A 57,671-nucleotide genomic window follows, 5' to 3' on the forward strand; every position below is an offset into this window, starting at 1 on the left:
GCGAAATACAGGCCCGCGAGGCCACTGCCGATGACCAGCGTGCGCGAGGTGTGGACGGGGGTGGAGGACACGAGTGCGCGGGAGCTTACCAGCCGCGGTGATCGAGCGCGCGCGTTCGAGCCCGCCCGAGGGCACGCTTGCGCGACTTCCGCGCCTTCGCCGGACCCCGGCCTTCGCTTTCTCGCCCCACCCGCCGCCTCGGGCTATGGTTGCCCGGTGCGGTCGCTCGCGCCGTCGTTCTTCCCGCTCGTGGTCCTGGGCGCGCTCCTGGGCGCCCTGCTGGGGAGTGCTCCACTCGCCCAGGCCGGGCGCAACAACTACTACGCCTATACCGACGCCAATGGCACGCTGCACGTGACCAACGTACCCGGGCGGACCCAGGGCGACTGGTCGCTGTACAAGTCGCTCGAGGGCAGTGGGGGCGACGACGTGGCTCGGGGTCGTGCGGCCGCCGGAGAGGCTCGCGTCCCGGTGCGGTCCGACTCGGAGCGCCTGCATCGCTACGACAGCTTCATTCGGGCCGCGGCCGGGCGCTACCAGCTGCCCGAGTCGCTCTTGCGCGCGGTGATCCACACCGAGAGCAACTTCTATGCCCAGGCGGTGTCGAGGGCGGGAGCGGTGGGGCTGATGCAGCTGATGCCCAAGACCGCCAAGGCGCTCGGCGTGCGCGACCCCTACGATCCGAGCCAGAGCATCCACGGCGGTGCGCGGTATCTTCGGCTCCTGGCCAATCGCTACGACGGCGACATGGTGCTGGTGCTCGCCGCCTACAACGCCGGGGCCGGCAACGTGGAGCGCTACGGGGGAGTTCCCCCGTTCGCAGAGACCCGGGCCTACGTGCGCTCGGTGCTGCGCCGCTACTACGCCTACGAGCGACAGGAGCAGCTCGGCGTCGACGAGGAGCGGCCGGGGCCCGCCCGGCACATCGCGCGCTGAAGCCATGACGAGGGGGGCGAGGTGGCGCGACGATTCCCGCGCGGTGCTATCGTGCTCGACGATGCGCCTTCGCTCCCCATGGGGTCGCTCCACCGCTGCCGTGCTCGGGACGGGTCTCGCGCTGCTCCTCGCCGCTGCCCCGGGCTGCTCGCGGATGGCCCAGGAGGGCGAGTTCGAGGAACTCGGCCTGGGCCATGCGTCATCGGAGCCACCGCCCGGGCTCATGCGGCCCGTGGCGCCCGACGATCTCGGCTCGGTCCACGAGCGCGGGCGCTTGCTGCATCAGCTCGAGAAGTCGCTGACGATGGCCTACGAGGACGGGCTGGCCTCGGTGGGCAGCGCGGGCACCGATGCGGTGCTCCCCCTGGTCGACGTCGATCCCGGCGGGCGCTCGGCGCAGGTGATGTTCGTGCGCTGGCGTCCGCTGGCCGACGGCCAGCTCCCGCCGCTGCGGGCGAGCACGGCGGAGCGGTGGCTGCTGGTCTCGATGCTGCTCACGCCCGATCGCGTGGTCGACGTGGAGCTGTTGCAGGGGCCGGTGGCCGAGGGCAGTCACCTGGCCACGCGCGTCGACACCGTGGTGGTGGCGGCCGAGCGCGCGCGACAGCTGGCGCCCGGGGCCCTGTTCCACCTGTTCGACCTCTACGAGGAGGTTCCGGCCCAGGGTCGCAAGGGCTCGGGCACCGCGGTGATGGGTCGGGTCTACGCGCTCTCGGCCGATGGTGACGGGCCCGACCTCGAGCTCGTGGTCGCGCCGCCCAAGCGACGAGAGCCGGCCGCCGTCACCGAGGCGGTGGTGGTGCATGCTCCCGCCATGATCTTCCAGGATCCCATGGAGATCGACACTCCCACGCCGGGTCCCATCACGGTCGCACGCGCGATGCTGCGCGGGCTCGAGGCCAAGCCGGTCACCGTGCAGTCACCGCAGGGTGCTTGGACCGTGGCCTCCGGCACGGGGCTGGTCCAGCGGGCGGAGACCGACGAAGGCGCGGAGCATCATCCGTAGATTCGGGAGTGGAGTCGATTCGGGCGAGCGAGGGATCGCCCGGCTGTTGCGCTGGCACGGGCTGCGGTACCGTCGGCTGAGCCTCCATGACCGACGGCACGCCCCGCTTGGCCACCGAAGAGCGCGAGACGTTCGAGCTCCCGACCGGCACCACCATCAGCTTCCACAAGCAGTATCAGGTGCTCGAGCACCTCGGCGAGGGCGGCATGGGCAAGGTCTACAAGGCCTTCGATCCGATCATGAACCGCTACGTGGCCCTCAAGGTCATGAAGGACGACGTGCCGGAGGGCGAGCAACGCCGCTTTCGCCGGGAGGCGCGGCTGTGCGGATCGTTCTCGCATCCCAACCTGGTGCGGGTGCTCGACGTGGGCACCACCGCCGAGCACGGCCTCTTCTGGTTCGTGATGGAGTTCCTCGAGGGGCGCGACATCGTGGGGGCGATGAAGCGCGGCCGGACCGTGCCGCTGCACGTGGTCTGCGAGATCTTTCGGCAGGTGCTCGAGGCCCTGCGCTACGTGCACCTTCGCGGCATCGTGCATCGCGATGTCAAGCCGGCCAACATCTTCGTCACGCGCGACGCCTACGATCCCGATCTGCGCACGGTCAAGCTCATCGACTTCGGGGTCGCGCGAGATCTCGGCGACGAGGCGCCCGAGGATCCTCGGCTCATCCTGGGCGACCCTCGCTACCTGCCGCCCGAGCAGAGCCGGCCGCAGGGGCCCGTGGATGGCCGTTCCGACCTCTATGCGCTGGGAATGACGTTCTACGAGGCGGTCACCGGGCACCACCCGTTCGAGGACGTGTTCGACCAGCACCCGCGAGAGCTGCTCAAGTGCCAGCGCGAGCGGGTGCCCGATCCCCCGAGCCGACACCTGCCGAGCAGCACCGATCCTCGCAAGTCGATGGCGATGGACGCCTTCTTTCGCAAGGCGTGTGCCAAGGATCCGGATCAGCGATTTCGCGACGCGCGGACCATGCAGCAGGCGCTCTTCGAGGTCGGACGCTACGCCTGAGGGCGATGCTGCGCACGCTGCTGCACGCTGCGTGATGTCAGGTACGGACCCGCGAGAAAATCATCGTCGAGTCTGTCATTCCTGCTTTCGGAGCTGGGCCTTCCTCTCGTAACGTCCACCTCGGAGGACTGGACCTGCCCATGAAGGTGGCTAAGCGAAGTTGGCTGAGATGGAGCCTGGGGGCATTGCTGCTCTCCAGCGCATGCGCGGACGACGTACCGATCGTACCGATGACCAGTGACACGGGCGAGAGCACGGGGACGAGCACGGGGGTCGGTCCGACGACCACCCCGACGATCGACCCGGACTCGACGACCAGCATCGATTCCGCTTCCGGTTCCGGGAGCAGCTCGGAGTCCACGGTGGGGCCCCTCGACACCACGATGGGCGAGTCCACGATGGGGACGACTGGTCCTGGTCCGGTGTGCGGTGACGATTTCGTCGACGCCGGGGAGGATTGCGATGGCGACGACCTGGCCGGAGAGGACTGCATCTCGCAGGGCTTCGACGCCGGTGAACTCGCGTGTGGGGACGACTGTACGTTCGATACCTCGAGCTGCGTGATGTTCTCGTGCGGCAACGACATGGTCGAGGGCATGGAGGCGTGCGATGGCGACGACCTCGCGGGTGAGGACTGCATCTCGCAGGGCTTCGACGCAGGAACCCTCGCGTGCGACGGTGCCTGTGCGTTCGACACGACGGGCTGCGTCACGTTCATGTGCGGCAACGACATGATCGAGGGCATGGAGGCGTGCGACGGCAACGACCTCGCGGGTGAGACGTGCCTGACCCAGGGCTTCGATGCCGGCATCCTGGGCTGTGCGGGCGACTGCACCTTCGACACGACGGGCTGCGCCACGTTCATGTGTGGCAACGGGATGATCGAGGGGATGGAGGCCTGCGATGGCATGGCGCTCGGCGGCGAGACGTGCATCACGCAGGGCTTCGATGCCGGCATGCTGGGCTGTACGCCTGGCTGTGCGTTCGACACCAGCGGCTGCATGAACTTCATGTGCGGCAACGGGGCGATCGAGCCGGGTGAGTCCTGCGACGGCATGGCGCTCGGTGGTCAGACCTGCATCAGCCAGGGCTTCGATGCCGGCGTGCTGGGCTGTACGCCCGGCTGTGCGTTCGACACCAGCGGCTGCATGGACTTCATGTGCGGCAACGGGGTGATCGACCCGGGTGAGGCCTGCGACGGCGCCAATCTGGCTGGTGAGGACTGCATCTCGCAGGGCTTCGCCGGTGGTGGCGTGCTGGCCTGTGATGCGGCGTGTGGATTCGACACGTCGATGTGCATCCCGGGTGGCGGTGCCGGTGCATGTTGCACGGCCAACGGCACGCCGGGCTGCGAGGACCCGGGCTGCGAGGCGGCCGTGTGCGGGCTGGATCCGTTCTGCTGCAGCAACCAGTGGGATGGGATCTGTGCCGACGAGGCGCTGGTCGAGCCGGCGTGCTCGGGCGTGAGCGACTGCCCGGTGGGTGGCGTGTGTGGCAACGGCGTGGCGGAGGCTGGTGAGGCCTGCGACGGCGCCGACCTGGCCGGTGAGGACTGCATCTCGCAGGGCTTCGCCGGCGGTGGCGTGCTGGCCTGTGATGCGGCGTGTGGATTCGACACGTCGATGTGCATCCCGGGCGGCGGCGCAGGAGCATGCTGCTCGGCCAACGGCACTCCGGGCTGTGAAGACCCGGGCTGCGAGGCGGCCGTGTGTGGGCTGGATCCGTTCTGCTGCAGCAACCAGTGGGATGGGATCTGCGCCGACGAGGCGCTGGTCGAGCCGGCGTGTGCGGGCGTGAGCGACTGCGGCGCTGGTGGCGTGTGTGGCAACGGCGTGGCGGAGGCCGGTGAGGCCTGCGACGGCGCCGACCTGGCCGGTGAGACCTGCATCTCGCAGGGCTTCGCCGGTGGCGGCGTGCTGGCCTGCGATGCGGCGTGCGGGTTCGACACGTCGATGTGCATCCCGGGCGGCGGCGCAGGAGCATGCTGCTCGGCCAACGGCACTCCGGGCTGTGAAGACCCGGGCTGCGAGGCGGCCGTGTGTGGGCTGGATCCGTTCTGCTGCAGCAACCAGTGGGATGGGATCTGCGCCGACGAGGCGCTGGTCGAGCCGGCGTGTGCGGGCGTGAGCGACTGCGGCGCTGGTGGCGTGTGTGGCAACGGCGTGGCGGAGGCCGGTGAGGCCTGCGACGGCGCCGACTTGGCCGGTGAGGACTGCATCTCGCAGGGCTTCGCTGGCGGTGGCGTGCTGGCCTGTGATGCGGCGTGTGGATTCGACACGTCGATGTGCATCCCGGGCGGCGGCGCAGGAGCATGCTGCTCGGCCAACGGCACTCCGGGCTGTGAAGACCCGGGCTGCGAGGCGGCCGTGTGTGGGCTGGATCCGTTCTGCTGCAGCAACCAGTGGGATGGGATCTGCGCCGACGAGGCGCTGGTCGAGCCGGCGTGTGCGGGCGTGAGCGACTGCGGCGCTGGTGGCGTGTGTGGCAACGGCGTGGCGGAGGCCGGTGAGGCCTGCGACGGCGCCGACTTGGCCGGCCAGGACTGCATCTCGCAGGGCTTCGCCGGCGGTGGCGTGCTGGCCTGTGATGCGGCGTGTGGATTCGACACGTCGATGTGCATCCCGGGCGGCGGCGCAGGAGCATGCTGCTCGGCCAACGGCACTCCGGGCTGTGAAGACCCGGGCTGCGAGGCGGCCGTGTGTGGGCTGGATCCGTTCTGCTGCAGCAACCAGTGGGATGGGATCTGCGCCGACGAGGCGCTGGTCGAGCCGGCGTGTGCGGGCGTGAGCGACTGCGGCGCTGGTGGCGTGTGTGGCAACGGCGTGGCGGAGGCCGGTGAGGCCTGCGACGGCGCCGACCTGGCCGGCCAGGACTGCATCTCGCAGGGCTTCGCCGGCGGTGGCGTGCTGGCCTGTGATGCGGCGTGTGGATTCGACACGTCGATGTGCATCCCGGGCGGCGGCGCAGGAGCATGCTGCTCGGCCAACGGCACTCCGGGCTGTGAAGACCCGGGCTGCGAGGCGGCCGTGTGTGGGCTGGATCCGTTCTGCTGCAGCAACCAGTGGGATGGGATCTGCGCCGACGAGGCGCTGGTCGAGCCGGCGTGTGCGGGCGTGAGCGACTGCGGTGCCGGTGGCGTGTGTGGCAACGGCGTGGCGGAGGCCGGTGAGGCTTGCGATGGCGCCGACTTGGCCGGCCAGGACTGCATCTCGCAGGGCTTCGCCGGCGGTGGCGTGCTGGCCTGTGATGCGGCGTGTGGATTCGACACCACGGGCTGCGTCGGCGGCGGCGGCGGTGCATGCTGCTCGGCGAACGGAACGCCGGGCTGCGACGACCCGGGCTGCGAGGCGGCCGTGTGCGGGCTCGATCCATTCTGCTGCAGCAACCAGTGGGATGGGATCTGCGCCGACGAGGCACTCGTCGAGCCCGCGTGCATGGGCGTGAGCGACTGTCCGTAGCCCCGGTCGCTCCGTTCGGGAGCCGACTTCGACCGAAGGCCGGAGCAGCGTTGCTGCTCCGGCCTTCGCGTCTTCGCAACGTCGAGGGGGCGACCGACCCAAGGCGTGCGTCTCCTGGCGCAGATCCTCCGCCATTGGCTAGGATCCTCTCCATGGTTTCGTCGATTCGCACCCGTCGAGCGCTCGTCGGCTTCACTGCATCACTCCTGATCGCGTGCGGCGACGATGGCTTGCCAGTGACGTCCGAGGCGAGCTCGAGCACGGGCGACATCACCACCTCGGGTTCCACCGGGACCCCGCCCGGCACCTCCTCCGGCACGGTCGACGAGTCCAGCACCGGCGTGGGCTCGACCACCTCGGACGAGACCACCTCCGGCAGCTCCTCGGGCAGCGAGACCACCGACGGCAGCACGGGCACCACCGGCGAGCCCAGCTTCGCCGACCCGCGCGGCTACACCCTGATCGCCCCGCTCGGCTCGCGCTTCACCTACTTGATGGACGCCGACGGCATGGAGATCAACGCCTGGGAGAGCGCGACCTTTCCGGCCAACTCGGCCTACATGTTGCCCCAGGGGCACATGATCCGGGTCGCACGCGATCCCAGCCCCGCCGTCGAGCTGGTCAGCGGCTCCGGCGGAATCGTCGAGGAGTTCGACTGGGACGGCAACCTCGTGTGGCAGTACGAGCACACCGGCCCCGAGATCCTGGCGCACCACGACATCGCGGTGCTGCCCAATGGGCACGTGCTGATCGTCGCCTACGAGATGCACACGGTGGAGGAAGCCATCGCGGCCGGGCGCGATCCGGCGCACCTGTCGATGGACGGCCTTTGGTCGGATTTCATCGTCGAGGTCGACCCGGCCACCGATCAGATCGTGTGGGAATGGCATGTGTGGGACCACTTGGTCCAGGACTTCGATCCGCTGGCGACCGACTACGACGTGGTGGGCGCTCGACCCGAGCGCATCGACATCAACTGGGTGCGCCCGGGGACCTCGCCTCGCCCCGACTGGACCCACGTCAATGCGGTGGCCTACAACGCGGCGCTCGATCAGATCGTGCTCAGTCCGCGGACCTTCTCCGAGATCTGGATCATCGACCACTCCACGTCCACGCTCGAGGCCGCGGACAGCGTGGGGGGCAACGCGGGACGCGGTGGCGATCTCCTCTATCGCTGGGGCAACCCCGCCACCTACGATGCCGGTGATCCCATCCTCGACCGCCAATTGTGGTTCCAGCACGACCCTCGCTGGATCCCGGCGGGCAAGCCGGGGGCCGAGAACATCCTCGTGTTCGACAACGGCGACCCGGACTTCCGGCCCTACTCGCGGGTGGTGGAGATCGATACCCCCGCCCAGGACGATGGGACCTATCCGCTCGATGGGCTGACCTACGAGCCAGCCGCGCCTTCGTGGATCTACGAGGATCCGGGGACCTTCTTCGCGTCGTTCATCTCGGGGTCCGATCGGATCTCCGACGGGCGCACCCTCGTCTGCGATGGCCCGGCGGGCCGCATCTTCGAGGTCTCCGCCGTGGGCGACGTCGAGTGGGAGTATCAGCTGGGCACCTCGGTGTTCCGGGCCGAGCGCTACGAGGCCGATCATCCCGCATGGGATGGGCTGGGGCCCGAGGATCTCGCACCCAAGGGTCCGCTGATGATCGTGCTCGACTAGGGTCGTTTCTGCTTCCGCTCGAGGGCGTCCTGCCGTACCGTTTTTTGGTGGGCCTGCGAATGAAGTCGAGGGTATGGGGGCGATTGGGGCTGGGGACGCTGCTCGTCCTCGGTGCGTGTACCGACGACATTCCTGCGCTCCCGCCGGCCGGGAGCACGGGGACGGGAGAGACCGAGGTCGGGACCCCGACCGAGGGGCCGACCGGAGAGTCGACCAGCGTCGGACCCGGCTCGGGCACGGGGAGCACGAGCGATACCACCGGACCGGCCGATACCACGGCCGACGACTCCACGACGAGCGAGCCCACGTCCGGTGAGTCCACCGCCAGCGACTCGACCGGTCCCGGCGTGGTGTGTGGCGACGACGTCGTCGGGGCCGGCGAGCAGTGCGATGGCAACGACCTCGGCGGCGAGGACTGCATCTCGCAGGGCTTCGACGCGGGCGAGCTCGCGTGCGCCGGCGACTGCACCTTCGACGCCACCGACTGCGTCACGTTCACGTGCGGCAACGACGTCATCGAAGGGGCAGAGGCGTGCGACGGGGTCGAGCTCGCGGGCGAGGATTGCCTGACCCAGGGCTTCGATGCCGGCGCGCTCGCGTGCGCGGGCGACTGCACCCTCGACACCACGGGCTGCGTCACGTTCATGTGCGGCAACGACCTCGTCGAGGGGGCCGAGGCGTGCGATGGATCCGACCTGGGAGGCGAGGATTGCCTGACCCAGGGCTTCGATGCCGGCATGATCGCGTGCGCGGGCGACTGTTCCCTCGACACCAGCGGCTGCGTCACGTTCATGTGCGGCAATGGGATGATCGAGGGCATGGAGGCGTGCGACGGCGTCGACCTCGGCGGACAGACGTGCATCGGCCAGGGGTTCGATGCGGGCATGCTGGGCTGCACGCCGGGCTGCGCCTTCGACACCAGCGGCTGCGTCACGTTCACGTGCGGCAACGGGGTGATCGAGGGCATGGAGTCCTGCGACGGGGCCGACCTGGGCGGGCAGACGTGCAGCTCCCAGGGGTTCGATGCGGGCGCCCTGGGCTGCACGCCGGGCTGTGTCTTCGATACCGGCGGTTGCATCACGTTCACGTGCGGCGACGGGGTGATCCAGGGCGCAGAGGTCTGCGATGGCGCCAGCCTCGGCGGCGAGAGCTGTGCCACCCAGGGCTTCGACGGCGGCGTCCTGGGCTGCCAGGCCGACTGCTCGGGCCTCGACACCTCGGCCTGCACCAACTTCGGCGGCGACTGCTGTGCGGCCAATGGGACGCCGGGGTGTGACGATCTGGGCTGTGCCAATGCGGTCTGCCTGTTCAATCCCTCGTGCTGCAACGTCACGTGGGATGCGGCCTGTGCCGCGGCGGCGGCGGGCGAGCTCGCGTGCCAGGGCGTGGGCGGCTCGTGTCCGGGCGGCGGTCCCGTGTGCGGCAACGGTGTGGTCGAGGCGGGCGAGTTCTGCGACGGCGCCGACCTGGCCGGTGAGGACTGCACCACGCTGGGCTTTGCCGGGGGCGTGCTGGCGTGCAACCCCGACTGCCTGAGCTTCGACACCAGCGGCTGCATGGGCATCGGCTTCTCGGGTGACTGCTGCGCGGCCAACGGCACGCCCGGCTGCGACGACCCGGCGTGCACCAATGCGATCTGTGCGATCGACCCGTTCTGCTGCAGCAACCAGTGGGATGGGATCTGCGCCAACGAGGCGATCGCCGAGCCCATCTGCGCCGGAGCCGGTGGCTCGTGCGGGGCCCCGTTCGCCTGTGCGGACGAGGACATCGGCAGCACCACGGGCGCGGCGGTGACCTCGGGCAACACGGGGGGCGACGACAACGACCTCGATGGATCGTGCGGGGGGGCGGGCGGCAACGACCGCGTCATCACCTTCACCGCCCCGGTCGCCGGGACGTACACGTTCGATACGTTCGGGTCGGGCTACGACACCAAGCTCAGCCTGTTCTCCAACTGCACGACCGAGATCTCGTGCAACGACGATGCGGTCGGCCTGCAGTCGCAGCTCCAGCTCGACATGGCGGCGGGGCAGACCGTGCTCGTCGTCGTGGACGGCTTCAACGGGGCCACCGGGGCCTGGGTGCTCAACATCACCGCGCCCGGTGCTGGTGGCTTTGCCTGCGCGGACGAGGACATCGGCAGCGCCACGGGCGCGGCGGTGACCTCGGGCAACACCGGGGCCGACGACGACGACCTCGACGGCTCGTGCGGTGGGACCAGCGGCAACGATCGCGTCGTCCTGTTCACGGCACCCGCGGCGGCCCTGTTCACGTTCGATACGTTCGGATCGGGCTACGACACCAAGCTCAGCCTGTTCTCCGACTGTGGGTCCGAGATCTCGTGCAACGACGACACGGGCGGCGGTCTGCAGTCGCAGCTGACGCTCAACATGGCGGCCGGGGAGCAAGTGCTGGTGGTGGTGGACGGCTTCAACGGGGCCACCGGCAACTGGGTGCTCAACATCGCCCCGTAGCGCGGCCGAGCGACGTGCGATGGGCCAGGGTCTCGCTCGCGGGGCCCGGCCGCGTCGTGCTCGACGAAGGCGAGCGCGTCTGCGACCATTCGAAGCACCCATGGCTCGACCGCGACGTGCCCGGATCCAGTCGACGTTGGGCGGGCTCGCCCTCGGGGCGTTCGTCGTGCTCTCGGCGATGCCCCGTCGCGCTCCGGCCGGCACCGTGGCGGAGCAGCGCGCTCGGCTGCCCCCTCCGGCGCAGTGCGAGGATCCCGTGGAGGGGATCTGGAAGTCCCACGACTTTCGCGAGTGGCGGCGGCAGTGGACGATCTTCACCCTCGAGATCCATCGGATCGACGGCACCCCGAACCTGCGGGGCACGATCCGCAACGAGAGCTGGCGCGGCGATGCCAACCAGAGCGAGCCCGGGGCCTGCGAGGGCGAGCTGCGCTACGACGTCTCGATGGATGCCGAGGGGCGGGTCGAGAGCGGGCAGATCCAGTTCGGTGGCATCGGTCAGTGGCGGCTCGATGCGGTCCTGTGCGGGGAGTTCATCGGCGGCTACAACCTCGACAACTTCACCGGGCCGCTGGATCCCGAGCTGCTCGAGTTCCAGTCGGTCAACAACGATGGTGGGGTCTCGGTGAACGAGCCCACCGTGTTTCGTCGGATCGAGTGCCTCGACGCGCCCAAGGGCGAGGAGGCCAAGATCGTGGTCCAGCCGCCCGCGTTCTATCCGCCCGAGGAGGGTGAGGGCCGCGGTGGGTGCGGGGGCGGATGAGCGGGTGATGACCATGCCTCGGCCTCGGTGCACCCGCCTTCAGTCGGCGCTCGGGCTCGGCGCCCTCGCGGCATTCGTGCTGATGGCCGCGGCCCCGCGTCGGGCACCCGCGGGCACGGTGGCGGAGCAGCGTGCCCGGCTGCCGCCGCCCGTGCAGTGCGAGCAATCGATCGAGGGGATCTGGAAGTCGCACGACTACCGGGCCGATCGGCGGGAGTGGACCATCTTCACCCTCGAGGTCCACCGGGTCGACGGCACCGATGCGCTGCGCGGCACCATCCACAACCAGACCTGGTATGCCGACGCGGATCAGAGCGAGCCCGGGCCCTGCATCGGTGAGCTGCATCGCAAGATCTCGATGGACGCGGTGGGGTTCGTGCGCGGCGAGCAGATCGAGTTCGGCGGGGTGGGGCAGTGGCGCCTCGACGAGGTGATCTGCGGTGATTCCGAGCTCGGCTACAACCTCGACGTCTTCACCGGACCGATCGACGCGGAGCTGCTCGAGTTCCAGGCCGTCAACAACGACGGCGGGGTGGCGGTCGACGAGCCCACCGTGTTTCGCAGGATCGGGTGCTTGCCTGCGCTCGAGGCCGACGATCCTCGCGTGGTGGTGACGCCGCCGGCGTTCTATCCCCCCGAGGAATCCCAGGCGGGAGGCTGCGGGGGCCGATGAGCCGCGACCGTCGCTCGCAGGGGGCCCGTCCGTGGCTGCGCCCGCGCTCCTCGACCGCGCGCGTGGTCGCGGCCGCGAGGCGAGCCGTCGACGCGTTCCCCCTCACCAGCCTGGGCGTGGTGGTGATCTCCGGGGCATCCATCGCCCTGCTCCACTATGGCATCGACCGCCTCGACCTCGTGCTGCTGGTCGTGGGCGGAGCCTTCATCGCGCTCACGGGCCTTTCGTTGCTGGCGGTGGTGAGCACCTCGATCGGGCTGTGGGCGCACCTGCGGCGGCGTACGGCGGCGACCGAGGCGGTGGAGGTGGAGTGCGGCCATCCGCATCGCACCGGCTTCTCGCTGGGGGTGGTGCGCTGGCTGCCGTTCGTCGACGTCACGTGGACCTGGGTGGAGCCACCGGCCGAGCTTCGCATCACGGTCGATCGCGGCCGTCTGATCGAGGAGGTCACCGGCCAGCGGCGCGGGGTGGTGGCGGGGGTGGTGCGCCGGATGGTCGTGCGCGACTCCTTTGGTCTTTGTGCGATCGCGTGGACGTGGCGCGACGATCAGCCGCTGCGGTTCGTGCCCACGGTGGGAGCGCTGCGCACGATCGAGGTCATTCGCGGGATGTCGGCCGGCGAGGAGCTGCCGCACCCCGAGGCCCCGGCCGAGGGCGGGCCGTTCGACATGCGGCACTACGCGCCCGGGGATCCGATCCGCTTCGTGCTGTGGAAGGTGTTTGCCAAGTCGCGCGAGCTGCTGGTGCGCACGCCGGAGCGCGCGCTCGAGCCGGCGCGTCAGACCGCCGCGTACCTCGTGACCAGCCGTGCCGACGAGGCCGCGGCGGGGGCCGCCCGGCTGGCGGTGGCCGCCGGGGTGCTGGGTACGGGGTGGTCGCTGGGGGCCGATGGTTGCCCCGAGCCCGCGACCACCCCGGGCATGGCGCTCGACGTGCTCACCCGCTCGGCGTCGACCCCCGAGGATCGGGGAGGCAACGACCTCGCGGAGTTCCTGTCCCACCACGCGAGCCGCGACACCTCGCGCTTGGTGGTGTTCGTACCCGGGCGCCCCGGGCCCTGGCTCGGTCCCGTGGCCGCGGCCGTGCGCAGCCATGGAGCGCGGCTCGAGCTGGTGATCGGCGTCGACGGGATCTCGCGGGTTCGCCCGCGCGGACTGGAGCGACTGCTGCGTCGCGCCGACGGGACGACGGCCGCCACCGGCGAGACCGAGGTGCTGGTGACCGAGTTGCAAGAGGTGCTGCACGCGCTGCGTGGAGCCACCGTCACCGTGGTGGATCGCAGGGCGGGGCAGATCTTCACTGCCGACCACCTGCGTGCGATGGAGGCCGCATGACCGGGCGTGTCCGCGTGCATTGGGGACGGATCCCGCTGTTGCTGCTGCGGCTGCTGGTCCTCGGCGGTGCGGCGGGGGCCGTGACCTTCGGCGTGGTGGGCTCCTGGGGAGTCGTCGCGGCCGTGGTGGGGACGGTCCTCGGGGCGGTGCTGGGGCAGGTGGTCTCGGGCTCGCGAGTCCGGCTTCCCTTGCTGTTGCTCGGGGCGGTCGCGCTTTGGGGGGTCGGCGCCCTGGTGGCACGCCTGTCGGTGACGAGCCCCTGGTTGGTCGATGCCCTGGGACCCAGCTCGGCGCTGCGCGTGGCCACGGCCGCTCGCTTCGGGGCCGGTGCGGCCGCACTGGCGGCCGCGCTGCGCATGATGGCCGCACGGGTGCCGGCGCTGCTGGGCGTCGAGCTCGCCGCCATCGTGGTGGCGGTGGTGCTGCCGCTGGCCTCGCACCGCGACGGCCTGGTGGAGCGACCGCTGTGGCTCTCGGACTGGGCCTGGCACCTGGGCTACGACCCCGCGCACGTGCTGCTCGCCATCGGCGGCGCCGTGGCGGTGGTGGTGGGCGGGCTGCTCATGGCGCGCGGCGGTGACCAGCGGGTCTCGCCGACCTCGTGGGCGGGTCTGCTCTTGCTGGTGCTGCTGGGGGTGTCGATGGTCGACGTGGCCGGACTGCCCAAGCCACAGGCCGGCAACGATCTCGGCCTGACCGGCAACGAGGAAGGCGACGATCCCCTGCCCACCGATCCGGGCAATTGGCCGGGCGGTAGCCGGGGGGAACAGCGCAACGAGGGCAAGGGCGGCGGCGCTCGCCCGGAGCAGGGTGAGGGCAAGGGTGGCGGCGCTCGCCCGGAGCAGGGCGAGGGCAAGGGCGGCGGTGGCCAGCCCGAGCAGGGCGAGGGCAAGGGCGGTGGTGGCCAGCCCCAGCAAGGCGAGGGCAAGGGCGGCGGTGGCCAACCCCAGCAGGGCGAGGGCAAGGGCGGCGGCGGCCAACCCCAGCAAGGCGAGGGCAAGGGCGGTCAGCCACAGGAGAGCAAGGGAGGCGGCGGCCAGCCCCAGCAAGGCGAGGGCAAGGGCGGCGGTGGCCAGCCTCCACCCGAGCCGCCACGGATCGACGATGACACGCCCCCCAGCGGCGGCTCTCCGGCGCCGATGGCCGTGGTGCTGTTCGGCGACGACTACACGCCGCCCTCGGGAGGCTTCTACTTCCGACAAGACGTCTGGTCGCACTGGAACGGCTCTCGCCTGGTCGACAGCCGGCGCCCCGACGTCGACCGTGACGTTCCCCGGAGCTTTCCGTCCACGCCCACCGAGGTCGTCGAGCCCCCGCCCGAGGAGGGGCGGCAGACGGTGACCGGCCGGGTGTTCCTGGCCGTCAAGCACAACAAGCCATTCGCCCTCGAGGGGCCGGCGAGCCTCGCCCCCGAGCGCAACCCCGAGCCCAGCCGGTTCGTGCGGGCCTATCGCTTCGAGTCGCGGGCGCAGACCATCGAGTATCCCGCGCTGGCCGGTCGGGCCTCGGCCGATCCCACCTGGACCGAGGACGTGCGCGACTACTACGTGCGCACCCCCGAGGACTCGCGCTACGCGGCGCTGGCCGAGGAGATCGTGGCGGCGCTGCCCGAGGACGTGCGCGGCGATCCCTTCGCCCAGGCCCTGGCGATCAAGCTGTGGCTCGACGAGCACATCACCTACTCCACCGCCGAGCGCCATGCGGGAGCGGCCGATCCCACCGCCGACTTCCTGTTCGGCAGCCGCATCGGGTACTGCGTGCACATCGCCCACGCGGCCGTGATGCTGTGGCGCTCCCGGGGCATCGCCGCGCGCGTGGGGGCCGGCTACCACGGCTCGCCCGATGATCTGCGGGGCGCGGCGCTGGTCCTGCGCAGCGGCGATGCCCACGCGTGGCCCGAGCTCTACCTCGAGGGCGTGGGCTGGATCGTGCTCGACATTGCGCCGCAGCAGAGCCTCGACCCTCCGCCCGAGCCGGGGGACGACGATCTCACCGAGCAGCTCGCCGAGCTCGCCCGATCCGAGGAGGGGACGTCGCCGAACGATCCGACCGAGTCGACCCCCAAGGCCACGCCGGGCCTGCCGATGCCCCGCGTCTTGCTGGCCGTGCTCCTCGCGATGCTGGTGGGCCTCTACCTCGTCAAGCTCTGGCGGCGCCTGGCTCCGCTGTGGACGCGAGGTCCGGCATTGCCACGGGTGGCCTATCGCCGCGCGCTCGATCAGCTCGCCGAGGTGGGGATCGCTCGGCAGCTCGGTGAGACGCGGACCTCGTTCGCGGCGCGGGCCCGCAACCTGGCGCCCTCGCTGCCCGCCCTGGCGGCGCTGTCCGAGGCGGCCCTGCTCGGCAATCCCATGATCGATCCCCGTGCGCGCCCGGAGCTCCAGCGCTCCACGTGGTTCCAGGCCTTGCGCACGCTCTCCCATGACTTGCGAGCCCACGTCCCCGCGCGCCGGCGACTGCTGGGCCTCATCAACCCGATCTCGTTCTGGCAGGTACGATGACCGACCCAAGCACCGCCGACTCGGACTTCCAACAAAGCGAGCACATCACGCACACGCTCGCCCCGCCCGTCACCGATCTGAACGGGTGCTCGGGGGTGGCCCATCGCCTGCGCCAGCGGCTGCAGGCCATGGTCCGCGGGCGCAACGACGTGATCGAGCTGGTGATCATCGCGCTGCTCTCCGACGGTCACGTCTTGCTCGAGGACTACCCGGGCTCGGGCAAGACCACCCTGGCCAAGGCGCTCGGCGATGCGATCATCGACGATCGGCCCGACGACGACATCGTCACGATCCGCCGCATCCAATTCACGCCGGACCTCCTGCCCTCGGACGTGACGGGCTCGACCATCTTCGACCCCAATACCAATCGCTTCTTCTTCCGGCCCGGTCCGATCTTCGCCCACATCGTGCTGGCCGACGAGATCAACCGCACCACGCCCAAGGTGCAGTCGGCCCTGCTCGAGGCCATGGCCGAGAAGCAGACCACCTGCGACAACCGCACCCGCAAGCTCGACGACCTGTTCTTCGTGGTCGCCACCCAGAACCCGCTGGATCTGGCCGGGACGTTCCCGCTGCCCTCGGCGCAGCTCGATCGCTTCCTGTTCAAGATCAAGATGCGCCACATCGATCGTCAGAGCGAGCTCGAGATCCTCGCCAGCATTCGCGCGCGCAAGGAGTCGCCCGGGGACGAGCTGCCTCGCGTCACCCGGACCGAGATCCTCGATTCCCGTGCGGTGATCGAGCAGCACGTGCACGTCGATGCCCGCGTTCGCGAGTGCCTGGTCGACATCGCCAACCACACGCGCGCCCACCCGCAGGTGCTGCAGGGCGTGTCGACCCGCGCGCTGGTGCTGATGATCCCCGCGCTGCAGGCCCGGGCGATGGCCCAGGGACGCAACTACGTGGGAGCGGACGACGTGTGGGCGTTGGCACCGCTGGTGTTCGGCCACCGCCTGGCCCTCGCGCCGGGTGCCGAGGCCATGGAAGAAGTCGTCCGGCAGTGCTGCGCCCAGCCCCTGGAGGCCCTCTCCCGCGCATGACACGGGGACTCACCAGGATGCTCACCCGGCCGCTCACCAAGGGCGCGCTCGTCGTGGGGTGGTCGCTGCTGGCCAGCGCGTGGCTCGGTGCCACGGCGTGCCGGGAGCCGACGGCTCGGGTCACCACCTCGGGACCCACCGGCCCCTACGTCCCCAGCGAGCGCGAGCTCGAGGTGTTTCAGCTCTATCAGGACGACAAGCTCATCACCGCACGGCGCAAGGTCGACGAGCTGCTCGACGAGGATCCCTACTCGATCCTGGGTCACTACGTGCTGGGCCAGGTGCTGCGGCAATCGGACGGCGCACTCCCGCAGGCGATGGAGCACCTGGGGCGGGCACGGGAGCTGTTCGAGACCCGCTACCCCGAGTTTCCCCTGCCGGAGGACGGCCCCCGCGAGCTGCACCGCGAGGTGTTGTTCGCCGCCCAGGGGATCGCCGGCGAGCTCGAGCAGTTCGAGTATCAGCTCGAGCTGCTCGACTTCTACGATGCGCTCTACAAGCCCAAGCTCACCGCCGAGCACGCGTGGCCGCTGATGCGCTTGCGTCGCTACGAGGAAGCCCGCGGCTTCGCTCGGCAGGCGACCGAGTCCTCGCTGCCCAACAGCCGCTCGATGGGCCTCAATGCGCTGTGCGCCATCGAGGGCGAGGCCTCCGAGCGAGAGCCGCGCTACGAGGCATGCCTGGCCGCCTACGAAGACGCGGCGGCACGGGCCCAGAACGATCCCGAGATGGCCGGCCCCCACGAGCGCACGCCGCTGGCCGTGCACGCCTACAATGCCGCCATGGCGGCGGCCGCGGTGCTGCGCCCCGACGAGGTCGAGCGGCTGGCCAAGGCAGGGACCTTGCGCCTCGACTTCACGCCGGCCAATCCGTGGCGCTTGCTGGTGCGTCTCTACGTGGATCAGGCGCGCATCGACGAGGGGCTCTCGGCGCTCGAGGAGATGCAGCGCTGGCGTCAGCGGCAGCCTCCCTATCTCCGCGATCAGGACCGGGCCGAGACCGACGTGGCCCAGGCCACGCTGTTGCTCGTGGTGGGTCGCACGGAGGCGGGCCTGCGGCTGACCGATCGTGCGATCGCGCGGCCCGATCGACGCGGTCTGAGCTCCAGCACGGGCGAGCAGGCGGCCGGGGCTCATGCGCTCCTGCGACTGGCGTTGCGACGGACGCACGAGGCCCTGCGGGCCGAGCGAGCCACCTGGGGAGCGGGAGTCGACGAGGACGAGCCGAGCCTGCTCTCACCGGTCGGGCGCGCTGCGCAGGACCTCGCCGATCGCGAGCGGATCCGGACCCTGCTCACCGACGAGGCGCGGCTGCTCGCGACCTTCCGGGTTCACGTGCTCGGGGGGCTCGAGCCGGTGCCCACCTGGCTGGTCGGCGACCTGGTGGAGCTACTGGGGCCCGGAGTTGCCGCGGTCGTGATCCGACAGGCGAGCGCGCTCGACTACGGCGCTCGCTTTGCCGGCTTCTACGCGGCGCTGCGGGCCGAGGTGGCGCTGGCCGATGGTGATGAGGCGGAGGCGCTGCGGCAGGTGGAGTCCTCGCTGCGGGATCTGCCGCCGACCGAGGTGCTCTTGCGGGCACGGGTGGCGGCGGTGGGTGCCGCGGCATCGGCCGACGAGGGCAACGCGAGCCAGGAGCAGCGCTATCTCGCGTCCGTGATGCAGCTCGATCCCGGCACGATCCGCCGGCAGGGGCTCTCGATTCCGGTCACCATCCGCAGCGGTGCGTCGGGGTCGGTGGCGTCCGAGGTGGAGCAGCGGCTCTCGAGCTCGCCGCGCCTGCGGGTGGGCTCGGGGGGCTTTGGGCTGATGATCGAGGGCGAGGGACGGGCCTTGCGCCTGTGCCTCTCCACGCCCGAGGGCGCCGAGCTGTCGTGCACCGCGGTGGATCTTCGCGAGGCGCGAAGCGAGCCGGCCGTCGAGGGGGAGGAGGGCGAGCCGATCACGGACGCCGAAGCGGTGGCGCGCACGCTGCAGGCGTTCCACGAGCGCGCCTTCGGCTTTGGGCTCGAGCTGTCGGCCCTCGACCTGCGCTCGCTCGACGGCCGCACCGTGGTGGCCGAGGAAGCGGCGCGGGAGAAGATGCGCGCGGTGCTCGAGCAGGTTGCGAGCGACTGAGGTCGATCGCGAGCAGCGCTCCGCTCGGGTGGCGCCGGTCGTGGTGCTTCGGGCTCAGGGCGGCGCGAGCCGGGCCAGCGTCTCGGCTTCGGTCCAGCGCGCGTGCTCTCCGGCGAAGGCATAGCCCTCGGGCTTGCTGTCGATGAAGATCTCCAGCACGAGCTGGAACGGCGACTGATCGTCGAATGCACCCACGCTCATCATGTAGGCCTGCGTCGGCTTGAGGAAGTAGAACAGCGCCGTGCCGCAGCGTCGGCAGAAGCCCCGCTCGGCCCAGCTCGACGACTCGTACCTCGCCAGGTGCTCGGCACCCTCGAACTCGACGCCGTCGGTGTTGGCCGCGAAGAACGGCGCACCACCCGACCAGCGGCGGCACATGCCGCAGTGGCACGCATGATGGTGGGCCTCCACGCCCGTCGCAGTGAAGCGAACCGCTCCGCACAGACACCCGCCGCTGCTCGTCGTCGTCATGCGGCACATCGTATCCCAGCCCGGTGCGGGCGAGGCGGTGGACGTGGGGGACGTCGACACGCGAGGAGCGCTGCTGACGGGGCCCGGGATGCCACCACCTACGATCACCCGGCATTCCATGGCACCCTACGCCGCGATGGGCGGCCGGTTTCCGACCACTCGCTGGAGCGTGGTGCTCGGCGCAGCCCAGGGATCGGACGGTCCCCGCCGAGCCCTGCACGAGCTGTGCGCGGCCTATTGGCGACCGCTCCATGCGTTCGTGCGACGCGACGGGATGTCTGCCGAGGACGCCGAGGACGTGGTGCAGGGCTTCTTGACGTCGCTCCTGTCGGGCAACGCCATGGCGGGTGTCGATCGCGAGCGCGGACGCTTTCGTTCGTACTTGCTCGGGGCGTTGCGCCACTTCCTGGCCAACGAGCGTGCTCGGGCCGCGACGCAGAGGCGCGGCGGAGGACGGGCGCCGTTGCCCGTGACCATCGATCACGAGCAGGTGATGCTCGAGGTCCCCACCGATCGCACCCCCGAGGAGGCGTATGCCTACGCCTGGGCCATGGAGATCCTCCGGCGCACGCGCGAGCGACTGGGGGAACGCTACGCCGAGGAGGATCGCTCGGCGCTCTTCGAGGCGTTGTCGCCGTTCTTGCTCGACGGCGACACTCCTCGCTATCGCGAGGTCGCGGCACGGCTGTCGATGACCGAGGCCCATGCCCGGGTGGCGGTGCACCGCCTGCGTACTGCGTTTGGTGCCGCCTTGCGCGCGGAGGTTGCCGACACGGTGGTCTCCGACGCCGACATCGACGACGAGCTGCGCGCGGTGATCGACGCGATCCGGCGCTGAACGGGTCATGGTGGCGGTTTCGAGGTTCATCCCAGCCGCGTGTGCGCTGACTCTCGATGTCTTTTCCCCAGGCGCCCGTTACGGTGGCGTTCGGTTCCTTCAGGAGTCCGCATGACGAGCTCCCGCCCACTCCTCCCGCTCTCTGCCCTGTTGTTCGCTGGCGCGTTGGCCGGTTGCGATCACGAGCCGGTCGACGACGAACCGCTCGACGCCGACCGAGTCGCCGCCGAGCCACCGAACGCCGAGCTGGTCGACGCCGACCGGATCACGGTCGAGTCGATCGATGCTCACGTGGTCGGTCACCTGGATCTGGGGGCGTTGATGTCGGCCCCCTGGCTCTCGGAGGCGATGAAGGACGCCACGCTGGCCATGGATGCCAAGCTCGGGCCGTGCGCGGACGTGCTGCGGCAGGCCGATTCCGTGACGTTCGGGGCGAAGAAGGAGGAGGCATTCGAGGCCTACGTGGTGGGCTCGTTCGATGCCGCCGCGGCCAACGCCTGCGGCGATCGCATCGATGCAGAGGTCGATCGCCATGCCACACGGCTCCACGGGCATCCCAGGCCCGAGGCCGTGCTCCTGGCCGATGGCGTATTCGTGGTGTTCGGCGGCGACCTCACGCCCTCCCGCGACCGTCTCGCGAGGCTGCACGCGGCCGATCCCAGCTCGGGCCAGCCGCTGTGGGTCGCGGCGAACATGGCCGGCAGCGGTCGTCCCGTCGAGCAGGTCAGGGCCTGGGCCAACCCTGCCAGGGGACTGCACGTGCACGCGAAGGTGGTGTTCGCCGACGAGCAGAAGGCGGCGGAAGTCTACGGCAAGGCCAATCTCGGCCTGGCTGCGATGAGCATGTCGAGCGAGGTCGGCGAGCTTTCGTCGGCCGTCGACCTCCGCTCGAACGGCAGGGAGATCACCGCCAACGTCGAGCTGACCGACGAGCAGATGAAGACCGTGGTCGCCAAGGGCAAGGCCCGACACCACGCCCGACACGCGCACGACGGCGTGCGCGTCGAGATCGACGCCGACTAGCGGTGCGAGCAAGCGAGACGCGATGCCCGAGCCGAGCCTCCCCACGCCCCTCCCCGGCACCCTGGCCGAGCTCCTCACGCTGGGCTTGGGGACGGGGGGCGACGGGTTCGAGCCCGAGGCGAGCCTCCAGCTCGGCGAGTTCCTGTGCGCCTGCCCCGAGCTGCAGCTTCGCAGCTGCCTGGGACGAGGTGGCATGGGGGTGGTGTACCGGGCTCGGCAAGTTCGCCTCGACCGCGACGTGGCGGTCAAGCTGATGCGCCCCGAGGTCGGCCACGATCCCGAGCTCGCCCGCCGCTTCGAGCGCGAGGCCAAGGCGCTCGCGCGTCTCGATCACCCGGGCATCGTTCGCGTGCACGACTTCGGGCAGGCCGCGGGCGTGTGCTACCTGGTGATGGAGCTGGTCGACGGGCCCAACCTCCGCGCGCTCATGGAGCAGGGGCTATCGGACGCACAGGCCTTCGACATCGTCGATCAGCTCTGCGATGCGCTGGCCTATGCCCACCAGCAGGGCGTGGTGCATCGCGATGTCAAGCCGGAGAACGTGCTGGTCGATCGCCGCGGCCGCGTGCGAGTGGCGGACTTCGGCCTGGCCAAGCTGCAGGTCGAGCCGCGCGGCGGCGCCACCCGAACCCGCCGCGTGCTGGGCACGCCGCAGTACATGGCGCCCGAGCAATTGCGCGACCCCGAGTCGGTCGATCAGCGCAGCGACATCTTCGCGATCGGCGTGGTGTTCTACGAGATGCTCACGGGACAGCTGCCGGTGGGGCGGTTCCCGGCCCCCTCGGAGCTCGGCCGGGGCAACGTCCGCCTCGACGAGATCGTGCTGCGGGCGCTCGAGTCGAGCCGCGAGCGCCGCTTCCAGGCGGCCAGCGAGATCCGGGCTGCGCTCTCGTCGATCGGGGCCGGCTCGCATGCGATCACGAGCACGCAGGCCGAGGTGTCACCTCGACGGCGGTGGTGGTGGGCCGGCGGCGCGGCAGTGATGACCGCGGGCGGGCTGGCATGGGGCCTCGGCCTCGCCGGCGAACCGGTCGACCCACGGCCGATTTCGTCGGTCCGAGTGGAGCTCGATGCGCCACCGAAGTCGGTGCCGGACGCAGCCAAGCAGCGCAACCGCTGGCCCGCCCCCGAGCTGGCCGTCCTCGATCCCGAAGTCGTCGGCGTGGCCGGGATCGACTGGAGCGAGCTGCGACGGTCGCCCATGGTCACCAGGTTGAGCGCGGTGGCCCTCGCCGAGCGGCCGGTCGGGCTCGTTCGCTGCAAGGAAGACATCATCGATCGCACCCACAAGGTCGTGGCCGCGTTCGCGCCCACCGGACTCCGCGAGCTGATCATCCACGGCGACTGGGAGCCCTCGCAGCTCCAGCCGTGCCTCGACGAGCTCTCACGGGCTCGCCGCCCCGACGGGCAGCCGATGCCCGAGATCGTCGAGTCGACGCTCGGACCCCACCGGCGCCTGGTCGTCCGGCGTGGGGGAACCGAGAGCGACATCCTCATCACGATCGCGCACGGCGAGGGCCGGGTGCTGGTGAGCCTGCGAGAGGACGTCACCGCCGAGCAGCTCGACGCCAAGCTCGCGGGCAAGGCATCCTCGACCGATCTCCGCGATCGAGTGATCGAATCGGTCGATCTCTCGGCGCCGATCTGGATCCTCGCGGAGCCCGAGAGCGGCCTCTTGCCCTGGGGGATGCTGTCGTTGCGCGGAGGCATCGAGCTGTGGAACGAACTCGGGCTCGACGTGTCGGCGACGTTCTCAGACGAGGCGGCAGCCACCAAGGCCCAGACGCTGGCCCAGAGCTACTCCAACATCATCTCGACCGTCCCCGACTTTCCCATCCCGCCCAGGCTCACCGTGACCCGGCAAGGTGTGTCCGTGCGGGTGCAGGGTACGGTCGGGCTGCCGAACTTCGAGCACGCGCGCGGGCACGGGATGCCGTTCGGCTTCAGCCGCGGGCCGGCCGCGGGCAGCGAGGCGGGCGGCGAGGCACAGGAAGGCAAGGGCGAGGCGGCCGCGGACGCACCGGTGAGCCCCGCGAGCCAATGAGGGCAATCAGCAATGAGCCAAGCCAGAGCGCAGCGTATCGTCGTCATGACCGGTGTCACGGCCGGGCTGGGTGTACATGCGGTGCAGCACATCGCTGCTCGGCCCGACACGCGTGTCATCGTCGGAGCCCGTGAAACCGGGCGAACACTGCCGCGCGGCGTCGAGGCCATACCGCTCGAGCTCGGCTCGCTCGCCAGTGTCCGCGAATTCGCCGACGCAGTGATGCGGCGCCTCGGCGATGCACGCATCGACATCCTGGTCCTCAACGCTGGCATGCAGACCGCCAACAACGAGAGGCGGAGTGCAGACGGCTACGAGCTGACGTTCGCGGTCAACCATCTCGGCCACTATCTGCTGGCTCGGCTCCTCGCGCCGCACATGGCCGAGCATGGTCGTCTGGTGATCACCACGAGCGAGATGCACGACCCTGCCGTCACCCCGCTGGCGCCCAAGTCCCTCGACCTTCAGGCGCTGGCGAGGCCGAGCAAGAGCGGCTTCGGCTCGGGCATTCGCGCCTACGCGGCGTCCAAGCTGTGCAACCTGCTGACCGCACAGTCATTCGTCGCACTCGACGACGTCAAGGCCCGCCAGATCGACGTGATCGCCTTCACCCCTGGTCTCACCGGTGGCACCTCGCTCGGCCGTGACAGCTCGCGTTTCATGCGTGTGTTCGTCACGTTCTTGATGCGTACCGTCTTTCGTCTGATCGGTCTGTTTCGTCCCGAATACGTCATGGGTACGGCTGAACGCTCGGGCGAAGCCCTGGCCGAGGTCTCCTTGGGGGTCGTCACCCCACCGCCGGGCCGGATCTACATCTCATTGGTCAAGGGCGAACCAGTATTCCCCGATCCCTCGGAATTGGCGCGAAGCCGAGACGCTCGGGATCGTGTATGGCGCGAGAGCGCAGCGATGGTCGGCATCGAGTGAGGGAGTGGACGCTCGGCGAACGAGAAGATCCTCGGTCAGGAGAGACGAACGATGTCGTCGGTCAAGGGCAGAATCATTCGCGTGCTCTCCGGCGTGCTGCTCGAGCGCGCCGAGGTCGCCTCCGTGCAAGAGATCGGCGGCTTCCAGCGACTGCTCCTGCGGTGCGACGTGCCGGGGTTCTCCGCTGGGGCGAAGGTCCAGCTCCTGCTGCCCTCCAACGACATGCGGACGTACACGCCCATCCCCGCGCCGGATGGTATGATCCTGCTCGGTTGGAAACTCGCTGGCGGGCCCGGTGGGCGTTGGATGTCGAACGCTCGGGTGGGCGACTCGCTGCTGTTCTTGGGCCCTCAGCGTTCGTTGGCGCTCGACACGGGGCCGGTGGTGCTCGTTGGCGACGAGACCAGTGTCGCCGTCGCTGCCGCATTCGCGGCGGAACGGCCTGGGCAGATCTACGCCGTCATCCAAGCACGGACCGCCTCCGACGTTCGGGCAGCAGCCGCGTCCGTTGGCCTCCACCAGGTCGACGTCGTGGCGCGTGGAGCCACTGCCTCCACCGTCGACGCGGTCGCCGCCAAGCTCTCGGCCTCCCCCAACGCCCTCGTCGCGCTGACGGGCGGCTCGGCGCTCGTCGTTGGCGTACGGGACGCCCTCCGCCGTGCTGGCATGCGGAAGTTCAAGGCGAAGACCTACTGGATTCCCGGCAGGACGGGGTTGGACTGAGCGCGTGCCGAGGGGCACGGCCAGGCACCAGCGTGGATGTCTCGTGCATCGAAGGTACTCGTAGGCGCATGCCTTGGGTCGGTATGGCACTCTCGAGCGGGGGGCCCATGACGATCGACCTACGACTTGTGGTGGCGCTTGGAGCAGTGCTCGCTGCGGGCTCGGGCTGTCCCCAGGACCCGGGGCACTCCGCGGGTTCCGAAGGCAGCGGGTCGACCGACGACCCGACCGACCCCACGACGACGGGCGGCGCGGACGAGACCAGCCCGGGATCGGATCCCACGACGACGGGCTCCTCGGGGGACGACGGCCCGGGGGTGCACGTGGTGGGTGGGATCCTCGAGGGGCTGCAAGGCGCCAGCGTCGTGCTGCGCAACGGGGACGACCTGATGATGCTCGACTCCGACGGCGCGTTCGCGTTTCCCACCGCGGTGATGGACGGGGAGGGGTACGAGGTCGAGGTGGAGACGCAGCCGGTGGGACCCGATCAAGCCTGCACGGTGAGCGCCGGGGAGGGCGTGGTGGACGGGGCCGACGTCCATGAGATCGTGGTGCGCTGCGTGACACCCATTCGCCACGTGGTGGTGCTGGGCATCGATGGCTTGGGTGGTCAGTGGGCCGACCCCGTCGACATGCCCAGCCTCGATGCGCTGCGGGACGATGCGGTGTGGACGCTGCAGATGCAGAACGCCCTGCCGACCTCGTCGAGCACCAACTGGATGTCGATGATCGGTGGAAGCGGCCCCGAGCAGCACGGCGTGCTCTCCAATGGGTGGCAGCCCGGCGATTCGGACCCGCCCCCCACCATGTTCGCGACGCTGCGACAGCATCGGCCCGACGCCGTGATCGGCATCTTCCACGACTGGACCGACTTCGATCGCCTGGTGGAGCCGGGGGTGGTGGACCACGCGGAGGACCCGGGAGACGAGCAGCAGACGATGGACGCCGCCACGGACTGGCTGGCCGCGATGCAGCCCACGTTGCTGTTCGTTCACCTCGACCACGTGGACCATGCCGGTCACACCTACGGATGGGGCTCGCCCCAGTACGTGACCGCCGTGGAGACCGCCGATGCCTTGCTCGGCCAGCTGCGCACCGCGCTCGAGGACGCCGGGATGTGGCCCTACACCGCGCTGGTGGTGAGCGCCGACCACGGCGGCTCGGGCCTGCTGCACGGGGCCGACACGGCGGCCGAGCGCTCGATCCCCTTCGTGTTGCACACGCCGCAGGCCCCGGCGGGGGAGCTGCAGAGGGACGTACGGATCTGGGACATCGCGGCCACGGTGCTCGCATTGCTCGACGTGTCCGCGCCGACCGAGTGGATCGCCAGTCCCGTGGTCGAGGGACTCTACGACTCGCCGTTCCAGCTCCCGCCACCGGTCGACGAAATCGAGGCGATGGAGGTGAGCGACCACGTGTGGATCTACGACGACACCGGCAGTGGGGCGTTCGATCCCGTGTCGATCTGGCGACCCATTGCGCCCGCGGGCTACGGCCTGCTCGGCGACGTTGCGATCGCGGGCCACGGCATGCCGCCCGCTCCGGCGCTGGTGGTGATCGACGATCCGATCGCGCTGCAGCCCCCCGTGGCTTTCGAGCTCATCTGGCAGGACACGCTCAGCGGCGGCGACCACGACGTCTCGCTGTGGAATCCGATCCCGCCGCTCGGCTACGTCTGCATGGGCGCCGTGGCGGTGGCCGGGTACACGCCGCCCCAGGTCGATCAGCTGCGGTGCGTGCACCAGCAGTTGGTCCAGCGCGGGCTGTCGGCCCACACCTGGGACGACGCCGGCTCCGGGGCGCTGTGGGATGGCGCGGTGTGGAGCTGCATCCCCGGGGGAGCGGAGGATCCAGGGGCCACCGGGTTGGCCTCGGGGGCCTTCATCGCTCGCCGCCACGGCGACGATCCCGGCGTCAATCGCTGCACCACCCTGCGGGCCGACGAGATCATGGTGACGCCGTAGCCCTCCGAATGCGAAACGGCCCCGTAGGAGGTCCTACGAGGCCGTCGTGGTGGAGCAAAGGGGGATCGAACCCCTGACCTTCGCGCTGCCAGCGCGACGCTCTCCCAGCTGAGCTATTGCCCCCTGAAAGCCTGCCAAGCGGTACTCCCGCTCGGTGGGGGCGGATGATTAGCAGCGGGTCCCACCCCCGTCAAGTCCCCTTTTTTCGTCCCATCGTCCCGGCGTGGGTCCCCTGCCATCGGAGGGGAGGGAGCCACGCGCCGGCCGGCGGCGGTGCGTCGGGGTGGCGCCTCGGCGAGTGTCGCTCGGCACTCCGAGCGCGTCGCGAGCTTGCCGCGATCGATCGCGGCGTCCATCATTCCGTGCGCCCGCGCTGCTTGCTCACCCGGCGAGCGGGCGCTCTTCGCACCCTACCGTTCATCCGTCCATCATCCATGGATCTCGCAGCGCTCTTCGAACAAGGCGGCCCGCTGATGTGGGTCATCCTCGTCACGTCCATCGTCGGCGTGGCGGTGTTCCTCGAGCGCCTTTGGTCCTTGCAGCGGTCCCGGGTGCTGCCGCGGGCGTTCGTCGACCGGATCCGCGCGATGGTCACCAAGGGCAAGACCGCCGAGGCGTTGCTCTTGTGCGAGGAGAACGGCAGCAGCATCGCCCTGCTGATGGCCGCCGCCCTGCGGGCCTACGGCCACGACAAGGATCGCGCCGAGATCAAGGAGATGGTCGAGGAGGTCGGCAACCGCGAGGTCGCCGGGCTCGATCGCAACGTGGAGGTCGTGGGCACCGTCGCCTCGGCCAGCCCGCTCATCGGCCTGCTCGGCACGGTCATCGGCATGATCCAGGTGTTCCAGGGCTTCGTGGAGACCTACCCGCAGGTGCGCCCCGATGCGTTCGCCCAGGGCATCTGGCAGGCGCTCATCACCACCGCGGCCGGCCTGACCGTCGCGATCCCCATGCTGGTGGCCTACAAGTTCCTGCAGGGCCGCAACGATCGGCTCATCGTGGCGATGGAGGAGGACGCGATGGGCATCGTGGACCTGCTCGAGGACGCCCAGCGGTCGGCCCAGCGCAGCGGCAAGGTGACTCACAAGGACGCCTCGGGCGGCAAGAGCGACAGGGTCCCCATCACCAAGGCCAGGGCCGAGCCCGGCTCGAGCACGGAGGATCAGGACCCGTGAGCATCTCGGCCCGCGCCTCGGGCCTACGGGCCCGCCGACGCAACCGCAACCAGGCGATGGTCGAGCTCACCCCGCTCATCGACATCGTGTTCCAGCTGCTCATCTTCTTCCTGCTCACCACCACGTTCCAGAACAACCCGTCGTTTCGGGTCAAGCTGCCCAAGGCCAACAACACCGACGTCAAGCAAGAGCCCAAGGCGGTGGTGGTGAGCGTGGGGGCCGACGGCAAGATCGAGATCGAGGGCCGGGTCATCGACGACGCGCAGCTCGAAGCGCTCCTGTGCAACGCGGCCAGCAGCGACGGCAGCACCGGGGTCAACATCCGCGCCGATGCGGCGGCCGAGCACCAGTACGTGGTGAAGGTGATGGACAAGGCCAAGACCTGCGGGCTCGAGCGCCTCGGGATCCTCCACGGACGCTGACTTGGCGCTCGGCGACGTGGTCCCGCTCGCGGTCCCCGAAGCCCAGCCCGATCCAAGTCTGGGTCAGGCGCCCGCGATCGTCACCGGGAGCTCGGCGATGTTGTTACCGTAGTCGCGCTCGACCAGCGGCGGCACGGCCGTGTTCTGCAGCGGCTGGTTCAGCTCGATGCGCAGCACGTAGTCGCCGGGGGCCACGTCGGTCACGTCGATGAACTGGCAGTCGAGTCCGGCCCCGTACACGTCGCCCATGCCCACGCTGATGCCCTGGTTGCCGCAGTCGTAGTTGTCGTTGTCCCAGCCCGACCAGTCGACCAGGTCGATGAGGCAGAACGCCTGCTTGTGGCCCGTGGCCACCACCGCGCCCCCGCCGTCGACCAGCTCGTAGTTGGCGTAGCCGTCGAAGTGGTAGTGCCCGTGGCACTCGCTGTAGTGGTAGAGGTCCGGATGATTGGACGGAACGCCCATGGTGAGGTCGCGGGAGCCGGCGTTGGGCGTATAGGTGTCGAAGCGCAGCACGTGGCGCCAGCCGGGCGCGTTGACGCAGCCCTCGTAGAGCAGGCAGCTGTCCTCGGCGACGAACACGTCGGACTCGTAGGGATCGACCGCGTCCTCGCGCACGAAGATGTCGGGCGCATCGCAGCCGAGCGGCCCATTGAACGTGCCGATGGGTCCGCCCGGGACCGGGTAGGTGACCGAGGGTACCGGCGTCGAGCAGCGATACACCCCGTGGTTGAACGTGCCCTGGGCGCAGCACAGCAGGTCGCCCGTGCACGGGGTCGCGGCGTTGGGATCGCAGATCGCTCCCTCGCCGCCGTCGCACACGCTGGTCCCGGTGTGGCCGCGCACCACCACGTCGTCGACGGCCGACTCGAGGATCCCGGTGCCGAGGTCGGTGGCGGTCAGGCGCAGGCGCATGCCGTCGAGCATCTGCGCCCCACAGGCGACGTACTCCTTGGGCGTCCACGTGTTGGCGCCCACGGCCTGGTCCTCGCTGTCGAGCTGCTCGAGCACGACCGCCTGGTAGCCGGAGGGTGCCGCGGCATCGGGGATCAGCAGCTCGACCAGCAGCTGGGTGCCCGACTCGGGGAACGAGGACTTGAAGAAGAACCGATCGAGCGTGACCGAGACGGCCGCGTAGGGGCTGAGATCGAATGGCGGCGAGGTGAGGGTGGTGGAGCCACCGTCGACGTCGGCCGAGCTGGGAGCCCCCAGCGGGTTCTGCCCGGTGAACATGCACATGTCGCCCCCGGCACAGTCGTCGGGCTGCGCGGTGGCGCCGGAGTACGAGGTCGGCACCGGGTTGCCGCGGATCCACGCGCCGTCGAGGGCATCGCCGCCGAGCTCCCAGCCCTGGTCGCCGGAGAAGTCGTCCTCGAACACGGTGACGGTGATGCCGTCGGGGGCGGTGAGGAACGTCCACGTGTCGCTCGGCGCCGAGTCGGTGCCCTCGCAGCCGGGCGCGAACGCCTGCACCTGCCACGCGTACTCCTGCTCGTAGTTGAAGTCGAGCGGACCGAGGCAGGAGCCCTCGGTGCCGGGCTCGCCGAGCTTGCCCCCCTCGGTCAGGTCGATGCCGTCCACGAACACGCGGTAGCGCACCGGCGCCCCGGTCTCGCTGCCGACCTCGTCCCAGCACAGCGAGAGCTCGATCGGCTGCTCGGTCGAGGCGTTCGCCGGCGAGACCAGCGAGGGCGTGGGCAGGGGTCCCCCCGGGCAGGCGGGCGGCGGATCGCCGGTCGTGTCCTCCGCGGTGGTGGAGCCCGTCGTGGCCGTCATTGCGGTGCTGCCCGTCGTGCCGTGGCTGGTGGTCCCGGTATCCTCACCCTCGGTGGTGCCGCTGCCCGAAGGTTGGTCGGGGCAGCCGGGCAGGGTCAGCAGGAGCGCGACGGCGACCGACGCCGGGGTCCGACGGGAGGGGAGGGGCATGCGCATGGGAGAGCTTTCACGTGGCGGCGGTCCGAGTCCATCGCTCGGTGCGCCCGATGGCCGCTATTGATGCACAGGCAACCCGCCGTGTCTGCCGCTTTCGTGGCACGGCCCGGGGGCTCGAACAGGTGCGTACATGTAGGACGAAGTATTCTGGAGCGGCGGTCGATTTCTTGGTCGTGTCAGGGCGCCTGGGTAGCTTGGCGACGAGTCGCCGATGCACTGGGTGAACCGCATTCTGTTGGCCGCGCTGGTGGCCGGGATCCTGGCCTTGTGGCCCGAGCGAATGGAGCTTTGGGCCTCCTCGGAGGACCTCGAGCGGGTCATGCGCGAGCGCAACGCGCTGATGTCCGGCAACGACGCGCTGCGCGAGGAGATCGGGCGGATGCAGGCCGAGATCCACGCGCTCAAGCACGATCCGCGCGAGGTGGCGCGCATCGCCCGTGAGGACCTGAACCTGGTGCGGGCCGGCGAGGTGGTGTTCGAGGTCGAGCGGCCTTCGGCCGCGGAGGCGCGGTGATGCGGACGCTGGCACGAAGCATGTTCGTGGTGCGGCGGCGGCTGAGCGAGCGCTGGGCGCTCCTGGTGCTCGCCGGCATGTGGCCGCTGCTCGGCCTGGGCCTGGTGTCGGGGCGCGCCCTGTGGCGCGGCGAGATGCTGCCACTGTCGATCGCGACGATGCTGGGGCTGACGCTCCTGCTGGGGGTCTGCCGCGAGCTGTGGCCGGAGACCGCACCCGGGTTCGGTCAGGGGCGGGGGCACGGCTCGGCCCATGGCGCGGGCGCGTCGGCCTCGGCCGCGACGCCCGCGAGCACGACGTGGGGCGAGCTGGAGCTGGGGCTCCTGCTGCTGACGGCGGTCTACTTCCTCATCTCGGCCACCGGTGGGCTGCGCTCGTTCCTCTACCCGCTGGTCTACGCATTGGTCTCGTTCTTGATGGTCGTGCATCGCCACCGATCGTCGGCGGTGGCCTGGATCGTGGCGGCGGTGTGCCTCGAGGCGCTGGTGGGCTGGCGCGGGGTCCAGCAGGACGGCTGGGCGCTGCCGGCCTACCACCTGACCTTCATCGGCTTCTTTGCCGCGGGCAACCTCCTGGTGCTGTCGAGCCTGGTGCGTCGGCTGCGGCGCGGGCACGACCAGAAGGTGCAGAGCACGCTCGATCGCATCCGCCAAGAGGCCCGCGACTTTCGCCTGATCTCCGCCGCACTGCCGCCCCAGAGTCGCGTTCGCACGCGCGACGAGGAAGAGCTGGCGATGGCCCACGCGGCGGTCGAGAGCATCCACGAGCAGCTGTTCCACAACGTGGATCTGCTGCGCACCGCGCTGCAGCTCCACACCTGTACGCTGCTTTGGTGTGACGAGCCCGATCCCAACGCCAAGGGGCGCCGGCACCCGCGGCTGTCGGTCAAGGAGATGTCGACCGACAGCGAGATGGTGGTGGAGACGCCGGCGATCGAGTCGGCGGGGATCCTGACCAGTGTCCTGGCCGATCCCAAGCCGCTGCGGCTCAAGTCGTTGTCGGGCAAGCGCGTGCCCCCCTACTACCAGCCGGGCGAGGGCTCGGTGACCGACCTGTGCGCGGTGCCGCTGCTCGACGGCAATCGCCTGCGCGCGGTGCTGTGCGCCGATCGGACGGGCAACCGGCCGTTCTCCCCCGACGAGGAGCAGGTGCTGGCCAAGGCCGCCGCCCACATCCTGCGGGTGGTGGAGCACGAGCGGGTGTTCACGGCGGTCGAGCGCAGCAAGTACGAGCAGGAGCAGTTCTACCGCGCCTCGGAGCAGCTCAACGAGGCGCTCACGGTGGAGGACGTGCACCGCAAGACGTTTGCCGCGCTGCAAGCCATCACCCACTTCGACCTCGCGGTCATCACCCGTGCCGATGGCGATGGGGCCGAGCACTCGGTGGTGGCGGTCGAGCTCGGCCGCGATCTCGGCGACGAGGCCGAGCGCTGGAGCGAGCTGTCCCAGCGCCTCGAAGGGCTTCGCTTCCCCGGCGAGGGCGCCTTGCTCGGCATGGCGATCAAGAACCGTCACCACATGCCGGCCAACGGCGAGCTCCTCGATGGCGACACCGTGGTGTTCACGCCGCGGACGCGGCTACGGGGCGCCAAGAGCCTGCTGGTGCTGCCGCTGCTGCGCGGCGATCAAGTGCTGGGGGCGATCACGCTGGCCTCGAGCCGGCCCCACCAGTACCCTGCCGAGCTGCGCGACATGCTGCGGGTGATCAGCCACCAGGTGGGGGTGAGCGTGCAGAACGCCCGCATGTACCACTCGATGGAGGAGCGGGCGACGACCGACGGCCTGACCGGGCTGACCAACCGACGCGCGTTCCAGGAGCGCCTCGACCAGCTCCACGCCCTGGCCGAGCGCACCGGACAGAAGTACGCGGTGATCCTGACCGACATCGATCACTTCAAGAGCGTCAACGACACCTATGGCCACCCGGTCGGCGATGCGGTGCTCCAGCGCGCCGCGGCGGTGTTCGGCGGACGCTCGCGGCGGGTCGACATCGTGGCGCGCTACGGCGGCGAGGAATTCGTGCTGGTGCTGCCCGACACCGACGGGGCCGGGGCCGAGCACTTCGCCAACGAGCTGCGCAAGGAGATCGGCGCGATGACCATGAGCTCGGAGCACGGCAACTTCAACGTGACGATCTCGATGGGCGTGGCCGAGTTCCCGGCCGACGGTCGCGATCGCAACGAGCTGCTCGAGCGAGCCGACCAGGCGCTCTACTTCTGCAAGGAGCACGGTCGCAACTGCGTCAGTCGCTGGTCCCAGACCGGTGCCCCAGCGAATGGCCAGGCCAGCAGCCCCGCGAAGGGCCAGACCAAGGGCCCCGCCAAGAGCCAGTGAGCACGACCGCTCGGCGCCGGCGGTCCGGCCTCCGTGAACTCGACACAGAGGGATTGGCCCCTGCTACCATCCCCCGCCGTGTTGCTCGCGTTCGCCACTGCCCACGCCCTGGGGGTGTTGCTGGCCACCCAGCAGCTGGGGCTCGGCTTCGACGCGAGGGTGCGGGTGAGCTCGCCGCCGCCGCTTCGGCCCGGAGCGCAAGGCGAGCTTTCGGTGACGATCCTCGATGCCCCGGAGATGGCCTCGCCGCCGTTGGTGCGGCTGTCGTCGACGGGGGTGATCTTGCCGCAGCGACGGCTGGGTGAGGCCGACGTGGTCGATCTACAGGCGTCACAGCCACGCATTCGCACGCGCTTCTTCGCCCCGCAGCACGCCGGGCGCTACGAGGTGCAGGGCCTGGTGGAGTACGTCACCTGCGAGGATGATCGCTGCCGACCCCGTCGCGCCCGGGTGAAGTGGGTGGTGGAGGTGACGGCCCCGCCCGCCGATCCCCCGTGAGAGGGCCCAGCCCCGCCCCCTCGGGGGCGTCCTCAGCGATCCTCGTCCTTGGGGGGCCCTCGCAGCAGGCGCTCGCGCACGCGCACGTGCTGGCGGTGCTTGTAGCGGGCATGCGAGCGCTCGCCTTGCTCGTTGTCCTCGGCGCGCTTGCGGTCGACGACCTGGAACTCGGTGAGCACGAACACCACGCTGCCGGGCGGGGCGAGGTGGGCATCGGGGGTGTTGGCCAGGATGCGGTCGACCCGAACGGGGAGGTCGGCGATGAAGTTGAGCACCTGGTAGCCCTTGCCCGAGAACTCGTTGGTGGGGGGACGCCCGTCGCTGGTGTCGACCATCACGGGGCGGATCTTGCTCGCCCGGCGCTCGAGCTGTGCGACGTCGACCAGGGTGTTGTCGGTCTGACCGGGCACCACGTAGTTGAACGGGATGAAGCGCCGCAGCATCAGATTGAGCGTGGGCAGGATGTCCACGTCGCGCTCGACCACCAGGCGGAAGCGCAGCCGGTCGAACACCCGCGCCGCATTGGTCTCGCGCTTGACCAGCAGCTTGGTGATGAGCGACTCCTTGGTCTTGCGCGACCACGCGAACTCGGTCACGGGCACGCCGCCGCCGCGTAGCTGATCGAACAGCTCCGCCACGTTGCGCTCGACCGCCGCGAACAACACGCCATCGGCGATGGGGAGCACCGTGCGGAGCTCGCGAGCGTCGAGGTGATGGATGATGTGCATCACCTTGAGCAGCACGCATGCATGGCGCTGGTGCTTGCTGCGATTGGATGCGATGAGCGGGAGGGCCAACGCCGGCAGCTCGGTCGACACCACCGGGTCGATGCGCAAGCCCAGCGAGCGGCCGAGGTAGCGCACCGCCTCGGTACGGAGGGCCTCGAGGCGCCGCATGTCATCCGGGTCGTCGGGCTCGAAGCCGTTGACCCGGAGCAGGCGCAGCACGTCCTCCTCCGAGCGCAGCGCCAGGCGATGCCAGTCGACCACCGAGTCGCCCCGCAGCAGCAGACGGATCTCGTGGAAGTCCTGCTGGTTGAAGCGGCTGAGGGTTCGACCGGTTTGGGTGGGCTCGTCGTCTTCGGCGGCGAGGAACGCACCCGTGGATCGCTTGCGGAGGGTGGGCACGGGGCTGTCGTTGAGGATGGCCGCCGAGCGGGCCCTGGACCCTGCGCATCGGCAGGGTGCGTTCAGGGGGAGGGAGCCCCGACGAGGCCCCATGAGTTGGTTGGGCTAGCTCAGGCGCCGCGTGAAGCGGAGCGTCCCAACCAGGAGGCCCACGGTGACGAGGGCGGCGCAGAGATTTCCGATGTAGTAGGCGGTCATTGCAGAAACCTTGGGGGCTCGAGGGTTGGCGTTCGGTCCGGTGCTCCGGAGTGCCTACATCGTGTACGTGGGGGAAGGTCGAGGTGTTCCGATGTAGGTGTGTGTACGGAGATGGTAAGAGACAAGGGACCGACGGCCAAAAAAGCTCGCCAAAGGGCCGGTCGGAGCGCCTGCAAGGACGCGGGGCGCTGCCTAGCACATTCCGAAAGGCGTTGGAAACCCCCCTCGGTCGTACCCCTAGAACATCGAGGGACAAAGTTCTGGGGGCCGTCAGCCCCCAAGATCGGCAAGATCGTGGGGGTCGGGGAGGCTCGCATTGGGACACCATCGACGATGGCGATCCCGCTCCTCGGGGTGGGCCGGGGTACGTGGACGTGGAGCGAGACCGCGGCTCCTGCTAGCTTGCCGTCGATGAGCGACGACATGGGCGAGGGTGCGGAGCCAGGCGACGAAATCCCCCGCGAGCAGCGGCGACGCTTTCAGCGGCTGGGGGAGCAGTTGACGGGCTTGCTCGATCCCGAAGCGGCGTTTCGACGCGGTTCGGGCCTCGTCACGGGGGTCACCCAGGCCACCAAGGAGGAGCTCGTCCGCATCGTATCGGCGGAGATGCGCAATTTCCTCGACAAGATGGACGCGGCCGACCTCATCCAGCAGGTGATCGCGGGGCTGGTGATCGACGTGAACATGCAGGTCCGCTTCTCCAAGCAAGGCGATGGGCCCGCACAGGCCGAGATCACCCGCAACGAGGCCAAGGTTCGGCTCGAGGGCGACGAGCGTCGGTCGCGAAGCGAGGCCGAGGACGAGCCGAGCCCCGCTGCACCGCGTCCCCATGCCACCAAGCGATAGTCGGGGAGCCACGAGCCGGCCAGCAAGTCCCTGGCCTGGCCTGGATCCGTGATCACTCGTCGGTGCAGCGGTGGGCGCCGGCCTCGGCCTCGCCGTCTCCATCACCAGGGGGTTCGACCGGGAGCCCCTCGGGGAGATCCTCCTCGGCCTCCTCGGCCTTGGCCTTCTCCTTCTCGATCAAGCCGATGCGGGTCGCCACGTAGCGGCCGAGCTCGGCGCCGATCTTGTAGCCGAACCCGGTGATGATGGCCCGTAGGATGAGCGGCATGAGGCGTGTCTCCCTCGGCCCGGCTGCTGCCGGGCTCGTCCCCGATCATGACACGCACGGGGGGGTCGATCACGGTTCACGGTGGATCGGAGCGTGTCTTCGGCTCGCCGCCGTGGCGCGTGCAGCGTCCCGAACGGAGCCCGAGGCTCGGTCTCGCAAGTTTTTTGGCAGCGCTTGACCAATGGGGCAATATTGCAGTACACGTGTTCAGTATCGAGCGCCTGGTGCGCTCGACTGAACGTTCGTTTGGGCGAAAGCCCGTTCACCCCACCCCCGCCCTTCCGGCGCCCGGTCGGCGGATCTCCCTTCACCCCGGAGATCAGCCCTCACCCCGTCCGACCAAGGAGATTGCTCGTGCGACCTGCCCTCACCCAAAGGCAACGGCAAGCGCTGCAATTCATCACCGACTGCCTCTCCGACCGAGGCTACCCGCCCACGCTCCGCGAGATTGGCGAGCACATGGGCATCCGCTCGACCAACGGCGTCAACGATCACCTCAAGGCGCTCGAGCGCAAGGGGTATCTCGTGCGCGAGGAGCTCAAGAGCCGGGCCCTTCGTCCGGTCGAGCTCGAGACCAGCGCGCGCGTCTCGTCCGAGTCGACGGATCAGCGGCGCGGCGACGAGATGGAGATCGCGATCCTGGGTCGCGTGGCCGCCGGTGAGCCGATCCTGGCCGAGGAGAACGTGATCGACCGTGTGGTGGTCGATCGCTACTTCCTGGGCGCGGTCAAGGCCAAGGAGGTCTTCGGCTTGGTCGTGCGCGGCGAGAGCATGATCGACGCCGGCATCTTCGACGGCGACTACATCTTCGTACGCAAGCAGAGTACCGCGTCCGAGGGAGAGATCGTCGTGGTCATGATCGAGGGCGAGGCGACCTGCAAGCGCTTCTACCACGAGGGTGATCGCATTCGGCTCGAGCCCGCGAATTCGAGCATGAATCCGATCTACGTGCGTCGCGACGAGTTCCGGGCGATCGAGGTGCTCGGCAAGGTCGTGGGCGTGTACCGCCGACTGCACTAGGGCTGTTCATGCCCCCCGCAGCCGGTTGCGGGCGGGCAGACACCGAGCTTGCCCCCCAGAGGGGGGCATGGTCGAGGGCGACCGGGCGGCGTACCGTGCTCGCCCCGCAGCCGGTTGCGGGCGGGCAGACACCGAGCTTGCCCCCCAGAGGGGGGCATGGTCGAGGGCGACCGGGCGGCGTACCGTGCTCGCCCCGCAGCCGTTGCGGGCGGGCAGACGCCGAGCTTGCCCCCCAGAGGGGGGCATGGTCGAGGGCGATCGGGCGGCGTACCGTGCTCGCCCCGCAGCCGTTGCGGGCGGGCAGACACCGAGCTTGTCCCGTTCGTCTTCGGCCTGGCTGGAGAGTCGTGGCAGACTGGGCCCATGAGAGGGTCGCTTCCCTTGGTTTGTGCCGTGCTGGTGCTCTCGATCGAGGGCATCGCCCATGCGTGCTCGGGGTGCCCGGAGCCCGGGATCGCGCCGGAGCTGCCGCAGGTGCCCGTCAACGCGCTGGGGGTGCTGTGGGGCCCATATCCGTCGATGGAGCGAGGGGATCCGGTGCTCACCGATCTCGACACCATGCTGACGATTCCGCTCGAGACGTTCGAGATCGGTCCCGACGTGTATCTCCATCCGGCCCAGCCGGTCGAGATCGGGCATGCCTACCACTTCGCGACGCCGGGCAAGTGCATGCCGATGGGTCCCGAGCACGTGCTCGTCGCGGGCGACCCCATCGAGGTGCCGGAGGTCCCCCTCGGCACGCTGGCTGCCACGGCGCCGGTTCTCGGCTCGGTCTCCAGGCCCGCCGACATCTCCTGCTCGGAGTCGGTCGACGCCATGGTGGTGGACGTCACGCTGGCGCTCGACCCCGCGCTCGAGCCGCTGGCCGATCTGCTGATGTACGAGACCTACGTCGATGGCATGCGCTGGCGCCCCATCACCGGCTACTTCTCGGAGCCCGCCCCGGGAGAGAGCTGGGTGGGTCGCGGCGAGGATCGGATCTACGCGATCTGCATCGATGGCGAGGGAGGCTCGCCCACCCCGCGGGTGGTGCAGATGCGGGCACGCATCGCCGGGTTCCCCGAGGTGACGTTCGACTCGGACGAGCTCGAGATCGTGCTCGACTGCCAGTCGGACGCAGGATCGAGCAGCGGAGCGGACGGGTCCGGAGGAGAGACCGGCGAAGGGTCGGGCGGCGGGTCGGTCGGGGAGCCGACCAGCGCCGCCGACGATGCCACGGCAGCGAGTACGAGCGTGGGGAGCGGAGCCGGCACGGACGGCACCCAAGGCTCGAGCGGAGGCGACGGCGGGCTCTCCGAGCCCGGAAGCTGTGCGTGCCGCAGCGGATCGGGCGGGGCTGGTGGCATGGGGCTCTTGGGGCTCTTGCTGCTGGGACGGTTTCGCCGTCGCTCGATGGAGCGAATGGCGCCGTCGCGGGCGCCAGCGCCGTGAGGAAGGCCCCTTGGGGCGCGTGAGGCGTTCGCTGGGGCGTGCGTGTCACGAGCGGTGAGCCCGAGCCAATGGTGAGGCGGGACGGCCTCGGCTACCCTTCCCAGGTGTCGTCGCGCCGTCGCCGCTCGCTCCTCGTGCTCGCGCTGTGCGGGCTCGGGTCGGTGGTGATCAACGTGGCGGCCTTCCGCGGAATCGGCGTGTTGATGGAGGCCGAGATTCCGCCCGCCGCGGAGGAGGTCACGTATCTCGATCTGAAGACCGACCTGCCCGACGAGCCGCCCAAGCCGCCCGAGATCGAGCCCGCGCCAAAGCTACCCAACGAGCCGCTCGAGCAGCCGCCACCCCCCAAGCCCAAGCCCAAGAAGCCCAAGCCGGAGCCGGAGCCCGAGCCGAAGGAGGAGCCCAAGCCGGAGCCCGAGCCCGAGCCCGAGCCGGAACCCGAGCCCGAGCCGGAACCCGAGCCCGAGCCGATCGACTTCGTGCTCGACCAGCTCAAGATGGTCGAGCAGCCCGACGAGCTCGACGAGCAGGATGCACCCCAGGACGTCGACTACCTGTCGAACATCAATCGCGACGTGATCGAGCAGATGCGGGCTGCGGTGACCAACCTCGTGCAGGACGCGACGAAGATCGAGGCCAAGCAGCTCGAGAAGAGCGAGGAGAAGGAGCAGGGAACGGCCAACGAGGATGTGATCGCCCAGGCGGAGCAGCTCGAGAGCAAGCTGGCTCGCGAGGCGCCGAACGTCACGCCCTCGCCCGAGAACCAGCGGCCCAACCAACAAGACCCCAGGCAAGAGAGCCTGCTGGCCATGCGGGACCTGCCGCATCGCGATCACCAGATGGCCCAGGAAGCCTACGAGGCGCTGGCCAACGAGGCGGCCGACGGGGCGCTACGGCGCGAGCAGAAGGAGCAGTCGAGCATCGCGCCACAGGAGCAGCAGGCGCGCATCGACCGGACCGATCCCCGCTATCGCTTCAAGCTCAGCCACAAGGATCTCGATGCGGTGTTCGGCAAGACCGTCGACGCCCAAAAGCGCATGGAGGCGCGAGCGCAGAGCAAGAAGAAGGGCGTGTGGGACGACGCGCAGGCGGCCTGGCAGAACCCGCTGGAGAACATGGTGCCCGAGGTGCAGGTGGGCAACCAGACGGCGCTGCGCTCTCGCAAGCACCCGTTTGCTCGCTACGTCGCGCAGATGCACCGCAAGATCCACGAGGCCTGGGCGTGGGGCTTCCTCGAGCAGCTCGACACGCGTGGCCGCAAGCACGCGCTCAACGACTACGAGCTGTGGACCCGCGTCGAGATCGTGCTCGATGGGGACGGGCGCATCGACAAGGTCATCACCGTGCGTTACTCGGGCAACACCGCCTTCGATGCCGCCGCGCGCGAGGTGGTGCACGCCGCTGGTCCGTTCCCCGACCCTCCGTCCGAGATCCGAAGCGGCAACGGCAAGATATACCTCCACTGGGCCTTCCATCGCGACGAGCGGGCGTGCGGGACGTTCGGTGCCCAGCCGTTCATCCTCGACAACGCGGGGATCGGCGATCGGCCCGATCCCAACGTGAAGGTGCGACCGGGGCAGGGCGGCGAGCGACTGGCACGACACCGGCCCACGGCGCCCGCCGGGAAGGAGCGTCGACCCGCGCCCGACGTGCCGGCCGGGCCCGAGCTTCCGGTCACCGGCGGTGGTGGGGCGATTCCCCCGGGGGCGCTGCCGGGTCCGGGGAAGGGTGGCGGTGGCTCGGGCTCGGGTGGCTCGGGCTCGGGTGGCGGCGGTGCCGGTGGTGGTGACGAGCGCAAGGTGATCGTCGTCGAGCCGCACGACGGGCACGAGCACGAGCACGAGGACGAAGCGCTGCAGGGGACGCCCGAGGACCTGGCTCAGGACCCGCAAGCCCGCGTCGCCGCGCGCGAGTGGGTCAAGCTCCTGCACGAGGGCAAGACCGACAAGCTGGTCGCGCGCTCGAGCCTGCCGTTCTACTCGGGCGAGGCCATCGTGGCGCGCACGCGGGACGAACTCAAGGGGATCCTCGGGACGATGGTCGAGGAGGCCAAGGGGACCGGCAAGCCCAAGGCTGCCCAAGTCTACACCGCATCGGGTCTACGCAAGGCGTTCGGAAGCGTGCCCGCGGGCGTGCAGGAGGGCGAGGCACGGATCTACGGCCTGACCAAGATCGGCGGCGAGTTCCTGGTGCTGATGCTCGAGAAGAAGTTCGGCCGCTGGCGCGTGGTGGGCATCGCTCGCTGAGCGGGCTACTTGCGAAGGATCTTCACCGCGTCGATCTTGATCTGCTCGTAGGGGCGGTCGCCCGCTCGGTGATCGACCTTGACGTTGCTGATCTCGATGGGGACCGAGGCATCGGCACACTTGCCGAACACCGCGTGCTTGCCGTCGAGGTGCTTGGTGTCGCGTACGGTGATGAAGAACTGGGTGCTGCCGGTGTTGGGCTTGGAGCGATTGGCCATCGAGAGCACGCCGGCGCTGTCGTGCACGAGCTTCTTGACGAATTCGTCGGCGAGCACGTAGCCGGGGTTGCCGCGGCCGCTGTTGCTGTCGTCGCCGGTCTGGATCATGAAGTTCTTGATCACCCGATGGAAGATGTTGCCGTCGTAGTAGCGCTTGGTGACCCAGGCGTTGCGCTTCTTGTCCCAGGTCGGTCGCGTGCCGCGGGCCAGTCCCACGAAGTTGGCCACGGTCAGCGGCACGTCGTCCTCGTAGAGCTCGCATTCGAACGAGCCCATGGTGGTCTCGAACGCGGCCATGAGCTTGCCCTTGCTCTTGTCGGCGAGGTCGGGGTCGCCGGCGAACGCCTGCTCGAGCGTGAACGTGCCGCCGGTCGGGTCGCCCGACGCGGCCGCGAATTCCTTCAGCTGCTCGGGGGTCATGCCCTCGGGCGGGAGCATCCCCGCCTTGGGCATCTGCGGCGTCTTGGCGGCGACCACGGTCACGGGGTTGGTGTCTTCGGGCGAGGCCTCCTTCGCGTCGGCGGCCTTCGAGTCGGCGGCCTTGGCATCGCTGGCCTTGGCATCGCCGGCCTTGGCATCACTGGCCTTGGCATCGCTGGCCTTCGAGTCGGCGGCCTTGGCGTCGGCGGCCTTCGAGTCGCTGGCCGAAGCACTCGGCGCGGGCTTGGTGGACGAGTCGCAGCCGGCGAGGGTCGAGGTCGACCACAGGACCAGCGAACCGAGCACGAGGGGGCGCAGGACGGGATGGGCAGCGTTCATGGGCCTCCGGGTGGGCCCGCATGGGGCCCAGCGGAGGGTCGGTTTACCCGATGCCCGGGCGTTTGACCACCCCGGTGGGGTCAGCCGTCATCGTCGGGTGATGTCGACGCGGAGCAGCGTGGGCGTCCGTCCTCGTAGGACGCGGCGCTCGAGCGAGCGCACGACGGACTCGTCGTCGCACTGGCCGAAGATGGTGTGGGCGCCCTCGAGGTGGGGGGTGGGGCCGGTGGTGATGAACAGCTCCACCGAGCCGCTGTGGGGGGCGCCGATGTTGGCCATGGCCAGCACGCCGCCGCGATCGAACGAGTCGCCGTAGGACAGCTCGTCTTGCAGGTGGAAGCCGCCGTCGTCCGTCTGGCCGCGCCGACCGGTCTGCACGAATTGGCCCTCCTTCGCGCGGTGCCACGGCAGATCGACGTAGTAGGGCTCGGTGTGCCAGGTGCCGTCCTCGGCGAGGAACGGTCGCAGGCCACGGGCCAGGCCGACGAAGTTGGCCACGGTCAGGGGAGCGTGCACGAGGTCGAGGGTGCAGTCGATCTCGCCGTCGTCGGTGACGAGCTCGGCGTGGAGGGTGCCCTCGGCTGGCAGGCCGGCGAGCGCGTCTTCGAGGGGGAAGCGGCCGGCGAAGGGATCGCCGAGGGCCTCGTTCCGTGCGACCAGCTCGGGGATCGGCGGTGGCAGGCTCGGTGGAGCGCCCGCGCCCGCGCAGCCCACGACCGCACCGGCGAGCAAGGCCACGCGAAGACGAGGCAGCGGGGCCATGTGAAGGCGCACGGGTGGAGCATAGCGCGGTCGTTCCCGAGGCCATCTCTCGAGGCCGTCCCGTGCCCATCTCGGTCCTTCCGTGGTGGGAGGCCCGGCCGGATCGACGTGCTAGTCTCCCGGCGGTGCCCGTCCAAGCACGCTTCGTCCCGTGGATGCTCGCGGCGCTGTCGATGGCGTTCGTGCCGAGTTGCAAGAACCGCAGCAACACGGGAGAGCTGACGCCGCCCGATGGTGCGGTGGCGTGGGATTCCCGCTACGTCGACGTGTTCGACGACGACTACACCCGCGCGCCGATCCACCTCGACGGGCGTGCGCCCAACGACGTTCGCGATCAGCGGCTGTTCGCGGCTCGGCTGGGCGAGGCCAATCTCGTGGCCGAGGTGAAGGTGCAGCAGGTCTGGGGCGAGGGTCGCTACCAGGGGCGCAAGGAGCAGTACCTGGAGATCGAGCTCCAGCAGGTCATGATGGGCGAGCTGGTCAAGGGCACGGCCGAGCGGCAGCTGCTGCTGGTCGAGGCCGACGATCCCTTGCCCGGCGCGCTGCAGGGGCAGACGCTGCTGCTGTTCCTGCGCTGGGCCCCTGGCGAGGCGCCGCCGTATCACCACCACTTGATGCCCACCGACGCCGAGGCCATGGCCTACATTGCCGCGCTCATCGAGCACGCCAAGGCCGAGGGGGTGCTCGACGCCGAGGGCGTCCCGGTCGACGCGGGCGGCGGCAAGAGGGGACGACGCAAGGGCAAGAAGGCCAAGGGCAAGAAGGCGAGGAAGGGCGACGCGGGGTAGGAACCGGGCGGAGCCCTCGCGTGGTTATGCGCGCCGAATGCGCGAGGCACGGACCACCGCAAGATTTCGCGGGTGCCTTCCCTTGACGTACCCCCCTCGACCGGCTACATACCCCGTCCCTCGGGCGTGTAGCTCAGTTGGTTAGAGCGCTGCCCTGATAAGGCAGAGGTCGGAGGTTCAAGTCCTCCCACGCCCACTTCGTAAGGCCCCGAATTCGGGGCTTTTGTGTTTAAGGGACTGGCCGTTGGACCACGGTTGGACCAGCGTGGGTCCACGGTGGGTCCAACCGTTGGACCACGGTAGGGGCCGGCGGACTGGGCGGATGCCGCACCGCGGACGGGAGTCGGAGTGGAGGCGGCTCAAAGGGTCGCCGCGAACGGTGACCACTACCCCGAGCTCGGCGTGGGCTGACGTCGGCACGATATGGGCGGAGATTCGCCCGGAAGCCGGCCATGGTTTCCGCAGCCGGCCGAGGTCAACCCGGAACCCTCACCGCCGGCAAGGTCTCGCTCTCTTTGATTCCGAACGGAACCGACACCATCATGACCGTCGGCACGAGCTCGAGATCCGAAAGCGCGGGATAACTGGAGGGGGTCGCAAGGCTGTGCGCGCCCTCGCGGGTCAAGTCGACGTAGAACTGCGGGATGCTCCCTGGGGTGAGCACTTGCTGGATCCTTGCTTCGCTGATCGGAGGAAGCGTCTGGTTGCTGGACCGAGCTGGATTCGAATGCAACCGCCAAACGAGGCTCAGCGAGACGATCCTCAAGGCACACGTGCCAACGTTCCTGAGATTGAGCGTCAATCGCACGTAGGGTGGCGTGGGTCGCTGGTTTTGCGCCTGCTGGTCATCCCAGTGATGATGGTGCTCGTAGCTGATGTCGACCAACGGTCTGCGGTTCGCCTCCTGCTGTGCCAGCGTCAGCTCGGCCAGCCGCTCGTCGAGGCCGTGATCTTCCTTGTGCCACTCCACGTACACGTTCGGTGGCACGACCTCGGTCCGGGATCCTTCACGGTAGAACCCAACGTAGCGCCTGAGAATGGGATTGCCCTTGCCGTTGCTGCCTTGGTCCTTGAGCGGGAAGAATGGCCGGCGTCCGTCTCCCAGGACTCGTACGACCCCGAACGATCTCCCCTCATCTTGGTGGATCGAGTACGAGAACTCGGGCACGCGGTTCAGATATCCCGCGACCCAATCATGCACGTCCGCGTCGTCGGGATGCCGGTCGGGCTCGACTCCAACCGGGACCCCCGTGCGATCATCTCCCTCTCGCACCCCGATGAGCACATGCCCGACTTGGCCACGACTCAGGCTGTTGGCGATCGCCATGATCGCTCGCACGAGCTTCACCCTCTCGATGTGCTGCTCCTTGTAGTCGAGGTGGCGGTGCTCTCCACGGGCGAGCAGGGTACGAAATTCCATCGGGTCCATGGGGCGTTCTCCTGCGTCGCTCTCGTGCTCGCCGGAGACTACCTGCTTACACGGAGGGGCGGGGCGTCCCTTCTCGTCGATCGGGCTTGCGATGTCGGCCTCGATGGGGTCTCTTCGCCGGCCGCTGCCGTTGCGGTCCTGGACGCCGTACGTCCCACGGCGAGCAGGTGCCACCGTCACGGGCCGGGCACGTACGGCGCGATGCGCCATTCGCTGCGGCGACCATCTTGGGCGACGTCGAATGGTGTCACGGGCACGTCGAAGCCTGGATCGCGAGGATGTGCCCGACAGGACCCGGCGATGGCGCCTGGATATCCGCGGTCGCCACTCCGTCAGGGGCTACGCTTGCCCGTGGCTGCGATCCCAGGAAGTACGACCACGCGAGAGAAGCTCGAAGAGTTGCTCATCGGTGGCCTGGCAAGCGGGGAGCCGCGCTCCGTGACGGGCGAGGCTTGGCAACTGCATAAGCGCGCTCGCAGGAATGGAGATCCGCAGGAGTGGCTGAGGACAGGGATGACGGGTACAGGCCCTGACGTGGCACTGGTGAATCTCCAACGGAACATGATTACCGTGGCAACCCGCATCGGTGATAGGCGTCGGCCCCTGCGCTCGAGCGGCATCGGCAGCACCAGTTTCTGGGGGAGGAGGGTCCTGCCCCTGCTACCGAGGTATCACGCCACCAAAGTTGCACTGCAGTGGCACGCGCCCGTGGTGATAGCGTGATGCCGCGACCGCTACATAGCCAAGTCTCGTAGTTCGACGCGTTCGGTGCGTAGTTCGACGCGATTGGCAGCACGTCGTCGATTTCCCGAGACGCGAGAGAGGCCCATGGTCCAGGTCAGCTACCCAGGTGTCTACGCAGTGGAAGTCCCCTCGGGGGTTCGATCGATCAGTGGAGTCTCCACGTCGATCGCGGTCTTCGTGGGGATGACGAAGCGGGGGCGGGTGTTCGAGCCCCGGCGGGTGCTCGGCTTCAAGGGCTACGAAGACGTCTACTCGGCCGACACGTCGCTGGGCGAGACGACCGATCAGGTTCGGCAGTTCTTCCTCAACGGCGGCGAGGAAGCGATCATCGTCCGCGTTGCCCACGGAGCGCAATCGTCGACGCTGCCCCTGACCAACGAGGCCGGAGCAACGGTCATGACGGTCTCGGCGCGGGACGAAGGCGATCAAGGCCGAGAGCTCCGCGTCCGCGTCGACTACGACACAGCCAGTCCCGAGCGAACGTTCAACCTCACGGTCTTTCGCGAGACCTTCGATGCGGCGGGGCTACCGGTCGTCGAGCAGACCGAGGTGTTCACGGAGCTGGGTATCGATCCGGTCGGGCCGCGCTACGTGCAGACGATCGTCAATCAGCAGTCACAGCTAGCGACGGTGGCGGTCGACACGACGGCCGTGAACGCGGCGGCCACGATGGCGGCCTACTCGGCGTCGGCGCGGCTGTTCGTCAACGCGGCGGCGGCCGAGGCAGCCATCGTGAGCGCGATAGGATCCGGGAGCGCGGGAGCATTCACGGTCCGCGTGGGCTCCTCGCCGATCGTAACGGTCCAGCTCGATCCCGCCGGGCTCGATCTCAACGCGGTTCAGACGGCCATCAACACCCGCTTGGCCGGGCACACGCCGATCACCGTCGCGGTTTCCCACCCCACTCCAAATGGTCCGCTCCGATTTACCGCGAGCGCGGCGGGGCATGACGTGCTCCTGGGGCCGGCATCTACGCTCGACATCGCACGGACCCTCGGCCTCGGCACGGAGCAGGGAGGCATCGAGGTGGGCAGCCATGCGGCCGCTCGGCCCGCGGCGTCGGGCCTGGTGTCGCGCCTGCACGGCGCCGCGGCGGGTGACTTGGTGGCGCTGCTCAACTTTGGTACCGCGACCAAGGCCGACCTCGACGCGGTGGGCGTGACCGTGGACCACCCGTTCACGGTACCGACGGCGTCGATCGGCTACCCGAGCTCCACCGGGACCATGACAGCGGGCACGCGCAGCGCGACGCCATCGCTGGCCAATGTGCAAGAGAACCTCGAGGCCATCGCCGCGGCGCTCAGCGCTGCGAGCTCGGATTGGACCGCGACCGTTCACGGCCACCGACTGGTGCTGCGGGCTGTCTACGGAACCGCAAGCGCAGGGACGGGAGCCGGGTTCACGTCGTCGGATCCCAGCCTCACCGCCGCAAACCAGATCTATGCGTCGGTCACGGGAGGGCCGTCGGCGGGGTCCCTCACGGGGGGTACCGATGGATCGGCACCCGAACTGGCCGACTACGCGACGGCGTACGACCGGATCGATCAGGAGGTCGATCTGTTCAACCTGTTGGTGCTGCCCCACAGCGCCGCGGACACCGCGGTGCCGTCGACTCGCTCGACGCTGTGGGGTCCGGCGAGCTCCTTCTGCGTGTCTCGGCGCGCGGTCCTGCTCGTCGATCCCGAGCCGGTCCAGGCGACGACGGACGCCATGCTCAACGAGATCAAGAACCTCCGGGTGGGCGTGGCCAAGGACCACGCGGCGGTGTACTGGCCGCGGGTCACGATCTCGTCGGGCGGGGTGCGCAAGAACGTCGACGCCAGCGGCTCGATTTCGGGGCTCATGGCCCGGATCGACGGCAGCCGGGGGGTCTGGAAGGCTCCGGCCGGCCTCGAGGGCGACCTGCGAGGGGTCCTCGGGGTCGAGACGGCGCTCTCGGACAAACAGAACGGCCTGCTCAACCCGCAGGCGATCAACGTGCTGCGGAGTTTCCCCAACGGAATCGTTAGCTGGGGGGCCCGCACGATGGACGGGTTCGACAACTCGGGCAACAACGACTACCGCTACCTCCCGCCGCGGCGACTGGCGCTGTTCATCGAGGAGAGCTTGGTCCGGGGTCTGCGCTTCGCAGTGTTCGAGCCCAACGACGAACCACTGTGGGCCCAGATTCGACTGGCCGCGGGCGCGTTCATGAATGGCCTGTTCCGGCGAGGGGCGTTCGCGGGCAAGACGGCAAGCACCGCCTATGCGGTAAAGGCCGACTCCGAAACCACCACGCAGGCGGACATCGACCGAGGGATCGTCAATGTTCTGATCCTGTTCGCACCGGTAAAGCCCGCGGAGTTCATCGTGATCCGGCTGCAGCAGAAGGCCGGGCAGGTCCAGGTCTAGGCCACGGCCACGGCGGAGAGTCGAGGAACGCACATGGCGAAGTTCAGCAAGAACGTGGAACGCATTGATCCCTACCGGAACTTTCGGTTTCGATTATTCTTCGAGGGACGACAGGAAGCCGTGGCGGGGGTCTCCAAGGTCAGCCCGCTCAAGCGGACGACGGAGGTCGTCAGCCATCGTGACGGGGGCGATCTGAGCACACCCCGCCTCTCGATGGGATCGACGAAGTACGAGCCCATCACGTTCGAGCGAGGAGTGACGTTCGACCCGGACTTCGAGGAGTGGGCGAACCTCGTCTACAACACCGAGGGTGACGCGGCCGTGTCGCTCAAGGGGGCCCGACGAAACCTCATCCTCTACGTGCTCAATCTACAAGGCGTTCCCGTTCGCGGTTACCGGATCTTTCGAGCCTGGGTATCGGAGTACACCGCGATCTCGGAGCTCGACGCCAACGCCAACGCGATGCTGTTCGAATCTGCGGTAGTGCAGTGCGAGGGGTGGGAGCGCGACAAGGACATCAAAGAGGCCATGGAGACCTAACGGTGCCGGATGGACGTACGCATCGAAAATGCGGCCGGCGTGCGTTGGGTACGCCTGCGGCCGACCACGGGGATCGACGAGTTGCTCGATCTCGACGGGGCCTTGGGCACGGCCCGACTGGTCGACGGACTGTTGTGCGACGGGCCCGGTTTCCTGGCGGGTAGGGGACAGGTCGACCGGCTGGCGCTGTGGGAATTCGATCTGGTCGTCGCCGCGATCTACCGCGAGCTGTTCGGAGAGCAGATCGAGTGCTCGGCTCCTTGCGAGTCCTGTGGAGAGGGCATCGGGATCGCCTTCTCGCTGGACGATCTAGTGACGGAGCAGCACCACCTCGATGCGGACGATGCCGAGATCCTCGAGTGCATCGACGGACCGGACGATGGAGGCGTGATCACGCTCCGACCCGACATTCGCTTCCGGTTGCCCACGGTGGGCGATGTCACGGAGGCGACGAGAAGCCGTGATCCTGGGGGGGTCCTCCTGCGACGTTGTGTGCTCGATGACGCAGGAGCGTACGCGGAAGCGGTGGACCGAGCGATGGCTTTGCTGGGGCCGAGACTCGCGACTGAGCTCGACGACACTCCTTGTCCGACTTGCGGGTACGTACAGCAGGTGAGCTTCGACCTCGAGTCGTTCACTCGCCGAGCCATCGAGCGCGAACGGTCGCTGGTGGTTCGCGAGGTGCATCTGCTGGCGCGCACCTATCACTGGAGTCGCGCCGAGATCCTCGAGATGCCGCGGGTTCAGCGTCAATGGCACGTGGGCCTGATCCTCGGCGAAGCGGCGGCGAGGAGGGCCCACGCGTGAAGTACCTCGCTCGTGCGTTGGGGGGAGCATCGGGGGCGATCAGGCCGATTACCCCCAGCCGATCGCCGCTAGCGGAGGCGGACCAGCGCCTCCACCTCGACGGAGTTGCGGCCGCCTACGAGGTCGGCGCTGGGATGAGCCAAGACGCAGCGGCGGAGTCATTGGTCGAGATCGACCACGGGGCGCCGGGCTTGGGCTCGCTGGATGCGAGCAGGGGGACGTCCGGAGCACGTCGGGCGAGCGAGCCCACGATGCCTAGAACACCGTCGCGCTCGCCTGTACGGACGTCCCGTGCCGAGGTCGTACCCGATCGGAGGGGCGTGCCGTTGCGCGTGAGAGGTCCCGTGGTCGTACCGGGAGCTGCAGCCGCAAGCCCGAGCATTACCTCGCCGGAGGATTCGAGACCCGGCGTTACCACCACGACGACGCGAGCGGTCCCGCCCGACTACCCTCCGCGACTCGCCTCCGACCTCATGTCGTCCGGAGTTCCGCGGCCGTCCTTGGAATCGAGTGCCAGCAAACCGGAGGCCTCCGCATCCTCGGCGGGCTCGGAGCCATCTCTCGACCGAGCGCTGGCACAGGTCGCGGCCTGGCTCAAGCGCCCAGGTACGGCGGCGCGGCCCGCCCAGCCCATCGAGCGTGACCCCTCGCGCCTATCAGGATCTCCGCCCTCGGTGGTAGCCGGTCGTTCGTCCGCGCCGGATCCCGAACTCGCATCGGTAACCGCTCAAGCGGCGCCGCGGCTGGAGATCGGCACCATCGAGGTAGAGCTGGTTTCTCCCGCTCCCCGTCCGGTCCGCGCGCGATCCGAGTCCCGCCGTGCCGAGTCGCCGGGGTCGCCGTCCAGACCATTTGGATGGAGGCAGAGCTAGCCGTGGCCATCACCGACATCTCGGCCGTGACGAGCGCGATCACGACGCTCATCGGTGATGCGATTACGGTTCGCGACGCTCCGGCGGAGGACTTCGAGGTAAGCGCGGCACCGCCCGAGGATGACACGGTGACGGGCCCGAACGTCATCTCCGTGCACCTGTTCCACATCGCCGAGGACTCCCATCGCAAGAACTTGCTACCCACCCGATTCGGAGGCGGGGGACGGGTGGAGTACTCGCCGATGGGATTGGTGCTCAACTACGTCGTCACGGCTCGGAACACGACGGGCACCGACGGTGGCGCGCGGGCGCTCGCCGAGCAGCGTTGGTTGGGGCTAGTAGCTCGAACGCTTCACGACTTTCCGACGATCGACGACTCGACACAATTCCCGCCGAGGGTCCCCGTGCTGCAAACGGCGGGCCTGTCGGGCGACGACAACGTCGTGCAGCTCATCCTCCGCCCCGTGGGGATCGATGACGCGATCAACTTCTGGAGCGCGGAGCAGGACCTCACGGCGCGGCCGTCCTTGTTCTATGAGGCGAGGGTGGTGTTGCTCGCCACACCCCAACCCCCACGCGTGCCAGGGATCGTGTTCTCGCTGGGGGCCTACATGTTCCCAGGAGGACCTCCGCAACTGCTGGCCATACGCAATGTGGTGGGCTTCGCCCCACCCGCGGGTACGGCCGTGCTCGATCCCGCCGATCCGTTCGTGCGCGTGCCCGCCAACCCGGCTCGCGCGTCGCTGTTCGCTGCGGCCCCGCCCGCGACGGTCGATCCGGGCAATGCCCACGTCGTGCTCGAGGGTCGATCGTTCGTGGACGAGCGGGTTCTGCTGGCCCTACACGGGCCTTCGATGATCGACGCGGGACCCTATGCCGAGCAGGGTTTCCGGCTCGAGGTCACGCGCCCCGCCGACAACCCTGCCTGGGCGTTGTTGCTCGAGGATGGACGCATCGAGCTCGACCTGAGCGGCTCGGCCCAGGACGACCAGGCACGAACGGTGACCCTCTATCCGGGGATCTACCGTGTCCAGGTGATCACCGCACGCTCCGTCGCCGCCGACGTCACCGGGAGGTACATCGAGCACTCGAGCAACTCCTCGTTGTTCATGGTGGCCCCGCAGATCTCGTCCGTGACCAACGGCGCGGGCCCCCCCAACGCGCGGTCCGTGACCATCACGCTGGTCGGCACCTACCTACGCGCAGAGCTAGAGGTCGAGGTGGCGGTGGGCGGGCGGGTCTTCACCCGCGTGACCGGGGCCCCGTCGGCCGGAACCTTCGACTTCTCGGCGGGGACGGGAACAATCTCGCTGGTCGTGGACACGACGCTGCACACCGGGCCAATTCCCGTTCGGCTGCAGATCAACGGGGCCGAGGCGACCCCTGCATGGGTGGAGCCATGATGGTCGGAGCAACCGTCGAGGCACCGGTCGTGGACCCGATCTCCGCTGCGGTGACCCGGGTCCGCCTGCTCGCGCGACGACGGGTGCGCTGGCTAGCCACTATCGGACCGCAGGAAAGCGAGGACTCGGTGGCCTCGGCCGAGCTGTGCCGGGCGCTGCTGGATCTCGACGATCCGTCGGCCGAGCAGCGTTTCTACGAGCAGGACCCTCAGGCGCGATCCTTGGGCCAGCAAGCGCGGTGTATGGCCGAGCTCGCGCTCGACCGTTCCGGGGTGCTCGGGGACCTCGTTGCATCGCTGGCACTGGACGAAGCCGAGGCCGACCTCCTCCAGGTCTGCGTTGCGCTCGAGATCGATCCCTCGCTGGGGGCGGTCTATGCGTTCCTCGCGGGGGATCCAGAGCAGCGCTGGGTCACCGAGCCGCTGGCGGCTCGCCTGTGCGGGTACGGTCGACGCTCGCTGTGGAGTCCCGTGGGTGGGCTCGCCCAGTGGGAGGTGCTCGTCGCAGGTCCTGCTGCTGCCGGGGAGTCTCCGCCGCTACGTGTCGATCCTTTCATGCTCGGCTTCCTTCGCAACCGGGTCGAGCTCGACGCCTCGCTGTTGCGATGTGCGACACGGGTCGACCCGCGCCCTCCGCTGCGACAATGGCCGGTCGGAGCTCTGGCCGGGCGAGTACGGGCGGCGCTGGAACGCGGTGCGCCCAGCCGGATCGTCTTGGAGGGGCCGCGCTCCTCGGGGCGTCGAACCTTGGCGGCCTGCATCGGAGCCCAACTGGGCATGTCTGTGCTCACGATCGACACCGACGCGGTGCCGGAGGCCGAGCTGGCGCGGATCCATCGTCGGGGCCATCGGCAAGCGCTGTTGCACCGCATGGCGTTGCTGTGGCACGGCTCGCGTGTCGCTCACGTTCGGGGGGATGGGCTCGCCCGGCTTCCGCTCGAGATATTCGTGATCGATTCAGGGGCGGATATCACGGCGGGCCGAGGGTGGCACGAGCAGCGGTTTCGCATGCCGCCGCTATCGTCCGAGGACCGCTTGGCGCTGTGGTCGACGTTGGTTCCTGCATTCGCATCGTGGGACGAGTTGCACAAGCGGCACGTCTCCGAGCGCTACTGCCTGCAAGTGGGGGAGATCGAGTACGCGGCGGCGCAAGGCGTCAGTGAGCCCCGGGAGGCCGAGCAAGTCGCTCGCGAGGTCACGCGTGGTCGGCTGGGGGAGCTGGGGACTCTGCTCGAGTGCCCGTTCGTGCGCCGTGATCTCCACCTGCCCGATCGACTCGAGCGTCAGCTCGACGAGCTGTTGTTCGAGGCCCGTGAGCGTGTGCGCTTCTGGGAGAACGAGGTCGCGCGCAGGATGTTCCCTCGGGGCACGGGACTGGTTGCGTTGCTCTCGGGGGCTCCCGGTACGGGCAAGACCATGACGGCGCAAGTGCTCGCACGCGAGCTCGGGCTGGATCTTTTCCGCATCGATCTGGCGTCGACGGTGAGCAAGTACATCGGTGAGACCGCCAAGAACCTGCGCCGGTTGTTCGTCCGAGCCGCGGAGATGAACGCCGTGCTGCTGTTCGACGAGGCCGACGCCCTATTCAGCAAGCGGACTGACGTCCGGGACTCCCACGATCGGCACGCCAATGCAGACACCAACTACCTGCTGCAGCTAGTCGAGGACTACCCGGGCATCGCGATCCTGGCCACCAACCGCCGCCAGAACATGGACGATGCCTTCGTCCGGCGGGTCCGCTACCTGCTGTACTTCCCGCGGCCCGAGGCGGCGCAGCGGCGATCGATCTGGGCGCAACTGGTGGGCAGCCTCGGTGGACCGGATGCGGTGGAGGCGATTGGGGCCGATCTCGACGCGCTGGCCGATGCCACCGAGGCCACGGGCGCCCAAATCAAGAACGCAGTGCTCGCGGCTGCGTTCTTCTCGCGCGAGGAGAGGCGGCCGATCCAGATGGCGCACCTAATGCGGGGTCTGGAGCGCGAGCTCGGCAACCAGGGGCGAACTTTGCCCCCGGGGTTCTCCACGAGGGAGCGTTCGGCATGAACGACGACGACGCACCGTACACTCCTGCCGACCCGTCGCGAACGGTCCGCATCGAGCGGCTTCGCCTGCGCGTGACGACGTCGAGCCGTGTCGCCGGGCGACACCTGGCCCAGGCCGTGGCAGCCCAGCTCACGGAGCGTGCGGACGGGCTGGAGGGACGGCCCAATGAGGTTGTTCGCGTGCGCATGCCGATCGGTCCCACGGTGGGGCGGGCCGTCGCTCCGACCATCGCCGAGCGCATCATGGCCACGTCCCGCGAGGGTGAAGGGAGGAAAGGACGATGACCGACGGTGGACACCTACGCAGTCCGTTGCTTGTTCGGGGCGCGCTGGTGCAGCTCACCGAAGGGCTCATCGGAGTTGTGCCCAACATCATCCCCTTTCAGTACAACCCCCAGTCGCTCAGTCGCACCCTGACTCCGTGGAATCCCTTCGAGGTCGACCAGAGCGGGAGAGGACAGCTCGCCCCCACGGCACAACCCTTCGATCCAGAGGAGACGATCTCGATGACGATCGAGCTCGACGCCGCGGACCGCCTCGGAGATGGTGACCCCCTCGCGCAGGTCTTGGGAGTGGCGGATCGCATCGCTGCGATCGAGAAGCTGCTGATGCCCACCTCGGGGTTGCTGGGCGACCTCGCGGGAGCGGCTGCCGATCTTGCCGGCGTACCCCAACCCCCCAAGCGCCAGACCGTCTCGATCGTCCTGCTGTTCTGGGGCGCGGGAAGAATCCTGCCCGTGCGGGTGAGCAGCTACTCGATCGAGGAGACCGAGTTCCTTCCCACGCTCCAGCCGCTGATGGCGACCATCTCGCTGGAACTCAAGGTCCTCACGCCGGACGTGTTCAAGTGCGAGTCGTCCCCGGTCAACGAGCTAGCGATCGCGGCGTATCGCTACTTCCGCCTTCAGCAGGACGCCCTCGCGGTGTCGCACGTGGCCCGAGCCGCCGCTGATGCCCTGCTGCCCGCGTGGCCGTTCTGACCTTGCCCAGGAGCCCTACCATGGCCGTCTTCGACCCCAAGAGCCGCTATGCCAAGCCTCCGTCCGAGTCCTACACCGTGGTCGATGCCCGGGGCCGGATCGTCCAAGCGCTGGCGATTCCCTCGGCGCCCGTAGAGACCCCGCTGGGGGACTACATCCGCAAGCAGGGGCAACGCCTCGATCACCTCGCGGCGTCGTTCCTCTCCGATCCTCACGGCTTCTGGCGCATCGCGGAGGCCAACGAAGTGCTGCTGCCCGACGCGCTGGCCGAACGCGAGCGCATCGCGATTCCCGCTCCCATCCGTATCAGGAGGCGCCGTGGCTGACGTCCGCTACCAGATCGCGATCGATCGCCAGCTCGATCCGGGGCTGACCGACGAAGCGGTGGAGATCGGCGTCGAGCAGTCGATCGACAGCCCCACGAGCTTCCGGGTTCGCTTCGCGGTGGACATCTGCGGGGGCGATCTGACGCTGATCGAGGACGATCGACTCACTCCGGGGCAGCCCGACACCGAGGTCACGGTCGTGGTGGTGGTCGACGGGCAGAGCCACGTGCTCGTGCACGGGATCATCACCGAACGACAGGTCAGCCTGGCGGAGGGCGGTGCTGGCTCGTGGCTCGAGGTTCGCGGTCAGGATCGACGAGCGGTGATGAACCGCGAGGAACGTTGCGAGTCCTATACGGGGAGGGCCAGCGACATCGCCCAGCAGATCCTGTCCGGCTACGGGTTCGACACCGACATCGAGGACACGGAGATCGAGTACTCGGAGGACTCCAATCCCCTCAACCAGACTGAGACCGATCTCGCCTTCGTGGACAAGATCGCGGGCAACAACGGCTATCACTTCTGGCTGGACTGGGACGCACAGACGGCTCCGACCGGCTTCTCGGTGACCGAGACCGCGCACTTCAAGTCCTCGCCGCCACGGCCGGAGCAGAGCCCGCTGGGTGTGGTCGGCCCGCGGCTCCTCGCGCCCGACGATGCACCGGAGCTGCGGCTCAACAGCGGCGATGGCTGCTCGAACGTGCGGAGCTTCGAGCTCTCTGCCAACGCGGAGGCGCCCAATTCCACCGGTTCGATCACGCGGGTCAACGACGGTGAGGGCACGGTGGACGAGACCGAGGTGCCTCACTCATCCGACGAGCCCCTGGGCGACGATCCGCCCGCGGCTGCGCCTCGCACCCGACGGGTGGTCACGGCGGGTAGCGTCCAGGAAGCGCGAGTACGCAACCAGGCGGCAGTGGATGATGCGGCGTGGTCGGTGCGCGCCAAGGCGGAGACCAGCGTCAACGCGCTTGGTGGCGTGGTGGCGCCCCACCAGATCTTGCGCGTGATCGGGGGAGGACGACTCAATAGCGGCAACTATTTCGTGGGGGGAGTCACCCACGAGATCACCTCTTCGGATCACAAATTGCGGATCGATCTGCTCCGCAACTCGCTGGGAGGCTCGTGATGGCGGACCGTGCAATCGAGCAGATGCTCGCCCGACAACGCAGCCAGTACTTCGGCAAGTACCGGGGGCGGGTCGTGGACAACGAGGATCCGAACAAGAAGGGGCGTCTCAAGCTCACGATTCCGCAGGTGCTCGGCGAAGTCACGGTCTGGGCGATGCCCTGTGTTCCCTACGCGGGCCGCAACCTCGGGTTCTATGCGTTGCCCGAGATCGACGCCGGCGTGTGGGTGGAGTTCGAGGCGGGCGACCCCTCGCACCCGGTGTGGGTGGGTTGCTTCTGGAACGACGGCGACATCCCGGATGCAGACGCCAAGCCCTCGATCAAGTTCTTCCGCACCAAGAAATTTCGCCTGCGCGTCGACGACGATGAGGGCGAGATTCTCATCGAGAACGACTCGGGTTCGGAAATCCGGCTCACGTCGGAGGATATCGTCATCAAGTCGTCGAAGATCGGAAACGAGGCTAGCAGCGGCAGGAAGACCCTGCTGAGCTCGGGCGGCTTCAACGTCAACGACGGTGCCCTGGAGGTGACGTGATGGCGCGGGTCTTCAAGGGCTTTCGGTTTCCGCTGGAGATCGATGTCACGACCGGCCAAGTGGGACGGGAGTCCGACTACTCGCGCTACGTGGCGCAGCTCATCAAGCAGGTGCTGCTGACCGCTCCAGGCGAGCGCATCGATCGACCCGATTTCGGCGCCGGGCTGCGCCGTCAGTTGTTCGCGCCGTCGTCCGAGACCACCGCCACCTTGCTGCAGACGCTGGTGTTCCAGAGTCTCGATCGATGGCTAGGGGACCTCATCACCGTCGACGAGGTCAAGACCGCGTTCGAGGACGGTCGGCTCGAGGTTGACGTCGTCTACACCGTCAAGGCCCGCGGCGAGCGCGAGGTCTTGAACCTGGAGGTCGCGCTCTGATGCCGACGACCAACGACCGGCTCACCGCGTTGCGCCGCCAGGACGACCGGTTCACCGGGATCGACTTCGTGCAGGTCGTCGACAAGTGCGACCAGGCGCGGCTCCGCGTCTTCTTCTTGACCGACCCCCGCACGCTGGCGACTCCCTTCGAGGACGTGGGGGCGGCGACGGTCGACCCCATCCCCGTCGAGGCTAGCCGGGTCCGGATCTATAGTCCCCGAGGCGAGGCGCCCGACGTTCAGCTCGCTCCCGCCACCGACGCGCCGGAAGGGCTGCGCTGGATCGACGATGACGCTACCGGACGTCGTGTGCTCGAGGTCACGGTCGCCGAGCCCGGGACCTTCACCGACTACCGACTGAACATCGCCGACGCTCGGATCGATCGCGTGTTCAACGACGCGCGGTTCTCGTTCAAGGCGGGTTGCGAGTCTCGCTTCGACTGCGCCACCCCGCTCCAAGAGTGCACTCCGGAGCCGCTGGTCGACTACCCGGTCGACTACCTCGCCCGTGACTTCGTCAGCTTCCGCAATGCACTGCTCGACTTCGCGGCCCAGCGCTATCCCGGCTGGCAACTACCGCGT

General features: G+C 69.2%; 48 protein-coding genes and 2 tRNA genes (2 of these 50 cut by a window edge). 41 read left to right on the forward strand and 9 right to left on the reverse strand.

Annotation, left to right across the window (positions count from 1 at the left end; genetic code table 11):
* Positions 1-71, reverse strand: partial view of an L-aspartate oxidase gene (gene nadB / locus OEB96_RS33075; protein ID WP_266220826.1) — the start only. 1,540 nt of this gene lie to the left of the window's left edge; the window shows 71 of its 1,611 coding nt (coding positions 1-71); its start codon is at positions 69-71; its stop codon lies off the left edge, out of view.
* A 145-nt stretch (positions 72-216) separates the two neighbouring features.
* Between nadB and OEB96_RS33080 the strand changes: the two genes are divergently transcribed.
* The 12 genes from OEB96_RS33080 (at position 217) to OEB96_RS33135 (ending at position 18,988) form a co-directional block, all read left to right on the forward strand.
* Positions 217-936, forward strand: a complete 720-nt coding sequence (locus OEB96_RS33080) for a lytic transglycosylase domain-containing protein (protein WP_266220827.1) — start codon at positions 217-219, stop codon at positions 934-936.
* Positions 937-997: 61 nt separating this feature from the next.
* Positions 998-1,942: a hypothetical protein gene (locus OEB96_RS33085; protein ID WP_266220828.1), complete on the forward strand. Its 945-nt coding sequence runs from the start codon at positions 998-1,000 to the stop codon at positions 1,940-1,942.
* A gap of 86 nt (positions 1,943-2,028) precedes the next feature.
* A complete protein-coding gene (locus OEB96_RS33090; protein WP_266220829.1) occupies positions 2,029-2,955 on the forward strand; it encodes a serine/threonine-protein kinase in 927 nt (308 codons plus the stop codon).
* Between the two features lie 230 nt (positions 2,956-3,185).
* On the forward strand, positions 3,186-6,413 hold the full coding sequence (locus tag OEB96_RS33095) for a hypothetical protein (protein ID WP_266220830.1): 3,228 nt from the start codon (positions 3,186-3,188) through the stop codon (positions 6,411-6,413).
* A 152-nt stretch (positions 6,414-6,565) separates the two neighbouring features.
* The gene (locus tag OEB96_RS33100; RefSeq protein WP_266220831.1) at positions 6,566-8,086 is read left to right on the forward strand and encodes an aryl-sulfate sulfotransferase; all 1,521 of its coding nucleotides are present in this window, start codon (positions 6,566-6,568) and stop codon (positions 8,084-8,086) included.
* Between the two features lie 59 nt (positions 8,087-8,145).
* Positions 8,146-10,560: a hypothetical protein gene (locus tag OEB96_RS33105; protein WP_266220832.1), complete on the forward strand. Its 2,415-nt coding sequence runs from the start codon at positions 8,146-8,148 to the stop codon at positions 10,558-10,560.
* 100 nt (positions 10,561-10,660) lie between these two features.
* Entirely contained in the window at positions 10,661-11,323 is a 663-nt protein-coding gene (locus tag OEB96_RS33110) for a hypothetical protein (protein ID WP_266220833.1), read from the forward strand.
* Positions 11,324-11,336: 13 nt separating this feature from the next.
* On the forward strand, positions 11,337-11,996 hold the full coding sequence (locus tag OEB96_RS33115; RefSeq protein ID WP_266220834.1) for a hypothetical protein: 660 nt from the start codon (positions 11,337-11,339) through the stop codon (positions 11,994-11,996).
* Entirely contained in the window at positions 11,993-13,330 is a 1,338-nt protein-coding gene (locus tag OEB96_RS33120; protein WP_266220835.1) for a DUF58 domain-containing protein, read from the forward strand. Before OEB96_RS33115 ends, OEB96_RS33120 begins: the two co-directional genes overlap by 4 nt.
* Entirely contained in the window at positions 13,327-15,831 is a 2,505-nt protein-coding gene (locus OEB96_RS33125) for a transglutaminase-like domain-containing protein (RefSeq protein WP_266220836.1), read from the forward strand. The genes OEB96_RS33120 and OEB96_RS33125 overlap by 4 nt, the downstream gene beginning before the upstream one ends.
* Positions 15,828-16,871: an AAA family ATPase gene (locus OEB96_RS33130; RefSeq protein WP_266220837.1), complete on the forward strand. Its 1,044-nt coding sequence runs from the start codon at positions 15,828-15,830 to the stop codon at positions 16,869-16,871. Before OEB96_RS33125 ends, OEB96_RS33130 begins: the two co-directional genes overlap by 4 nt.
* Positions 16,868-18,988: an ATP-binding protein gene (locus OEB96_RS33135; RefSeq protein WP_266220838.1), complete on the forward strand. Its 2,121-nt coding sequence runs from the start codon at positions 16,868-16,870 to the stop codon at positions 18,986-18,988. The genes OEB96_RS33130 and OEB96_RS33135 overlap by 4 nt, the downstream gene beginning before the upstream one ends.
* Positions 18,989-19,042: 54 nt before the next feature.
* Here the strand turns inward: OEB96_RS33135 and OEB96_RS33140 are convergent, their stop codons facing one another.
* Positions 19,043-19,459 carry a GFA family protein gene (locus tag OEB96_RS33140; protein ID WP_266220839.1) on the reverse strand — a complete coding sequence of 139 codons (417 nt, stop codon included), beginning with the start codon at positions 19,457-19,459 and terminating at the stop codon, positions 19,043-19,045.
* On the opposite strand from OEB96_RS33140, the gene OEB96_RS33145 reads away from it, so the two are divergent.
* The 6 genes from OEB96_RS33145 to OEB96_RS33170 all read left to right on the forward strand — a co-directional run bounded on the left by OEB96_RS33145 (position 19,458) and on the right by OEB96_RS33170 (position 26,978).
* Complete coding sequence (locus tag OEB96_RS33145; protein WP_266220840.1) at positions 19,458-20,297, forward strand: RNA polymerase sigma factor; 840 nt, start codon at positions 19,458-19,460, stop codon at positions 20,295-20,297. The two genes, OEB96_RS33140 and OEB96_RS33145, sit on opposite strands and share 2 nt — an antisense overlap.
* 111 nt (positions 20,298-20,408) lie before the next feature.
* Entirely contained in the window at positions 20,409-21,320 is a 912-nt protein-coding gene (locus OEB96_RS33150; protein ID WP_266220841.1) for a hypothetical protein, read from the forward strand.
* A gap of 22 nt (positions 21,321-21,342) precedes the next feature.
* Positions 21,343-23,364, forward strand: coding sequence for a serine/threonine-protein kinase (locus OEB96_RS33155; protein ID WP_266220842.1), 2,022 nt, complete (start codon positions 21,343-21,345; stop codon positions 23,362-23,364).
* A gap of 45 nt (positions 23,365-23,409) precedes the next feature.
* Positions 23,410-24,291, forward strand: coding sequence for an SDR family NAD(P)-dependent oxidoreductase (locus OEB96_RS33160; RefSeq protein WP_266220843.1), 882 nt, complete (start codon positions 23,410-23,412; stop codon positions 24,289-24,291).
* Between the two features lie 51 nt (positions 24,292-24,342).
* Positions 24,343-25,014 carry an SIP domain-containing protein gene (locus OEB96_RS33165; RefSeq protein ID WP_266220844.1) on the forward strand — a complete coding sequence of 224 codons (672 nt, stop codon included), beginning with the start codon at positions 24,343-24,345 and terminating at the stop codon, positions 25,012-25,014.
* A gap of 131 nt (positions 25,015-25,145) precedes the next feature.
* Positions 25,146-26,978 (forward strand): alkaline phosphatase family protein, encoded by a 1,833-nt coding sequence (locus OEB96_RS33170; protein ID WP_266220845.1) that lies wholly within the window; start codon positions 25,146-25,148, stop codon positions 26,976-26,978.
* A 47-nt stretch (positions 26,979-27,025) separates the two neighbouring features.
* Here OEB96_RS33170 and OEB96_RS33175 read toward each other — a convergent pair.
* A tRNA-Ala gene (locus OEB96_RS33175) sits at positions 27,026-27,101 on the reverse strand.
* Between the two features lie 311 nt (positions 27,102-27,412).
* Here OEB96_RS33175 and OEB96_RS33180 point away from each other — a divergent pair.
* Positions 27,413-28,153 (forward strand): MotA/TolQ/ExbB proton channel family protein, encoded by a 741-nt coding sequence (locus OEB96_RS33180; protein ID WP_266220846.1) that lies wholly within the window; start codon positions 27,413-27,415, stop codon positions 28,151-28,153.
* On the forward strand, positions 28,150-28,575 hold the full coding sequence (locus OEB96_RS33185) for an ExbD/TolR family protein (RefSeq protein ID WP_266220847.1): 426 nt from the start codon (positions 28,150-28,152) through the stop codon (positions 28,573-28,575). Before OEB96_RS33180 ends, OEB96_RS33185 begins: the two co-directional genes overlap by 4 nt.
* Before the next feature lie 63 nt (positions 28,576-28,638).
* Here OEB96_RS33185 and OEB96_RS33190 read toward each other — a convergent pair whose 3' ends face one another.
* On the reverse strand, positions 28,639-30,501 hold the full coding sequence (locus OEB96_RS33190) for a lysyl oxidase family protein (RefSeq protein WP_266220848.1): 1,863 nt from the start codon (positions 30,499-30,501) through the stop codon (positions 28,639-28,641).
* Positions 30,502-30,727: 226 nt separating this feature from the next.
* Here OEB96_RS33190 and OEB96_RS33195 point away from each other — a divergent pair, with 226 nt between their 5' ends.
* From OEB96_RS33195 to OEB96_RS33205, 3 genes are all read left to right on the forward strand, one after another.
* Positions 30,728-31,021 (forward strand): FtsB family cell division protein, encoded by a 294-nt coding sequence (locus OEB96_RS33195; RefSeq protein ID WP_266220849.1) that lies wholly within the window; start codon positions 30,728-30,730, stop codon positions 31,019-31,021.
* Complete coding sequence (locus OEB96_RS33200) at positions 31,021-33,354, forward strand: sensor domain-containing diguanylate cyclase (protein ID WP_266220850.1); 2,334 nt, start codon at positions 31,021-31,023, stop codon at positions 33,352-33,354. The genes OEB96_RS33195 and OEB96_RS33200 overlap by 1 nt, the downstream gene beginning before the upstream one ends.
* A gap of 78 nt (positions 33,355-33,432) precedes the next feature.
* A complete protein-coding gene (locus OEB96_RS33205; RefSeq protein ID WP_266220851.1) occupies positions 33,433-33,852 on the forward strand; it encodes a hypothetical protein in 420 nt (139 codons plus the stop codon).
* Positions 33,853-33,884: 32 nt separating this feature from the next.
* On the opposite strand, the gene OEB96_RS33210 is transcribed toward OEB96_RS33205, so the two are convergent.
* Entirely contained in the window at positions 33,885-34,979 is a 1,095-nt protein-coding gene (locus OEB96_RS33210; protein WP_266220852.1) for a TIGR04552 family protein, read from the reverse strand.
* Between the two features lie 609 nt (positions 34,980-35,588).
* Here OEB96_RS33210 and OEB96_RS33215 point away from each other — a divergent pair.
* Complete coding sequence (locus OEB96_RS33215) at positions 35,589-36,023, forward strand: hypothetical protein (protein ID WP_266220853.1); 435 nt, start codon at positions 35,589-35,591, stop codon at positions 36,021-36,023.
* A 52-nt stretch (positions 36,024-36,075) separates the two neighbouring features.
* Here OEB96_RS33215 and OEB96_RS33220 read toward each other — a convergent pair whose 3' ends face one another.
* Positions 36,076-36,291 (reverse strand): hypothetical protein, encoded by a 216-nt coding sequence (locus tag OEB96_RS33220; protein ID WP_266220854.1) that lies wholly within the window; start codon positions 36,289-36,291, stop codon positions 36,076-36,078.
* 354 nt (positions 36,292-36,645) lie between these two features.
* Between OEB96_RS33220 and lexA the strand changes: the two genes are divergently transcribed.
* The 3 genes from lexA (at position 36,646) to OEB96_RS33235 (ending at position 40,988) form a co-directional block, all read left to right on the forward strand.
* Positions 36,646-37,311, forward strand: a complete 666-nt coding sequence (gene lexA / locus OEB96_RS33225) for a transcriptional repressor LexA (protein ID WP_266220855.1) — start codon at positions 36,646-36,648, stop codon at positions 37,309-37,311.
* Between the two features lie 363 nt (positions 37,312-37,674).
* Positions 37,675-38,742: a hypothetical protein gene (locus OEB96_RS33230; protein ID WP_266220856.1), complete on the forward strand. Its 1,068-nt coding sequence runs from the start codon at positions 37,675-37,677 to the stop codon at positions 38,740-38,742.
* 104 nt (positions 38,743-38,846) lie between these two features.
* Entirely contained in the window at positions 38,847-40,988 is a 2,142-nt protein-coding gene (locus OEB96_RS33235; RefSeq protein WP_266220857.1) for a cell envelope integrity protein TolA, read from the forward strand.
* Positions 40,989-40,993: 5 nt separating this feature from the next.
* Here the strand turns inward: OEB96_RS33235 and OEB96_RS33240 are convergent, their stop codons facing one another.
* The gene (locus tag OEB96_RS33240; RefSeq protein WP_266220858.1) at positions 40,994-41,965 is read right to left on the reverse strand and encodes a peptidylprolyl isomerase; all 972 of its coding nucleotides are present in this window, start codon (positions 41,963-41,965) and stop codon (positions 40,994-40,996) included.
* 87 nt (positions 41,966-42,052) lie between these two features.
* A complete protein-coding gene (locus OEB96_RS33245) occupies positions 42,053-42,739 on the reverse strand; it encodes a peptidylprolyl isomerase (RefSeq protein WP_266220859.1) in 687 nt (228 codons plus the stop codon).
* Between the two features lie 113 nt (positions 42,740-42,852).
* Here OEB96_RS33245 and OEB96_RS33250 point away from each other — a divergent pair, with 113 nt between their 5' ends.
* Both OEB96_RS33250 and OEB96_RS33255 read left to right on the forward strand, forming a co-directional pair.
* Positions 42,853-43,515 carry a hypothetical protein gene (locus tag OEB96_RS33250; RefSeq protein ID WP_266220860.1) on the forward strand — a complete coding sequence of 221 codons (663 nt, stop codon included), beginning with the start codon at positions 42,853-42,855 and terminating at the stop codon, positions 43,513-43,515.
* 122 nt (positions 43,516-43,637) lie between these two features.
* Positions 43,638-43,711, forward strand: a tRNA-Ile gene (locus tag OEB96_RS33255).
* 279 nt (positions 43,712-43,990) lie between these two features.
* On the opposite strand, the gene OEB96_RS33260 is transcribed toward OEB96_RS33255, so the two are convergent.
* Entirely contained in the window at positions 43,991-44,863 is an 873-nt protein-coding gene (locus OEB96_RS33260) for an AlbA family DNA-binding domain-containing protein (RefSeq protein WP_266220861.1), read from the reverse strand.
* Between the two features lie 909 nt (positions 44,864-45,772).
* Between OEB96_RS33260 and OEB96_RS33265 the strand changes: the two genes are divergently transcribed.
* From OEB96_RS33265 to OEB96_RS33320, 12 genes are all read left to right on the forward strand, one after another.
* Positions 45,773-48,079, forward strand: coding sequence for a phage tail sheath family protein (locus OEB96_RS33265; protein WP_266220862.1), 2,307 nt, complete (start codon positions 45,773-45,775; stop codon positions 48,077-48,079).
* Positions 48,080-48,112: 33 nt separating this feature from the next.
* Positions 48,113-48,619, forward strand: coding sequence for a phage tail protein (locus OEB96_RS33270; protein ID WP_266220863.1), 507 nt, complete (start codon positions 48,113-48,115; stop codon positions 48,617-48,619).
* Between the two features lie 39 nt (positions 48,620-48,658).
* Complete coding sequence (locus OEB96_RS33275; protein ID WP_266220864.1) at positions 48,659-49,426, forward strand: hypothetical protein; 768 nt, start codon at positions 48,659-48,661, stop codon at positions 49,424-49,426.
* A gap of 874 nt (positions 49,427-50,300) precedes the next feature.
* On the forward strand, positions 50,301-51,701 hold the full coding sequence (locus tag OEB96_RS33280) for a DUF4255 domain-containing protein (RefSeq protein WP_266220865.1): 1,401 nt from the start codon (positions 50,301-50,303) through the stop codon (positions 51,699-51,701).
* Positions 51,698-53,743, forward strand: a complete 2,046-nt coding sequence (locus OEB96_RS33285; protein ID WP_266220866.1) for an ATP-binding protein — start codon at positions 51,698-51,700, stop codon at positions 53,741-53,743. Before OEB96_RS33280 ends, OEB96_RS33285 begins: the two co-directional genes overlap by 4 nt.
* A complete protein-coding gene (locus tag OEB96_RS33290; protein ID WP_266220867.1) occupies positions 53,740-54,027 on the forward strand; it encodes a hypothetical protein in 288 nt (95 codons plus the stop codon). Before OEB96_RS33285 ends, OEB96_RS33290 begins: the two co-directional genes overlap by 4 nt.
* Positions 54,024-54,722, forward strand: a complete 699-nt coding sequence (locus OEB96_RS33295) for a hypothetical protein (protein ID WP_266220868.1) — start codon at positions 54,024-54,026, stop codon at positions 54,720-54,722. Before OEB96_RS33290 ends, OEB96_RS33295 begins: the two co-directional genes overlap by 4 nt.
* 20 nt (positions 54,723-54,742) lie before the next feature.
* Positions 54,743-55,048 carry a hypothetical protein gene (locus tag OEB96_RS33300; protein WP_266220869.1) on the forward strand — a complete coding sequence of 102 codons (306 nt, stop codon included), beginning with the start codon at positions 54,743-54,745 and terminating at the stop codon, positions 55,046-55,048.
* A complete protein-coding gene (locus OEB96_RS33305) occupies positions 55,041-56,177 on the forward strand; it encodes a hypothetical protein (protein WP_266220870.1) in 1,137 nt (378 codons plus the stop codon). Before OEB96_RS33300 ends, OEB96_RS33305 begins: the two co-directional genes overlap by 8 nt.
* The gene (locus OEB96_RS33310) at positions 56,177-56,713 is read left to right on the forward strand and encodes a phage baseplate assembly protein V (protein WP_266220871.1); all 537 of its coding nucleotides are present in this window, start codon (positions 56,177-56,179) and stop codon (positions 56,711-56,713) included. Before OEB96_RS33305 ends, OEB96_RS33310 begins: the two co-directional genes overlap by 1 nt.
* The gene (locus tag OEB96_RS33315; RefSeq protein ID WP_266220872.1) at positions 56,713-57,090 is read left to right on the forward strand and encodes a GPW/gp25 family protein; all 378 of its coding nucleotides are present in this window, start codon (positions 56,713-56,715) and stop codon (positions 57,088-57,090) included. Before OEB96_RS33310 ends, OEB96_RS33315 begins: the two co-directional genes overlap by 1 nt.
* Positions 57,090-57,671 carry the beginning of a baseplate J/gp47 family protein gene (locus OEB96_RS33320; protein WP_266220873.1) on the forward strand. It continues 2,004 nt past the right edge of the window, so 582 of the gene's 2,586 nt are visible here — the first part of the coding sequence; it begins with the start codon at positions 57,090-57,092; the stop codon falls past the right edge of the window. Before OEB96_RS33315 ends, OEB96_RS33320 begins: the two co-directional genes overlap by 1 nt.

It is taken from the genome of Paraliomyxa miuraensis, from assembly GCF_026337845.1.
GTDB lineage: Bacteria > Myxococcota_A > Polyangia > Nannocystales > Nannocystaceae > Paraliomyxa > Paraliomyxa miuraensis.

What these genes read in the sequence shown, in the direction of transcription:
- OEB96_RS33085 (WP_266220828.1), top strand. Translation starts at nt 998, where the DNA reads ATGCGCCTTCGCTCCCCATGGGGTCGCTCCACCGCTGCCGTGCTCGGG.
- OEB96_RS33090 (WP_266220829.1), top strand. Translation starts at nt 2,029, where the DNA reads ATGACCGACGGCACGCCCCGCTTGGCCACCGAAGAGCGCGAGACGTTC.
- OEB96_RS33095 (WP_266220830.1), top strand. Translation starts at nt 3,186, where the DNA reads ATGACCAGTGACACGGGCGAGAGCACGGGGACGAGCACGGGGGTCGGT.
- OEB96_RS33100 (WP_266220831.1), top strand. Translation starts at nt 6,566, where the DNA reads ATGGTTTCGTCGATTCGCACCCGTCGAGCGCTCGTCGGCTTCACTGCA.
- OEB96_RS33105 (WP_266220832.1), top strand. Translation starts at nt 8,146, where the DNA reads ATGAAGTCGAGGGTATGGGGGCGATTGGGGCTGGGGACGCTGCTCGTC.
- OEB96_RS33110 (WP_266220833.1), top strand. Translation starts at nt 10,661, where the DNA reads ATGGCTCGACCGCGACGTGCCCGGATCCAGTCGACGTTGGGCGGGCTC.
- OEB96_RS33115 (WP_266220834.1), top strand. Translation starts at nt 11,337, where the DNA reads ATGCCTCGGCCTCGGTGCACCCGCCTTCAGTCGGCGCTCGGGCTCGGC.
- OEB96_RS33120 (WP_266220835.1), top strand. Translation starts at nt 11,993, where the DNA reads ATGAGCCGCGACCGTCGCTCGCAGGGGGCCCGTCCGTGGCTGCGCCCG.
- OEB96_RS33125 (WP_266220836.1), top strand. Translation starts at nt 13,327, where the DNA reads ATGACCGGGCGTGTCCGCGTGCATTGGGGACGGATCCCGCTGTTGCTG.
- OEB96_RS33130 (WP_266220837.1), top strand. Translation starts at nt 15,828, where the DNA reads ATGACCGACCCAAGCACCGCCGACTCGGACTTCCAACAAAGCGAGCAC.
- OEB96_RS33135 (WP_266220838.1), top strand. Translation starts at nt 16,868, where the DNA reads ATGACACGGGGACTCACCAGGATGCTCACCCGGCCGCTCACCAAGGGC.
- OEB96_RS33145 (WP_266220840.1), top strand. Translation starts at nt 19,458, where the DNA reads ATGCGGCACATCGTATCCCAGCCCGGTGCGGGCGAGGCGGTGGACGTG.
- OEB96_RS33140 (WP_266220839.1), bottom strand. Translation starts at nt 19,459, where the DNA reads ATGACGACGACGAGCAGCGGCGGGTGTCTGTGCGGAGCGGTTCGCTTC.
- OEB96_RS33150 (WP_266220841.1), top strand. Translation starts at nt 20,409, where the DNA reads ATGACGAGCTCCCGCCCACTCCTCCCGCTCTCTGCCCTGTTGTTCGCT.
- OEB96_RS33155 (WP_266220842.1), top strand. Translation starts at nt 21,343, where the DNA reads ATGCCCGAGCCGAGCCTCCCCACGCCCCTCCCCGGCACCCTGGCCGAG.
- OEB96_RS33160 (WP_266220843.1), top strand. Translation starts at nt 23,410, where the DNA reads ATGACCGGTGTCACGGCCGGGCTGGGTGTACATGCGGTGCAGCACATC.
- OEB96_RS33165 (WP_266220844.1), top strand. Translation starts at nt 24,343, where the DNA reads ATGTCGTCGGTCAAGGGCAGAATCATTCGCGTGCTCTCCGGCGTGCTG.
- OEB96_RS33180 (WP_266220846.1), top strand. Translation starts at nt 27,413, where the DNA reads ATGGATCTCGCAGCGCTCTTCGAACAAGGCGGCCCGCTGATGTGGGTC.
- OEB96_RS33190 (WP_266220848.1), bottom strand. Translation starts at nt 30,501, where the DNA reads ATGCCCCTCCCCTCCCGTCGGACCCCGGCGTCGGTCGCCGTCGCGCTC.
- OEB96_RS33200 (WP_266220850.1), top strand. Translation starts at nt 31,021, where the DNA reads ATGCGGACGCTGGCACGAAGCATGTTCGTGGTGCGGCGGCGGCTGAGC.
- OEB96_RS33215 (WP_266220853.1), top strand. Translation starts at nt 35,589, where the DNA reads ATGAGCGACGACATGGGCGAGGGTGCGGAGCCAGGCGACGAAATCCCC.
- OEB96_RS33220 (WP_266220854.1), bottom strand. Translation starts at nt 36,291, where the DNA reads ATGCCGCTCATCCTACGGGCCATCATCACCGGGTTCGGCTACAAGATC.
- OEB96_RS33230 (WP_266220856.1), top strand. Translation starts at nt 37,675, where the DNA reads ATGAGAGGGTCGCTTCCCTTGGTTTGTGCCGTGCTGGTGCTCTCGATC.
- OEB96_RS33240 (WP_266220858.1), bottom strand. Translation starts at nt 41,965, where the DNA reads ATGAACGCTGCCCATCCCGTCCTGCGCCCCCTCGTGCTCGGTTCGCTG.
- OEB96_RS33265 (WP_266220862.1), top strand. Translation starts at nt 45,773, where the DNA reads ATGGTCCAGGTCAGCTACCCAGGTGTCTACGCAGTGGAAGTCCCCTCG.
- OEB96_RS33270 (WP_266220863.1), top strand. Translation starts at nt 48,113, where the DNA reads ATGGCGAAGTTCAGCAAGAACGTGGAACGCATTGATCCCTACCGGAAC.
- OEB96_RS33285 (WP_266220866.1), top strand. Translation starts at nt 51,698, where the DNA reads ATGATGGTCGGAGCAACCGTCGAGGCACCGGTCGTGGACCCGATCTCC.
- OEB96_RS33290 (WP_266220867.1), top strand. Translation starts at nt 53,740, where the DNA reads ATGAACGACGACGACGCACCGTACACTCCTGCCGACCCGTCGCGAACG.
- OEB96_RS33295 (WP_266220868.1), top strand. Translation starts at nt 54,024, where the DNA reads ATGACCGACGGTGGACACCTACGCAGTCCGTTGCTTGTTCGGGGCGCG.
- OEB96_RS33300 (WP_266220869.1), top strand. Translation starts at nt 54,743, where the DNA reads ATGGCCGTCTTCGACCCCAAGAGCCGCTATGCCAAGCCTCCGTCCGAG.
- OEB96_RS33310 (WP_266220871.1), top strand. Translation starts at nt 56,177, where the DNA reads ATGGCGGACCGTGCAATCGAGCAGATGCTCGCCCGACAACGCAGCCAG.
- OEB96_RS33315 (WP_266220872.1), top strand. Translation starts at nt 56,713, where the DNA reads ATGGCGCGGGTCTTCAAGGGCTTTCGGTTTCCGCTGGAGATCGATGTC.